Origin of the sequence: Desulfovibrio sp. An276, assembly GCF_002159665.1 — a bacterium.
Taxonomy (GTDB): Bacteria; Desulfobacterota; Desulfovibrionia; order Desulfovibrionales; family Desulfovibrionaceae; genus Desulfovibrio; species Desulfovibrio faecigallinarum.
Genome location: NZ_NFJC01000012.1, coordinates 1 through 57,671 on the forward strand (window position 1 = coordinate 1; position 57,671 = coordinate 57,671).

Below are 57,671 nucleotides of genomic sequence, written 5' to 3' on the forward strand. Positions count from 1 at the left end.
GAGCGTCTGATCTTCAGATCAGTGCTGACGCATCCCGTATCGAAAGCAGGGTAGTCCTCCCGAGTCCCAAGGGAGGAAGCCCCGCGCATAAGCGCGGGGAGGCTTCACGGCAGATTTGGCTATGAGGGTGCCTGGTCCAGCCCAGGCAAAAGCGAACCTTCAGCTGTAACGAAACAGGCACTGTAAGCCCGAAAAACAGGTTTTTTGCATTTGAGAAGAAAATCACAATCTCTGGGGGCTTTTTCTGTTGTAACGCGTTTTTTTACTTTTTTTCAAAGAAAAGTTGATCAATATAGCAACCAGAAAACTTTATTGCAAGTGAGACAAAAAAAGCCGATTTTGCCACGAGATCGCCATTTCGGGGAGGGCAACAAGGCTTGGCACAAGGGGCAAAAAAAGTTTTTCCAGGGGGATTTTTGAAAAATAAGCAAGGAATTCAAATTGCTTGCAAAAGAATAGTGCAAGAGAAACAACAAAAAATCTTGCAAGGCGCTTGACTAGCTGGGGGTAGCTTGTTACAGATTTCCCAAGTTCTTTGCGGAAGGCCTTCCAATGTGCGGATCGCCTCCGAAAAACATTCACAAAATTAACTATGGAGGAACGTATGCCTACATTTGTTGATCCGTCAAAATGCGACGGCTGCAAGGGCGGCGAAAAGACTGCCTGCATGTACATCTGTCCCAACGATCTCATGATCCTGGACCCCGATGCCATGAAGGCTTACAACCAGGAACCCGATGCATGCTGGGAATGCTATTCCTGTGTGAAAATCTGCCCCCAGGGCGCCATTTCCGCTCGTCCTTACGCAGACTTCGCTCCCATGGGCGGTACCTGTATCCCCATGCGTTCTGCCGACTCCATCATGTGGACGGTTAACTTCCGCAACGGCAACGTCAAGCGCTTCAAGTTCCCGATCCGCACAACTCCCGAAGGTTCCATCGATCCCTTCAAGGATTGGCCGACCGACACCGATGATTTGGAAAACGAACTTCTCTACACCGAGAAGGAACTGGTTAAGCCCCAGCAGCTTCTGAACAAGAAGTTTGAAGTTGCCGAGGCCGACAAGGAAATGGTCTTCAAATAGACTGCAAACGATCTTTGTCAGAAAGTTTCAAATCATTTAAGGAGTTGCTACTATGCCTATGATTCCTGTGAAGGAAGCGCCCCGCGGCGTTGCCATTTCCGAACCTGAAGTTAAAGAACACGACGTTGACCTTCTCATCGTGGGTGGTGGCATGGGTGCCACCGGTGCCGCAGTTGAAGCCGTCCGCTGGGGCGACAAACTGGGCATGAAGATCCTCTGCGTGGACAAAGCCTCCCTCGAGCGTTCCGGCGCCGTGGCCCAAGGCCTTTCCGCCATCAACACCTTCCTTGAAAACAACACCGCCGACGACTACGTCCGCATGGTCCGCACCGACCTTATGGGCATCGTCCGTGAAGACCTTATCTTCGACTGCGGCCGTCACGTTGACGACAGCGTGAAGCTCTTCGAAGACTGGGGCCTCCCCATTTGGGTGAAGGGCGACGACGGTCACAACATGAACGGCGCCCAGGCCAAGGCCGCTGGCAAGTCCATCCGCAAGGGTGACGCCCCCGTCCGTTCCGGTCGCTGGCAGATCATGATCAACGGCGAATCCTACAAGTGCATCGTGGCCGAAGCTGCCAAGAACGCCCTTGGCGAGGATCGTCTGCTCGAGCGCGTGTTCGTCGTGAAACTGCTTCTCGACAAGAACACCCCCAACCGCATCGCTGGCGCAGTGGGCTTCTCCACCCGTGAGAACGTTGTTCACGTCTTCCGCAGCAACGCCATGATCGTGTGCTGCGGCGGCGCCGTGAACATCTACCGTCCCCGCTCCACCGGTGAAGGCATGGGCCGTGCATGGTACCCCGTGTGGAACGCCGGTTCCACCTACACCCTCTGCGCCCAGGTCGGTGCAGAAATGACCATGATGGAAAACCGCTTCGTGCCCGCCCGCTTCAAGGACGGCTACGGCCCGGTCGGCGCATGGTTCCTGCTCTTCAAGGCAAAAGCCACCAACGCCAAGGGTGAAGACTACTGCGTGACCCGTAAGGACATGCTCGTTCCTTACCAGAAGCGCGGCTACGCCACCGGCAAGGTTGTCCCCACCTGCCTGCGCAACCACATGATGCTGAATGAAATGCGCAACGGCCAGGGCCCCATCTACATGGACACCAAGACCGCCCTGCTGAACACCTTCGCCACCCTGAACGAAGAAGAGCAGAAGGACCTCGAGAGCGAAGCCTGGGAAGACTTCCTCGACATGTGCGTGGGTCAGGCCAACCTCTGGGCTGCCACCAACACCGCACCCGAGGATCGCGGCTCCGAAATCATGCCCACAGAGCCCTACCTGCTCGGCTCCCACTCCGGCTGCTGCGGCATCTGGGCTTCCGGTCCGGACGAAGACTGGGTTCCCGAGGAATACAAGGTCCGCTCTGCCAACGGCAAGGTCTACAACCGTATGACCACCGTTGACGGTCTGTTCACCTGCGCCGACGGCGTGGGCGCTTCCGGCCACAAGTTCTCCTCCGGCTCCCACGCTGAAGGCCGTATCGCAGCCAAGGCTGCCGTGCGTTACGTGCGTGACCACGCCGACTTCAAGCCCGAGCTTGGCGTCTCCAACGACGATCTGAAGAAGGAAATCTACGCTCCTTACTACACCTATGTGGAGAACAAGGACGTTTCCACGGATCCCGTTGTCAACCCGAACTACATCAGCCCCCGCAACTTCATGATGCGCCTCATCAAGTGCACCGACGAATACGGCGGCGGCGTGTCCACCTACTACATGACCTCCAAGGCTCTGCTCGACACAGGCTTCTTCCTGCTCGGCATGCTCGAAGAGGACTCCAAGAAGCTGGCAGCTCGCGACCTGCACGAACTGCTCCGCTGCTGGGAAAACTACCATCGTCTGTGGACAGTGCGTCTGCACATGCAGCACATTGCCTTCCGCGAAGAGACCCGTTACCCCGGCTTCTACTATCGCGCCGACCATATGGGCCTTGACGACAGCAAGTGGAAGTGCTTCGTGAACTCCCGCTTCGATCCCGCCACCGGCGAGACCAAGGTCTTCAAGAAGCCCTACATCCAGATCATTCCTGACTAGTCGGGCAACCACAGGTTGATGTATATCTAATCCTTCCGGGGGAGAATCTCCGTTTTGGGGGTTCTCCCCTTTCATGTCGAGTAGTTAGGAGGCTATAATGTCCAGCGCCATTCTCGTCGTCGGCGGCGGCTTCGCGGGCCTGACTGCCGCCATAGAAGCGGCGGAGCTGGGACATGACGTCTATATCGTCGAGAAAACGCCGTTCCTGGGTGGACGCGTTGCCCAGCTCAACAAATATTTCCCCAAACTCTGTCCCCCGTCCTGTGGTCTGGAAATCCAGTTCCAGCGCATCAGGAACAATCCCCGCATAAAGTTCTTCACTCTGGCCGAGGTAACGAGCTTGAGCGGAACAAAGGGCAATTATACTGCCAAGGTAACGATTCAGCCTCGTTACACGGCAGCCCACGCGGTGGATCTCGGCTTCTTTGCCTCTGCCCTCGAAGGCGAAACCAGCAATGAGTTCGACTTCGGTATGTCTACCCGCAAGGCCTTGTACAAATCTGCCCCCTTTGCCTTCCCGAGCCGCTACGTGCTCGACGCCGAAGCCCTGACCGCTTCCGACAAGGCAAAGCTTGCAGGCAACAAATTCGTGAATCTGAACGACGAGCCCAAGACCATCGAGCTCAATGTCGGTGCCATCGTGGTTGCCACTGGCTGGAAACCCTATGATGTGACCAATCTGAAGAATCTCGGTGCAGGCAACGTCGCAAACTGCATTACCAACATGCAGATGGAGCGCCTGGCTTCTCCCTATGGTCCGACCAAGGGCAAGATCGTCCGTCCCACAGATCAGGTTGCTCCCAAGCGCGTGTGCTTTGTGCAGTGCGCAGGCTCCCGCGACCAGAACCATCTCAACTACTGCTCCTATATCTGCTGCATGGCGTCCATCAAGCAGTGCTTCTATGTGGTCGAGTCCGTGCCGGACGCCATCTGCGATGTGTACTACATCGATCTGCGTACCCCCGGCCGCTACATCAAGACCCTCGACAAGGCACGCGCCTCCGGCAGGGTGAATTTCATCAAGGGCAAGGTTGCCAACGTTGAGCAGATTGAAGGCGACCGCTGCCGCGTGCAGGCCGAAGACGCAGTCCGTGGCGAAAAGCTCACCATGGACTACGACCTTGTTGTCCTTGCCACAGGCATGCAGCCCTCGCTCTCTCTCGGCAACTGCCCGCTGCCCCTGCCTCTGGACGAAGACGGCTTTGTCACGGGCGGCGAGGAAGAAGGCATCTTCACCGCAGGCTGTGCCCTCATGCCTCTTGATGTTACACGTTCCGCACAAACCGGCACTGCCGCAGCCCTCAAGGCTGTGCAGACCGTGGAAGGGAGGTAGGCGGCATGTCCAACAAGATTGGTGTCTATTTTGATGCCGCCAACATCGGCGGCGGTCTTGACGTGGAAGCCCTGGCCGCAGGGGTGAAAAGCAAATGGGACAGCCTTGTGGCTGTCGTTCGCGTCTTCCCCGTTCTCGCAGAAAATGCTGCGACCATTTCCAAGGATATCGAGGAAAACGGCCTTGACGGCGTGCTCATCTGCGGTCCTTCCCCTCGTCAGGACACGGATCTCTATCGCTTCCCGGTTCTCACCGAGCGCGTCAACCTGCGCGAACAGTGCGTGTTGAGCTATGAGGATCCTTCCGGCAATCCGCCCGTCGAAGGCGCTCCCGCTCCCGCACTTCTGACCGAGATTGCCACAGACTACGTCAACATGGGCGTGGTCAAGCTGCAGAAGGGCAATCTCCCCGACTCCGCTGCCCTGGAAAAGGGCGTGCATCGCATTCTCGTTGTGGGCGGTGGCTTCACCGGCCTCACCGCAGCCCTTGAGGCTGCCGAGAGCGGCTACGAGGTCGTGCTGGTCGAAAAGAGCGATCGCCTCGGCGGTGCCGTGAACAACATTCCCACAGGCTCTCCCCTGCATGCCCCCTGGGACGCAAAGGAAAGCACTGGCCTTCCGGAAAAGATCGCGGCTGTCGAGAAAAACGATCTCATCACAGTCTATCTTTCCTCCACAGTGGCCAAACTGGCAGGTCAGCCCGGCGAATACACCCTGACCCTGAACACTCCCAAGGGCGAGAAGACCATCGAGGTGGGTTCCGCTGTTGTGGCAGCCGGCTGGACGCCCCTTGCTCCCAAGTATCTCGAGAGCATGGGTTACGGCTCCACTCCCATGGTCATGCACGCCGCAGAGTTCGGCAAAGCCTTCCTCGCCGGCCAGATCACCGCGCGCCGCATAGCCTTTGTGCTTGATACCACCATAGCCGAGGAAGCAGCCAAGGCTGCAGCCGAAGAGGAAGCAAAGGCCAAGGCAGCTGCCGAGGCCGAGGCTCCCGCAGCTCCCGCCGCAGAGGGCGAGGAAGAGGCAGTCTTCGTGAAGGCAGACCTCGAGAGCATCGAGCATCTGCGCTACTCCAACGCAGTGAACTCTGTTGGCATGCTCCGTCTTGCCCAGAGCGTGTGCGAGAAGACCAACGACGAGACCCAGTGCTATGTCCTCTACAAGGACATGGTGGTGCCCGGCATCCTCGAGCGCTTCTATCGCACCATGCAGGACAGGCTCGGCCTCATGATGACCAAGGCGGACGTGACCTCCATCAGCCAGAAGGCCGATCACATGGTCGTCTCCTGCGAGAACACCCTGCTTGGCATAGACTTCGATCTCGACTGCGACCTCGTTGTCCTGCCCACAGGTCTTGTGCCTGTTTCCGCCAAGGAAGCAATCATGCAGTTCGAATACCGTCAGGGCCCGGACTTCCCGGATCTTGAGCTCTTCGACGGCTACCTCGACTCCAACTACATCTGCTTCCCCTACGAAACCCGTCGCACCGGCGTGTACGCAGCTGGCTGCGTGCGTCAGCCCATGACCCTGGACGGCTGCCTCTTGGACGCCCGCGGTGCAGTGCTCAAGGCCATCCAGGCCATCGAGTGCGCTGAACACGGCGTAGCAGTGCATCCGCGCTCCGGTGACGGAACCTATCCCGTGTTCAACTTCGTGCGCTGCACCCAGTGCAAGCGCTGCACGGAGGAATGCCCCTTCGGCGCCCTGGACGACGATGAGAAGGGTACGCCGAAACCCAATCCGGCACGCTGCCGCCGCTGCGGCACCTGCTTTGGTGCCTGCCCCGAGCGCGTCATTTCCTTTGCCAACTACAACATCGATCAGGTTGGCTCCATGATTCGCGAGGTCACGGTTCCCAAGGACTTCAAGACCGCCGGTCCGCGCATCCTCATCCTGGCCTGCGAAAACGACGCCTATCCCGCATTGGACATGGCCGCCCTGCAGGGATACAGGTGGAGCCCCTATGTGCGCATCATCCCCGTGCGCTGCCTTGGTTCCGTGAACGCCATCTGGGTCTCCGACGCCATGAGCAAGGGCTTTGACGGCGTGATGCTTCTGGGCTGCAAATACGGCGACGACTACCAGTGCCACTTTGTGAAGGGTTCCGAACTGTGCTCTCGCCGCATGACCAACATTGCCGAAACTCTGAACCGCCTTGGTGTCGAACCCGAACGCGTGGAACAGTTCGAGCTGGCCATTGACGAGGCCGACCATGTGACGGAAATGATCGACGGCTTTGTGAAACGCATTGAACAGATGGGACCCAACCCCTTCAAGGCCATGTAGGAGGTAGGCACAAATGGCAAACGTTACCCTTACTCCGGACTCCGGCTTTGCCAGAGAACTCATGGATGCGGGCGCCGACAGCCTGAAAAAGTGCTATCAGTGCGCTACCTGCTCCGTAGCCTGCCCCATGGCGCCGGCCAACTCACCCTATCCGCGCAAGGAAATGGTCTGGGCTTCCTGGGGACAGAAGGACAGGCTGCTCTCGGATCCCGATATCTGGCTATGCCACAACTGTGGCAACTGTGCAGAGCTGTGCCCCAGAGGTGCAAAGCCCGCAGATGTCATGGCGGCCTGCCGCAATATTGCCTACAAGAAGCTCGTGAAACCCGCCAAGGTTGGCGAGTGGATGAGCTCTCCCAAGGGTCTGCCCATTCTTTTCCTGATCCCTGCCATCATCTGGCTGGTGGTCTGGGCCATCAGGGCAGCCATTGTGGGGTCCTGGTTCCCGCGCACCGAAGACGGCCGCATCGTGTTCGGCCAGATCTTCTACGGCGACTACACCATTGACCCCATCTTCATGCTCACCTTCTTTGGCGCAGTCTTTCTGCTCTACAGGGGCTGCAGCCAGCTGTGGAAAAACTTCTCGGCTGGCAAGAGGACTCTGGTCATAGGCCCCACAAAGCCCTGGTACCAGCACCTTCTCGAAATGCTCTGGGAAGAAATCGGCAGCCACAAGAAGTTTGACGATTGCGAAAGCGGTCCTGCTACCGGACAGCCCAGCCATTCCCGCAAGAGCGGGCACATGTGTGTTGTCATAGGCTTTGTCTGCCTGATGATCGTCACGGCAGTGGTCGCTGGCGGCCACTGGGTTGGCAAGGTCATTCCCTTCCTCAGCATCGAGACACCCATGTCTCTTGTCTTCCCGGTGAAAATCCTGGCCAACTTCGGCGCAGTGGTCCTGCTGATAGGCCTTGTCCTTCTGACCATACGCCGCAAGCGTCAGAATCCCCGCTTCTTTACCTCCAACTACCAGGACTGGTATCTTTTGGGGATAATCTGGGTCATCACCCTTACAGGCTGCCTTTCCCAGATGTTCAGGCTGGCCGACGCCGTGCATTGCGCCTACATCGTGTACTACCTGCACCTGGTGTTTGTGTGGATGCTCTTTGCCTATCTTCCCTGGTCGAAGCTCGGGCATCTTGCTTACCGTGCGGCTGCACTTCTGTATGTCCGCATGTACGGGCGTGGTTAGAAAAACAGGACAAACAAACTCTCGAGCATTTTCGAGGAGGGATAAACAATGGCTGATTCAGAACGCAGGGTCTTCCCCATCGAGACAGTCCTGGCACTTGCTGCCGGCAAAAAAGACTGTGATTTGAGAGAAATCGCCGGATACATCCTTGGCGAATCCATCAACTGCAACTGCAAGGCTCTGGTTGCCGCTCCCTTTGCGGCTGCCTGGATTGCCAGACTCTACCCCAAGTTCGCAGACCTGGTCTGGAACGAGGAGAAGGAGACCTGGAGCAATTTCGTTGTCCGCGGCGCCCAGATCTTTGGCGACAAGGTGAGCCTGCCTGCCATGGCCGGCGGCATGAAGGCCACCTGCCAGGCAGTGCTGAAAACCCTTGCCGACAAGCACGACGAGGTTTCGGCCCTGCAGCGTGAAGTGGCTGCCCTGACAGCCCAGGTGGAAACCCTGAAGCCCCTGGAAGCCAAGCTTGCCGCGGCCCAGAAGAAGGCCGATCAGTTCGAGGCACAGCTCAAGGACCAGAAGAAGGAAATGGGTGCCCTGAGGCGTCAGACCATGGAGTTCCAGGGCAAGATGGCTCTCAACGAGGAAGAGCTGCTTGACACCATCAAGAACGCCATCAAGGAAAATCTGAAGCACATCTCCATTGCCGCTCCGGCAGCAGCCGGTGCCGCAGCTGCAGCCGCTGGTGCTGCTGCCGCAGGTGCAGCCGCAGCAGCAGCTGGTGGTGACGAGTTCGGCTTTGGCGGCGGCGCCGCCGATGAATTCGGCTTCGGCGGTGGTGCCGACGAGTTCGGCTTCGGTGGCGGCGCAGGCTTTGGCGGCGAAGCCGCAGCTCCTGCAGAGGAAAAGGCTCCCGCTGACGAATTCGGCTTTGGCGACAGTGGCAAGGATGAGTTCGGCTTCTAAAAGCTGATGGCGAAGTCCGGGTAGTTTCCCGGCTCTCCCAAGGTATACAAAAGGGCGATCCGCGTACAAAACGGATCGCCTTTTTTTGCACTTTGGGGGCTGGTCAGAGTGCAGGCAAGGTCTTATGTCTTCTTATGCCCAGGGAAAAAATCCCCAAATCCGGGCAAGTCGAGGAACATAATCATGGATACAAATACACTGGCATCCCGTCCCGCAAGCATCGTAAGCCCGGGACAACTGGTAGAGGATATCATGAACAAGACCTATGTGAGTCGCGAGCAGGCAGCACGACGCCTGGGGCTTGCCCTGGAGGAGCTGGACAGCTTCTACAAGGGCGAGCTTGAGCTCACAAAGGAGCTTGCCTTCAAGCTCAGGGACGCTACGGGTTTTACGGCCTCGCACTGGATAGGCCTTGAGCGCTACTACAGAAGGCGCCTTGCCAAATGGCAGGAGGGCTTGGCCGAAGACAAGGCCTAGTCAAGGCTTGCAAAAAGCAACAAAAAAACTGGCAGGAGCATTTCCTGCCAGTTTTTTTGTGAAGGTGTTTGGGCTCTCTCACCAGGAGTTGTAGTGGGGAGGGGGTGTGTTCACGGGAGCATTGCCTTCCTCGGCAATCTCCTTCAGGCGCTCCACCTCGGCTGACATTCTTGCAAGCTTGCGCTCAAGGTCATCCAACTGGCGCTGTTGCAGGGTCAGGGCCTCGTCGAGCTGCCTGACCCTGCGGGACAGGAAGTAGTTGTCCTCTTCGAGACGCTGCACACGCTCTTCCATGCTGGATCTCTCCTACTTGGCAGGCGGCGTCACCATGGGCAGGGCGTTCGGGGCAGGGGCAGCCTTGGGCGGCATGCCGCTTCCCTGACCACTGCGGCCCATGGAATGGTTGATGGCAAAGGCCTGCCATTCCTGACGGGAGATCTTTCCATCCCTGTCCGTGTCAATGGCGGCAAAGGCCTCGTCCTTCATGCCGGAAAAGGCAGCCATGAACTCTTCCTTGCTAAGGTTTTCGTCCTTGTTGGTGTCTGCCTTGTTGAAGGAGGCGCGGGCTGCGTCCATGCCGCTGCTTCCGGCTCCGGGCATGGCGAAGGAAATGCCGGCCACAGAGAGAAGGGCAAGGACAAGGAGAAGTGAAAGGAAACGGGACATCCTAGGCCTCCGGAGTAGATTTCAGCTCGTTTATGAACAGCTGCAGATTGTCCGGCTGATCGGCGGGAGCGTCCTCGTCCCAGAGCAGGGCGGACCAGAAGAAGGGAGAGTTTATATCCAGGCTGAAGGAGGCAACGCGCGAGAAGCGGCGCAGCTTGTCCGTGGCCTTCTGCTTTACCTCGCCCTCGAGGGCGGAAAGACAGGGGCCTGCAGCCTCGAAGATTTCGGACATGAGGATGGCCTTTTGCTTCATGGCCTTTTGATAGGCCGGACCATCGTTGGCATCGAGTGCCTTTTTGCCTTCCTCTTCGCAGGCAAAGACCCTTGTGTGGTAGTCCTGCAGAAAGTCGATAAGAGTCTGTAGACTGGACATGGTGTGCTCCAGGAAAGCCTAGTCCCAGCGGCGCTTGTCGTCGATGGGGCGAATCTGTGGCGGAAGCGAGCCGGGGGTGAGGAGCTTCAGCTTTGGACGCAGCTTTATCTTCTCGCGGAACTGATGCAAAAGCTCGTCCTCGCGGCTGAACTCGCTGGCCTCGATGTGCAGGGTCATCTCGTCTATGCCGTCGGGGTTGGTGACCACGATCTGCCAGCGCTTCACTTCCTCGAAGCGGCTCATGACCTGCTCGACCTGATGCGGGTAGACGAACATGCCCATGATCCTGGCAGTGGTGTCCACGCGACCGACGATGTTGCCAAGGCGCGGGCTTGTGCGGCCGCAGGCGCAAGGCGAGCGGTCAATGTAGGAGAGGTCACCAGTGGCAAGGCGAATAAGGGGATAGGTCTTGTTGAAGGCCGTGACCACGATTTCGCCAGTCTCGCCGTCCTTGAGCGGAATGCCGGTGTCGGGATGGCAGATTTCCACGTAGCAGCGGTTGGCAATGTGCAGGCCGGTCTTGTGGAAGCATTCGTAGCCTATGCAGCCAACGTCTGCAGTGCCGTAGCCCTGACGGACAATGATGTCGTATTTCTTTTCCAGCTGGTTGCGCATCTTTTCGGAAAGACGCTCGCCTGTGACAAAGCCCACTTCCAAAAAGAGGTCCTTGCGCAGGTTGAGGCCCTTTTCCTCGGTCTTCTGGGCAAGGTGCATGAGAAAGCTCGGTGTGCCCACGTAGCCGGACACGCGCAGCTTCTGCATGATGTCGAGCTGGGTGGCAGCCTCGCTGGGACCTGCGGGGATGACTGAGCAGCCCAGGTTGCGCAGGGGTTCCTCGAACATGAGACCGGCAGGAGTGAGCTGGTAGTTCAGGGTGTTCTGCACGATGTCGCCGGGACGGAAGCCGACAGAATAGAAGGCCTCGGTATAGCCCCAGTAGTCCTCGGCCCTGTCCTCGGGATCGAAGATGGGTCCGGGAGAGAGGAAGATACGCTTGAGATCCCCTATGTCCTTGGTCAGAAGGCCGCCAAGACGCGGTCCCATGGACTGCAGAAAAATGAGTTCTTTTTTCTTCAGAATAGGAATGTGCTTGATATCGGAAAGGGTCTTGAATTTTTCGACATTGAACTGGGCGCGGTCAAAGCGCTTCTTGACGTCTTCCGAATATCTGTAGGCGTAGACAAGCAGATCCTTCAGCTGAATCAGGTAGTACTGCTTGCGTTCGTTGGCGTCGAGAACTTCGCGACGACTATAGATACCTTCTGTGCGGTCTTTGCGTGTCATGCGTTGAAATTTCCCCCATAAAAAAGGATATTGAGCAGTTTGGGGATGTTTTGGAGACATAAAAAAGCTTTCCCCGAAAGGCAATCTTTCGGGGCACAAGCCTCACGTTTGGCATAGTCTAGAGAAAAGAACGAGAGAAGGCAAGAATCCTCCGGCTCACAAAATTGCCCGAAAATGGCTGCGTATCCCGAATCCGGCAGTAGGGAAAGTGTATGCCGGCCTGCCTTTCGGAGTACCTTGGCAATGTCAGGGCACGCGTCCTATGGAGAGCTTGCGGGTGGCGCTTCTGCCTGCCTCGTCCACCACGCGAAGTGTATGCTCGCCGGGGGGTATGCGAAGAAGCAGCTCCTCTCCAGGAGCCGTGACCCCGGCAAGATCCGTGTCACAAAACCAGAAAAGCCTTGCAACGCCAGCCTCAGCGTGGGCAAGAAGGACAAGGGAACAGAATGGATCGTTTCCCCGCACATGAAAGCGCACCCCTTCCTTGGGAAGGAGGATGCGAGGTGCAAGCCCTCTCGGAGCAGTCTTGCCGCACAAGGGGCCGTAGGCGGGGGGATCGGGCTTTTGTATGCCGGCCCCTGCATACATCCTTTTCAGTTCGCTTGGCCAGAATTCCGCGACGATCTCATGGCTTGCTTCGCTATCCTCGGGGCAGGAGAGAAGGCCTGTGCGGGAGTTTATGCGCACCTTGCGCAAGATGCCGGTTTCCCGGACAGGGGAGACGCCGGGTATGAACCAGGCATCGGTCTGGTCCTGGGCCTCTGGGCAGAGATCGGTGTTGATATCGCCAGTGGCGGAGCAGACGGGAATACGGCGCAGGCGAAGGTTGGGCCCCGGTACTTCGTGCAAATCCCGTATGTCTTCCCTTGCCGTTATGGCCCTTGCCAGTTCCCTGAAAAGAGGCAGGGCGGTTCGCGCGCCCACAAAGAGGGGATTTGCGCTGTTGTCGGCATTGCCCACCCAGACCACAAGGACGTAGGGGCCGAAGATGCCGCAAGTCCAGGCATCGCGCAGGCCGTTGGAGGTACCTGTCTTCACGCGCAAGGGAAGGAAGTTTCCTTTTCTGCCCCGGACCCTGTTGTCGGGATTGTCATTGCCAAGCATGTTTGTGACGACAAAGGCGGCCTCGGGGGAAAGCAGTCTTTGTGCAGTATCGTCCCTTGCAGCCCCCGATGCAGCCCCGGAAGTCTTTTCAAGAAGGGTCAGGGGTCTGAAGATGCCACCGTCTGCCAGCGTGGCGTAGAGGGCTGCCAGCTCCCTGGCGGTTACCTCTGCACCACCAAGGACAATGCTAAGGCCGTAGTGTTCCTCGGGGAAGGCAAAGTCTACGCCTGAGCGCTGCAAAAAACCGTAGAGACCAGGGGACGCAAGACTTCCTGCAAGGGAAATGGCAGGCACATTGCGCGAGAGCCTCAAGGCCGTGTCTGCCGGCAAGGGCCCCTGAAAGCCGCCGTCGAAATTTTCAGGCTCATAGCCTGCAAAGTCGCGGGGCAAATCGAGCAAAAGCGTTTTGGAGTGTATGAGCCCCTGTTCCAGGGCAAGGGCGTAGATAAAGGGTTTGAGCGTGGAGCCCGGGGATCTTCTGGCAGAGGTGATATCGACCTGCCCGTCAATGTCCTCGTTGAAGAAGGACGAGGAACCGGCAAGGGCCAGAATGTGACGGGTTGGCCAGTGCACGAGAAGGGCAGCCGCATTGCAGCCCCCAAAGGACGCAAGACGCGTGGCAAAGGAGGAAAGGCGCCTTTCTACAAGCTCCTGCAGGGAAAGATTGAGGGTTGTGCGGATCTCCCCGGAAAGTCCGCCTTGCAAAAGCTCGCTTGTAAGATGCATGGCCTTGAGGGGCAGATCTCTTGCTGTGTAGACCCTGAGGGAGGTTTTTGTAAGCGGCATGCGTACCTGAAGGTTGTTGCGCCTGGCATACTCTTCCTGCAGCCTTGCTGCAGCAGCAAGGAAATGGGGATTTTGGGACGAGGGGCGCCTGCGGACAGGGTTTTGCGGGACAGGCACGAGGGAGAGGATTTCCGTAAGGGAAAGCTTTCGTGGATCCTTGTGGAAGTAGATGCGCGAAGCTGCTGCAAGGCCCTCCACATTGCCCCCGTAGGGAGCGAGGGTAAAGTAGGCCTCAAGAATGTCCTTTTTGTCGTAGTGCCACTCAAGACGCAGGGCCAGGGCCATCTGGCGCAGCTTGTCCATGAGGGAGCCAGTGCGCAGGTTGTACTTAAGGCGGACCACCTGCATGGTCAGGGTAGAGCCTCCGAGGGTGCGGCCGCCAGCAAGCATGGAGAGGCCTGCGCGCACAAGGGAGAAGAGGTTCACACCTGGATGGTACCAGAAATACCTGTCCTCGTAGTGCAACACAGCATCAATAGCTTCTCCAGGCAGCATCTCGAGGCTTGTGCGAAGGCGAAAGCGACCGTCACTGGCAAGGCCCACGCGCAAAAGTCGCCCGTCCCTGTCCAGGATGCAGGCTGAGAAGGGAATGCCTTCCAGAGGAGGGGGACAGGGGCGGCTCATCCAGACGAGAAGGGCAATGAGCCCGCACAATGATATCAGAAGGAAGGATGCCAGAAGGCGCAGGGCCAAGCGCACCCCAAATAATCGGGAAAAGGGCATGGAAGCTTCCTGGCGCTTCATCCTAGCGCTTCACTATATGCAGCTTGCCGCCGGCTGTGCTTGCCTCCATATCAGGCTGGTACATGGCCTCGGCGTGCACGACAGGGACGCTGAAGGTGCCGGCAGTTGTGGCCCTTGCCCTGTAGGTGACAAGACGCATGTCCCCTGCTGTGGACATGAAGAAGAGCATGCGGTCTTCCCTGCGCTCGACATGCTCCACGTACCAGGGGAGCTGCTCTCCTTGAGCCAGCTGCGGCTCAAGGCCGCCTGGCAAAAGATCGCAAAGAACCACGTTGTCCAGAGACCTGTCCGAGCGAAGACCTATCTCCACAGTCACAACATCGCCTGCCTTTGCTTCGGTCACCTCGCGGCCCGAACTGTCGAGATAGCGCCTTTTCACTTCTATGCCGTTGGCGGAACTTGCGGGGACACCCCTGTCGTAGCCTGTAACGCTCAGGTTCCAGACAAGCCTTGCAGGCTGTTTGGCAGTCACGGCGAATTTGCGGCAGCCAGGGGCCGAAAGCTCGTGCATGCCAGCCAGGGTGCGTTCGATCTCTCCTTCGCCAGAGGCAAAGCCTTCCATGCGTTCCTCGCAAGTGATCTTGCAGGTGTCGGAAATGCTCTCTTGGGCTTCGAGTCCTGCAATAGCGTTTGCAAGCGCCCGGGACGCCAGGGCACAAGCCATGGTGGTTGCGTTGGGTGCAAGGGCCCTTGTTGCCACTTCCTCGAAAAGGGCGTGTGGGGAAGCCTTGTCCCCTTGCCAGTGCGGCCTTGCAAGGATGGTTGCGTGCAGGGCCATGGCGCAGGTTGTGTCGAAAAGCCCGCTTCCGTCTCTCTCAATGGGCGCAAGGCTTTGGGGCATGAGATTTGTAGCCTCGCTCTCCAGACGCAGCATGGCGTAGCAGTCCGCGAGAAGGGCTGCCGTCACATCCTTGCGCCAGCCCTTTGCGTAGCTGTCGAGCCATATGGTCAGCCTTTCCACATCCTGGGTCACGAGCTCGCCAGAGCGCATGAGAACCCAGCAGGCATAGGCCCTTGTGCGGGCGTCTGCCAGGGTTTGGGGATCTCGCCAGACAAGGCTTTTTAAGGAAGAAAGGAGGGTTTCGCGCAAGTCGGCGGGTACAGAAGAGCCGTATTCGGCAAGGCTTACGAGAAAGTCGCTTGCGTAGACTGTAAGCTCCTCGTTGCCCTCACCCCCGGGCCACAGCGAAACTTTCTGGCCTGCAAGATTCTGGCGTATGGTTGCAAGGGCAGCCCCTATGGCTTTTTCCATAGCCTCGTTTCGTTCCTTGAGATCAGGGGAAGGGTTTACAAGATCCGCTATCTCTGGCCTGAATCGGGCCGCAAGCCAGGGGAAAGCCTGGCTTATGCGCTGTTCGGCACAGCCGTAGGGGTAGGATGCAAGGCGTGCGGAAAGAGCGCGCAAGGAGGTCAGGGGTGCAGCAGAAACGACAAGGCGCGTGTCCGCATCAAGGGGGTAGAGTATGCGATCCACAAGTACAGGAACATTCTTTTCCAGCCTGCCGTATTTGGACGTGGTCCTTGCCACATCAAGGGGACGGATGGAGACCTGTTGCAGGCGTCTGGCAAAGCCCCTGTCGACCTGGTCCGGGGCAGGTTTTGCAAGGTTTGCCTCGAAAAGAAGCGAGCCTGCGCCAAGCCTGTCCGCCACTTGCAAGTCGAAGGAAAGTGTTTTTTCCGTGTTTTCGTCGATTGCCAGGGTTTGCGAGATTTCGGGCACGACCTTGCCGTCTTCCAAAAGCTCAAGTCCGTCTCTTGCTGTGATGCGCACGTTGATGGGCACGTTGCTTCCGCTGCCTGGGATAGTGTTGGCAATGGCGCAGGCGGCCTTAATCCTGTCCCCCGGGTTTGCGGCCAGGGGGAGGAAGGGGCGCAGAATGAGGGAACCGCGAACCCTGCAGCTGACCTCGGCAGAGCCAGCGGAAAGGAAGCCCCCGGGCACGCTTGAGGTGCCTACGGCCATGATGCGGATGCTTCCGGAAAGGTATTCCGGAACCCTGATGGAGACCACGGTTCCCTTCTGGTCCACGTCCACGAGGCCAAGCCAGCGCGCAAAGGGCGGCTCGCTGCGACGTCTGAAGGGGTTGAGAAAACGGCCTCCGGGTGTTGCCATATCGCCGCCAAAGGCAGGCAGCCTTCCCTTGAGCCTTGCGTGATCGGGCATGAGCAGATCAAAGATTTGCCAGGTTGTCACATCAAGGGCCCTGTTGGAAAGAAGTTCGCGCAGGGGATCGGGTGTTGTGTATCTGGTGAGCGAGAGAATGCCCTCGTCCACGGCAAAGAGGAGGGCTCTGCCCTTGCGCTGCGAATGTACGCGCACGGGGATGTCCCTGCCTGGCTGCACTTCGCTTTGTGCTTCGAGCTCAAGGCCCATGGATCTTTGTCCCAGGCCGCACACAAAGGGGAGAGTGGCGTGGACCATGGGGCTTATGTAGATGGTTTCGGAGTTGGTCGTGCGGGCAAAGAGCACGCTCACATAGCCCTGGCCCTCGAAGGAGGCGGGAATGCGGATGCGTTGCTCGGATTCTCCTGCCTCAGCGCGAAACCAGACGCTTTCCACAACGCTTTCGCGCTCAATGGTGATGAGTCCTGTGCCCGAATAGGGTGTGTTCATGCGCACTACCATGGTGTCGCCTGGCTCATACTCTTCCCTGTTGAGCCTGAGATTCAGATCGCCCTTTTTGTAGGCAACGGAAGAGGTGCCGTCTGGCAAAACGACATTTCTGCCAGCCACGGTGTAGGGGACGCTCAGGATGGTGGCTCCCTTGTCCGTGGCAAGGGTGAGAAGGTAGTCGCCCGGCGTTTGGGTGGGCAGGGAAATCTTTCTTCCTTCCTTCTCAAGATTGATTTTTTCTGTCCGGAAGGGCTTTGTCAGGGCTGTTGTATCGTAGGCAAATTCTCCGTTCTGGTCGCGCACAAGGGCGTTGACGTAGCGTCTTTGGGCAATGGTGAGCGTCAGATCCTCAAGACTCTTGGGCAAGAGGGTGTTGTCCAAGGCAAGCACCTCGATGGCAGCAGGCGCGTTTTGGACAACATGATCCAGGGTATTGGCTCCGTCTGTCGGTCTGAAGCCCACTATGACTTCGAGGGGAGAGAAAAGGGCCTTGAGTTCCCTTGCCACTGCCCTGCCGCCTGCGGCGTCAAAGCCCTCTATGCGCAGGGTGGCGCTGAAGGTGCCTGTGTGGTGACACGGGGGAAGGGCAAGTGTGGCTGCACCATTCTTGTCCGTGCGAACTTCGGGCAGGGGCACTGTGCGCTGTTCGCCCTGGGCAAGGGAGATGTCCTGGAATGTGTAGCCGGCAAAGCCCGGGAAGGAGAGCCTTGCGGGAGAGCTTGCAAGGCTTGCCCGAATGTCGTGGCCTTTCGCTGCGTCTCCGTAGAGGGTGGAAAGCTTGATGCTGGCGCTTGCAGGGCTTTGGGAGGGCCTTGTTACGATCCAGCCCTTTTTTGGGGCAGGATCGAGTTGTGCGGCCAGGGCCAGGGTATCCGGCTCGAATTCCTCTATCCGCACTGTGGCTGAACCAAGGATAGGTGCCACACTCTTGTCGTCCAGGATGCGCACGTCAAGCCGGTAGGGACCTGTGGGGCTTTGCGGGGAGGATTGCCAGGAGACTGAGGCAAGCGATGGGTCCCCATGAAGGGGCTTTTTCAGGACCGTGCGGCCCAGGGGATCGGTTAGCACTGTTTCCAGGGGCAAATCCTTGGGCAGCATGCGCCAGTCGAAGCGCCGCACCATGATGCCGAAATGCAGCATGTCTCCTGGCATGTAGAGGCCCCGCTCCGAAAAAACCGAGGCCATGAGGCCGGATTTTGTACTGTGCCTGCCGGATACGGCAAAGTCGCTCATGTCCAGAACGCGGGACTTGTCCCGCAGGGAGAGCCAGGAAAGATCCGGGTCCTTGCCAGTGCTGGTAGCCATGATGGCGACTGGCTCCATCTCGCCCTCGAGGCCCTTTGCAGGGGGAAGATAGGCCTGTCCCTGGGCATTGGTCTGCACAGTGGCAATGGCAGTCCCGTTTCGTGCGAGAAGCTGTACCCTGACACCACCGACAGGGGTGCCGCTGAAAAGGCTCGCCACAAAGACATGGCGGCCACCAAGGGCATTTTCCTTGATGACCAGTCCCAGGTTGGTCAAAAGGACCATCTTTTCCGCAAAGGCTACCATCTTGCCGTCGCGCATGCCCTGCAGGACTAGCTGGTAGAGGCCGCAAGGATGCTCTTCAAGCATCTTGTCGAGCTCAAGAACAGGGAAGGAGGCCCTGCCGTTGTCCTGCAGGGCAACAGGGATTGTTCCCCTGACAGTTACAGTCTGGGCGTCCAGATCCACGTCGCTCATGCCAGGCTCGATGGTTTTGCTCGAAAAGCCATGGCTTGCCGCAAAGAGGGCCAGGAAGGAGGGTTGTATGCGCCTTGCCTGCCAGCGCAAACTGTCTATGCCAATGCTGTGCAGGGCAATCTTTCTGCTGCCGGCAAGGCTCACCAGATTGCCGGGCAGGAGGAAGGAGAGCTCTGCTTCGGCCTCGGGTGCGCGCAGCACAACGCACACATCCTTTTCAAGGTGAATGCCGCTTTGCGAGGCAAGCTTCTTGTCCACAAGAACCAGAACGCAGCGTTCGGGCTCGATTGCAAGGGCAAGGCGTATGCTGTCGGTCTCTTCCTTCGGTGAGAGCAGGACGGGCTCGATTTTGCGGGCCTTTCGCACATCGTCCCTTGAGAGCGCAGGATAGCGCGTCCAGTCCGTAGGCTCATCGGCACCGGGCTCGGCCTTTTCGGGAAGCTCAAGCACAGTGAGTGCAGCCAGAAGATCCTTCGGTGATGTGCGCAAGGTGGTCTCGAGGAGAAGCTCGTGGCGCAGGTTGAAGTTTTGGTCGTGCCCCCTTGCGAGGCGAATTTCCCTGAAGGAGAAGAGGGATTTTCTGCCAGGCACGCCGAAGGCGTGGGCAAGGGGCTTTTTTTGCAAAACGCGCCTGCCCTCTTCCAGGGTGTAGGCAGGCATGGAGTCAAGGTGCACTGTCACCCTGCCGGGGGTTTCCCCAAGCTTGCGCACAAGGGCGCTTACGACAACGCCGTCATTGGTCGCGTTCCAGGCAAGGCGGGGATTGGCCAGGACAACGCCATTGTCAGCCGAAAGACGCAGGGACTTTTCCACCCGGGCCGTGTCCTGGGGCCAGATAAAGGTGAGGGGAATGGATATGCCGTGTGCCTCGTTTGCAGAAGGATCAATCCAGACTGTCTCCTTGCCCGGCAAAACGCCCTCTCCTTGCGTCGTAAAGGTCACCTGCTTCACGTTCAGTGCCATGGCTGCAGGGATGTCCGCCTTTTCAAGGCTTATGGTATAGGTTGTGGCAGGAGCAAGGGCACCGCTTTGCGTGCGGGGGTGAAAGCGCAGGCTGTTCCAGCCGCTCCAGCGCCACTCCCCGTCCACGTGCGGGGTGATCTCTACGCCGCGCACAAGCCTGCCCGGTTCTCCGTAGGCGCGGGACATGCATTCCTGTGCCCAGTTTCTGCCATACTCCCTTTTGCAGCGGTCCTCGTCCAGGGCAAGGACAATGCCAATGCCCTCCTGCCAGCTGCTTCGTGCAGGATCTGTGGTTTCCACCCTCCTGTAGGAAGGCCCGGCAAGGGCCGTGCTCGCAAGGAGAGGGACAAGAACTGTGAGGAGAATGAGCAGGCTGGCAAATCGCTTCATCTGGTTTTTCGGCGCAAGGGCTGCGCCGCCTCCCTGGCGTGTGGTTTGGCAAGGCTTTTTCCATGCCCCGAAGGATGGGGCAGCAAAAGCCGTACCATAGCCCCAAATGCCTTGCAACACTGCAAAATGCATGGGACCGAGAGCTTGCGGGAAGGTTTTGTGCAAAGGGGCCAAAATGCCCGAAAACTGCATTACAAGGCTCTTTGCAATGGCAGGTTCATGGTGCTATAGCCTCACATCTGGCAGGTACTGGGGGGCACCCCTTGTGCCGTCGATTCTTGCGATTGGAGGGATGTGTGGCATGCTGTACAGCCTGCACGCAGAAAGGGGCCTTCGGGGGGCCGGGGTACTTAGAGGCTTTGCCTGTCTTTTGTTCATGCTGATCCTTTTTGGGACAATGTCCAGTATTGCCTGCGCAGCCGATGAGGCTTCCCAGGACAATGCGGGCGTGGCCAAAAGCGAGGCAACTGCCGAGCAAAAAGCCACCGAAGCAGATCAGAAGGCCGAGGAGGCCCGAAAGGCTGCAGAGCTCAAGGCCAAGACCGAGGAGGCCGTCAAGGCCAAGACGGAGAAGGAAGAGGAACTGCGCCAGCAGCGCGACGAGGCTGCAGCCCAAAAGCAGCAGGAGGCAGCAGAACTTGCCGCAAATGACCCCTTGCGCGAGATCTGGGCAAGCCAGCGTACCATGCTGGACTCCGTCATCAAGCAATCTACTACCTTGAGCAAGAGATTCCTTTCCGACGTGAGTGTGCTGGAGCAGATCCGGCCAGTGGAACAGGACATCAATCGTCAGCTTGTGCTCGTCAACGAGTTTCAGACCTATCCAAGCCCGCTTGAGGCCGTGAGCAGACGCCTTGGGATTTCCGCAGACCTCGTCAACACCATCATTCTTTCCGCTGCAACCGTGCAGCTTTCCGCCCACGATCTTCTCCAGCAACTGGAGCGTTCGGCGGACAGCATGGCGGAAATTGCGCTGACAAAGTACGGCGACACTGCCGAGTACATGGAGCAGATCAATACGGCCCGCTTTCTGCTCACCGCCATCATCACCCGCTACGCCTCTGCCCTCGCTCCTGCGAGAGCCTTGGTGAAGAAGGTTGAACAGACACGCAGCGAGATCAGTGCCAAGCTCCCAGAATTGTGGAAGAACTACTATACACAGAAGCCTGTGTCGTGGCTTTCTGGTTCCGAGTGGGAAGCCCTGCCGCGAGCACTTGGCTATTTCGGCATCAGCATTGAGCTGCGCAAGGCAGTGGAACTGCCGCTCACAACTACCCAGTGGCAGGGAGCGCTCTCCCGCTTTGTCATTACTCTCGTAGCCATGGGCCTTCTGGGATACCTCCTCTGCAACCAGTTCTTGCGCAGCTATCCGGAGATACAAAGGCAGGTTTTGCGCAGCAGTCTGCCCTGGAACGTGTTCGGCATGGCACTGATTGCCGCATCCTACACGCCAAGCCTTGAGCTCTTCAGGCTCTTCCTTGCCCTTGGCAATCTTGCACTCATCATGGGGCAGGTCACCCTTGCCTGGCAGCTGAGGCGCATCAAGTTTCCGGACATCACAAGGGAGAAATCGCCCATATTCGCCCTTGTGCCCCTGACCTTCGCTGCCTACATCTTTTTGTATCTGCCCCTGCCAAGACTTCTGACGCTGGTCCTCTGGCTTGCCTGCCTTGTGGTCAACATCTGGATTTGCCACAAGTCTCCCGACCTGGACCTTGGCAAGATGCAGCTGGAAAAATCCATCCTGAACCTGCAGCCAGTGGTACTGTGGCCCTGTCTTATCCTCTGCATAATCGGCCTGCACTTCTACAGCATGGTGGTCTATCTGCTCTTTACCTCGCTGTGCGTGGCAGTGCAGATTTCGGTGGCCTCCCTGTCCTTTTTGTCCCGCATCAACGAATCCCTGGACAACGAGGACACAAGCACCATGTGGCTGAGCTTTTTGCTCGCCATCTCCGCTCCGGTGGTGCTCCTTTTGGCCGCAGCCGTTGTTTCCCTGTGGGTGGGAACATTGCCTGGCGGCCTTGATCTTCTGCAGTTCTATATCTTCAAGAGCGTCAGCATAGGCGAGACACAGCTCAACTTCATGCAGGTTCTGCTCATTGCCACGGCCTTCTTCCTGGCACGAACTGCAGCGCGCATGGGCAAGAACCTCATAGCCAAGATGCCGGACAAGGGGATGAAGCTGGACAGAAGCCTTATCACCCCAATGCAGACGGCCTATGTGTACTTTATCTGGCTTTTGTTCGGCTTCTTTGTTCTGAAGAGCCTTGGCATGAACCTGAGCAATCTTGCTGTCATCGCCGGTGGCCTTTCCGTTGGTATCGGTTTTGGCATGCAGACCATTGTCAACAACTTCATCTCCGGCATCATCCTCATCTTCAGCCGCAACCTGCAGGTTGGCGACGTGGTCGAGGTTGGCACGGTTGTAGGGCGTATCAAGCAGATCAACGTGCGCGCCACAGTGGTGGAGACCTACGACTCGGCTGTTATCTATGTGCCCAACTCTGCCTTTGTGTCCGGCAATCTCACAAACTGGACAAGCAACAGCAGAACGACTAGGCAGCAGGTGACCGTGGGTGTGGCCTACGGGACGGACACGGAGCTTGTGAGCAGGCTCCTTCTCGAGGTAGCCAACAAGAGTTCGGAAGTTCTGGCCTTCCCCAAGCCCGTCGTGCAGTTCCAGGCCTTTGGGGCAAGCACGCTGGACTTCAGGCTGCTGTTCTGGGTAAAGGACTACGACCTTGCCACGGGCGTAGCCTCGCAGCTGCGCTTTGCCATCAACAAAAGCTTTGCAGAACACAACATAGAGATTGCCTTCCCGCAGATGGACGTCCATCTGAAGAGGGATCCGGCACCCAGGCCCGCAGGCCGCAGGCCGGCCCAGGCCTTGCCTTCCCGCAGGATGCGGCCAGCAAGGACAAGACGAGCCCCTACAAGACAGGCCCTGTAGCCTGAGGCTTCCCCTGCTTTCCCGAGGGACAGCGCAGGGCCCCCAGGAGGAGTACCATGATTCGCAAATCCCAAGACTGCACCACCTTCACGAAGGTCATGTTCGGTGGCCCGGGCGCCATTGAAGCCAGGCAAATCCTCAACGAGGGAGAGTTCTGCGACAAGGGCAGGCTCTTCAACCACATTGTGTTGAAGCCCGGCGTGACCATTGCAAAGCACCGCCATGTGAACGACTTCGAGACCTACTACATCCTGAAGGGATATGGCGTGTACAACGACAATGGCACAGAGGTCGAGGTAGGCCCGGGTGACGTGACCATCTGTCCCGAGGGCGAGGAACACGCCCTTGCCAACACAGGCTCCGAGGACATGGAAATCATTGCCCTCATCCTCTTCGACAAGAAAAACTAAAGCAGAGCCAAACAGCGTGAACGGGCTGCCCAAAGGATATGGCTTCCTTTCCGGGCAGCCCTTCTTTTTTTGCCCTGAAAAAAATCTCCTTGCCCTTGGGGGTGCCCCATAGTTTAGCATCAGGCTGATCTGTCCTTCTGTGTCTCTTTTTGCCCCTGACAGGCCTGTCCTGGAAGGGGTTGTCCTTTTGCGCGTCCTTTTTGCTGTTCGGGACAGTCTTTGCGTTTTCGGACGTGGTTCTGAACATGTAGGGACTCTTGCTTGAGCATCGTCTGCGGCCACCACTGCCTGCCTGGCCGGCCTGCACGCAAGCTACAACCTGAGCGGCGACTGCGGCTCTCTCTCCCCTGCTTTCTTTCTGCGGAGCTGGTTCTGCCTTTGTGATTGGCTGGATCGTGGTTTCAGGCGATCTCTTGCCTGAGGCTGAAGAAGGCGTTGTGCCAGCATGGATGCCTCCAGAGGGAGAATACCCGCCATGATCCTCCTGTTCGGTGTCCTCGCGCTGATGGGCTTCACCATCAAGGGAGCCTGCGGCGAATGGAGTGCTCTCTTGCTGCACACAGAAAAGGGGCAAGCGAGAGCCTGGCAGGCCTTGGCATTGCCCCCGTCAAGCCCGTCATCCTCAGTCGTGGTGGCAACAGGAGTGATAGCAGCCCCCAGCGTGCGGCAACCATCCTCTCCATCATGGGCTATGCGGGACTCTTGGTTGTGCCGCCATCCATACTGGCTGGCGGAGAGTATTGGCCTGTCCACGGCCCTTTTTCCTTGAGAAAACGGATCATTTCGAACTGCAAGAACTGCTTGGCGTTGTAGTAGCGGTACCCGTTTTTCCCTGCATGCTGGGGTTTGAGAAGCCCGAGCTCATCATGGCGGAGAGTATCCTTGGTACTATGGCACAAAGTGTATACCTTTTGGGCATGAGTGCTCCTCCATGTCCGAAAAACCGTAATAATGCAGCCTGTTTTTCATTTGTCGCTCTGGATTCACCAGAGCCGGGAGTAGCACATGTCGTGAAGACCGGGAAAGTGCAGAAAAACAATCAGGGAGCAAAATTTTTTATATATATCTAAAGCTTTGATATTTGGCAAGAAAAATTTGACAAAAAGTGCATTGGCAAGCTTGTCTTTCTATCGGGTTTAATATGGATAACCTATTGTTATTATGTTATAAAACAAGAGAAAGAGAATTTCTTCACGAGGCGTGGGAAGAACGTGCGGGGGGACTGGAAAAATTTTTCACATAGCAGTACACCAAGCCCCGGAAAATAGAGGCAGTGCAAGCTACCTCTGGCTTATCAAGGAGGATTTGCCTTATGGTTGAGGCAACACCTGGAATCAATGCGGTAACAATCATCTTTGTTGCCCTGTGCGTCTTTGCCATCGGCTACAGATTCTACGGTCTGTTCATAGCCCGCAAAGTGCTCAATCTTAATGACGCCCGTCAGACCCCGGCTGTGAAATACGCCGACGGTCATGACTACATTCAGACCAACAAGTACGTGCTGTTTGGTCACCACTTCGCGGCCATCGCCGCCGCAGGCCCCCTGCTCGGACCAGTGCTCGCCGCACAGTTCGGCTATCTGCCCGGCCTGCTCTGGATCCTCATCGGCTGCGTTCTGGCCGGTGCAGTCCATGACATGGTCGTGCTGTTCTGCTCCGTTCGTCACAAGGGCCAGTCTCTTGCCTATATCGCCACCCGCGAAATAGACAAGACCACCGGCACCGTGGCTGCCTGGGCAGTGCTCGCCATCCTGTTGCTCACCCTGGCCGGTCTGTCCATCGCCGTTGTGAACGCCATGCACAACAGCCTCTGGTCCACCTACACGGTTGCAGCAACCATCCCGATCGCCATCATCATGGGTCTGTACATGCAGATCTGGCGCAAGGGCGACGTGCTTGGCGCCTCCATCATCGGCGTTGTGCTGCTCTTCCTCTGCCTGCTCTCCGGACCCTACGTGGCCGCACATCCGGAAATCTTCGGCTTCCTGGACATCGACAAGAGGGAAATGTCCATCCTGATTCCCGTGTACGGCTTCTTTGCCTCCGTTCTGCCTGTGTGGCTTTTGCTTCTGCCGCGTGACTACCTGTCCACCTTCCTCAAGGTCGGCACCATCCTTGGCCTTGCCATCGGCATCGTCTTCGTCATGCCGCATTTCAACATGCCGCCTCTGACCACGTTCATCAACGGCGGTGGCCCCATCGTTGGCGGTCCTGTCATCCCCTTCATCTTCATCACCATCGCTTGTGGTGCCCTGTCCGGCTTCCATGCCACCATTGGTACCGGCACGACCCCCAAGATGATCAGCACCGAACACGATGTGCTCTTCGTGGGCTACGGCGCCATGCTGCTTGAAGGCTTTGTGGCTATCATGGCCCTCATCGCCGCCTGCGTGCTCATCCCCGCCGACTACTTCGCCATCAACTCTCCCGAAGCCGCTTTCGACAAGCTCGGCATGGCCGTACAGGAACTGCCCAGGCTTGAGCAGGAAGTGCAGGAGAACCTGATGCACCGTCCTGGCGGCTCGGTCTCCCTGGCCGTCGGCATGGCCCACATCTTCTCCCAGATCCCCTTCATGGAAGATCTGATGGCCTACTGGTACCACTTCGCCATCATGTTTGAAGCCGTGTTCATCCTCTCTGCAGTTGACGCCGGTACCCGTGTGGGCCGCTTCTTCCTGCAGGAAATGATCGGCAAGGTTGCTCCCAAGTGGGGTGACAAGAACTGGTGGCCCGGTATCGTGGTGACCAGCGCCGTGTTCACCTCTGCCTGGGGTTACCTCGTGTACAGCGGTGACATCGCGAACATCTGGCCTCTGTTCGGTATCAGCAACCAGCTGCTTGCTTCCGTGACCCTGCTCATCGGCACCACCGTGCTTCTGCGCATGAACAAGGGCAAGTACGCTTTCATGACCGGTATCCCCGGTGTCTTCATGACCATCATCACCTTCTGGGCCGGCATCTGGCTGTGCATCAACCAGTATCTGCCCAATGGCAAGTACCTGCTCGTCTTCCTGAGCGTGCTCGTCATGGTCATGATGCTCTTCGTCATCATGGGAACCATCCGTCGCTGGAAGGTGCTGCTCAACATGCACACCGAAGTGAAGGACGAATTTGGCGACAGCTACAAGGAAATTGTCGGCGAATAGTTCGCCTGATCCTTCCTTGAGAAAATAGAAAGACTCCCCGTTTTCCGGCATTGCGTCGGGAGGCGGGGAGTTTTTTTTGTACATGAAGCCCTGGTTGGACAAGGGCTCTGGCAAGAGAGGCCTGCCCTCTGACGACAGGGGGCAGGCCTTGCGCCACAGGCCAGGCGCCGTGGAGCTTGCAGGCGCACAGGCCAGGGCGCAAGGAACAAAAAACAGGGCTGCTCGCAGGCCCTCTGTTCGGGGAACAGAAAATGCCTTGCACAAGCAAAAAGAGGACTGCCCCCAAGATAGGGGCAGCCCTCTGCATATCCGGGAAAGTATATGTCCGGGAAGGCTTACTGCAGTCTTGCAGGACCTGTGCGCTTCACGCAGCCAAGCTGGAGAAAATCCTCTTCAATGACCCTGGGCAAAAAGGGGCTTGCCACTGCGGCGTGATCTTTCCACTCGTTGATTGCGCGATTCAATGCCTCCATATTGATGTAGGGCAAAAGACCGTTCCACACCCTGGTGAGCTCGTTTGTGATGCGCAGGGCAGCCACTTCGCCGGCATGCGTGCCGTCCACAAATTCGCAGGAGGAGGCGCTGAAGTAGCGCGCGTCAACGGTATTGGCGAGCTCTATGCCGCGTTCTGCAAGGGCCTGTCTCAAGGAAAAGAGATGGGGGTAGAGCGCTTCCTCCTTTTTTAACGCGTCGAGGAGCTCACCCGGCAGGGGAGAGAGAAAGACCACAGGAACAATGCCCCTGCCACGGAGCCGGAAATAGATGTCCGCCAGGGCATCGAGATGGGCCTGGCTCAACGCCTTCTGGGGAGCAAATTCCCCTATGTGGCGCCTTTGCCTGTCCAGTGTTCTGGCAAAGCCTGCGTCAGGCGCGCGCTTTGCAGTAATGATTGAGGTCGCGTAGAAGGAGCCGTCCGAGCCGTAGCCTGTGTCGTCAAACTGGGCGCGTATCCCGAACCTTGCTTCCTGGAAGGACATGAACATGAACTGGGGAAGGGAAATGTCTCCTTGCAAGAGCATGCGCCAGGGAAGGCGCAGGGTATCCATGGTGTAGCTGAAGGGCGAGGGTTCCCTTGGGTCTTGTGCAAAGGGGTTCTTCTCCCAGGCAGACGAGAACCACCAGAAGTCCAGGGCCAGGAGCACCACGTCCGGCTTGTGCAGGGCCAGCATGGCATCAAGGCTTGCTCGCAAGGACGAGAGGGAGTTTGCCGTGCCCGCCATGTTGAGCATGGGGCGCAGGAACATAGTGTCCTTGAGGCTTCCCATGCCGGCCGAGCCAGCAAGCACAATCTGCGGCCTTTTGGTCTTGTAAAGGTCAAGCTTGTATTCGAGGGTGGCGTTTGCATTGCGCCCCACAGTGGAGCCGAAGAGGGCAAAGCCCCTGCTCTGGGCCTGAACGGCCCTGTCCACTGCCAACTCGCCGCTTAAGTACAGCCACAACCCGGAAAGAGGGGCTGCTACGAGCAGGGCTACGGCCACAAGGCCTGCGAGAAGGAGAAAAAAGGCCTTGAGCCAGCTGCGCGTAGTGTCCTTCAACTGATCGCTCATGAATATGTCCTGAAGATATTGGCTTATTTGTGTGTTCTGGCTTATGTGTCCCGATTTGTGTCAGGCTAGAAGATGAAGGGTCTTGTCATGTCCATGACGGAGAGGCACGCAAAGGCTCCACAGGCAAGGACGAGCGCCCAGGAGAGGTTGGGAGCAAAGCTCAACCAGGGCCTTGAACCGTCCCTGCAGCCCATAAAGACCTCGCGCGCCGTGGGCAGGGCAAAGGTGCATATGGCAGCAATGACGAGGGGGACAAGGGAGATTGCGCCCGAGAAGTAGCCGTTTGCAAAGAGGGACAGAGAGCTTGCATCAAAGAGCGCCCTGTAGAGGGCAAGGGCATGGGGCAGGGAGTCTGCGCGGAAAAGTACCCAGGAAAGGCTCACCAGGACAAAGGTCACAAGGATGCAGATCCCGCGAACGACAAGACCGGAAAAGAAGGCGTCGAGGCCTGGACTTCTCACGCGGCGCAGGGCCACGTTGAGGCCAAGGAAGAGCGCATGCACAAGGACCCAGGCAAGGAAGTTCAGCGCTGCCCCGTGCCAGAGGCCTATGGCGAGAAGGCCTGCCATGATGCCAAGGAAGATCCGTGGGAAGGAGGGGGCAGGGCCTGCGAGAGGCTGATAGACGTACTCGCGCACAAAGGAGGAGAGGGTGATGTGCCACCTGCGCCAGAATTCTATGAAGCCGGTTGCCCTGTAGGGTGCTGCAAAGTTTTCCGGAAGCCGCAAGCCCAGCATGAGGGCAGCGCCCAGGGCCATGTCAATATATCCGGAAAAGTCGAAGTAGACCTGGAAGGAAAAGGCAAAGACGCCCCAAAGGGCCTCTGGACTTGTGAGGGCGTACCCTTCGGCTGCAGCAGCAAAGATGGTGTCCGCGTGGGCGCCCAGCCAGTTTGCCAGAAGTACCTTCTTGGCAAGGCCTGCCAGAAAGAGGCCAAGGCCTGTCGCAAGGGTAGGCAGGGAGGGTGCATCCAGATTGTCGAACTGCGTGCCCATCTGCTCGTAGCGCACAATGGGGCCTGCCAGAAGGTAGGGGAAGGCAAGGGAGAAGAGGCCGTGGCGCATGAGGCCTTCCGGCTCAAGGTGGCGCTTGTAGATGGAGATGAGCCATGCAGCCTGGACCAGTGTCCAGAAGGAGATGCCGGCAAGCTCTGTTGTGCTGAGCACAAAGATGTTTTCAGGCCCGGATGCGGCCATGCCCTCCCACAGGGTGGACCAGAAGGGGATCTCGCGTTCGACACCGGACATGGACGGGAAAAGCAAGCCAAGCCTTGGCAGGTAGCGTACAAGCAGGAGGGGGGTAAAGTTGAGCACAAGGGCAAGGAAGAGCAGTCCCTTGCGTCTAAGGGAGCCCTCGCGCTCGCCAGGTGCTGCAAGGGCAAGGCCAAGGCCGTAGTTCACAAGGATCATGAGGCCCAGGATGAGGAGTGCTGCGGGGCTTGCCCAAAAGCAGAACAGGATGGATGCGCCAAGGAGCACAGGGCCAAGGGCCGGCTTGTGCACTATGGCAACCGCTCTCCAGACGAGGACAAGCAGGGGCAGGAAGAACAGGACAAAGACATAGCTGTCAAAGGGCATGCACTCTCCTCACAAGAAAGCATGGCATAAGGGGAAAAATGCCGGATTTTTTTCGTTTGGGCCCTTGCCCTGTTCCAGGGGCGGGCTGCCTTCCTCTACACCAGGAAAGGCCAAAAATCCACATGAAGACCATCCCGTGGGCCAGGTGTCGGAGCTGACAGAAGCTTGACAAGGGAGCGTTCGGGCAAAAGAATTGGGCTACGCGTGAAGGTTACTTTGCTTCATGCCGAAGAAAAAAAAGGAGGACATGCACCCCCTTGAAAACCCTGGTTCACCCTTGGCCCGTGCACGGCAAGGGAACACGCATTGTGCCCGTGTTCCTGCCCTTTGCCGGCTGCCGCACCCGTTGTATCTACTGCGCCCAGACCCTGCAGACAGGAAGGAGCCTGCAGGGCATACGGCAAGTTCTGGACGAGGCCTTCTCCATGCTTCGCGCAAGAAGCAAACGCGGCCTTGAGCCTTGCGAGCTTGCCTTTTACGGCGGCACCTTCACGGCACTTGAAAGGTCGGCTTTCGGGTTTTGCCTGCATAGTGCCCTTGAGTGGCGAAATATGGGGCTCATTTCTTCCTGGCGCTGTTCGACGCGCCCGGACTGCCTTGACGAGCGTCTCCTTTTGGACATGCGCGCAGCAGGCTGCACGACAGTGGAGCTTGGCATACAGAGTTTTGTGAACGAGGTCCTTCGCACTTCCCTTCGTGGCTACGATGCCGAAACTGCCTTTAAGGCCATGGAAATGGTGAAGAATGCGGGCCTGAAGCTTGGCGTGCAGCTTTTGCCAGGGCTTCCGGGGCACACAGCAAGCGATTTTGTGGACGATGTGAACAGGACCCTTGCCGCAAAGCCTGCCTTCATGCGCTTCTACCCCTGCCTTGTGGTGGAAGGAACTGGCCTTGCCAAACTCTATCACGAGGGGCGCTACGTTCCCTGGAGTGTTGCGACAACCATCTCTGCCCTCTCCGAGGGCATCCTCCTTTCCCATGAGAAAAATGTTCCCGTTATCCGCCTTGGGGTTGCCGTGGAACAGGGCTTCGAGGAACACGTGCTGGCAGGGCCGAGGGACCCGAATCTTGGCACCAGGGTACTTTCAGGGGCTCTTTTGAAGCTTGTGGAAAGGGATGTGGAAAGACACGGGGCCATTCGGCGCATGGAGCTTCCAAGGGCAGTGCAGGGCTATCTCTACGGACACAGGCGGGAAAACGCCGAAGCCCTGGGACGTCTTGGTCTGAAAAGGGAAAGTATTGGCTGGATTTCGGGAGAAGAAATACGCATTTTTTGTGGCTAGAACCTGTGCTTCAGCCTTTTTTTGCAGGCCAATGCATGGCGCATGTGAGGCAAGGTGCAAGGGAGGATCTCTTCTGTCAGGCAAGGATACAGTGCCGGAACGTGGTATTGCCGGACAAGGACAGGAAAGCGGCTGGACAGGGAAAAATGCTTGTGAGAAGATGCCCATTCAACTCTCCCCTGTTTTCCCGAAGGATGAATGCCCATGTCCAAGGCCCGGATCCAGCTGCCACGAAACATCAGGCGGGCAAGTCTCTTCTTCAAGCTCTTCAACAGCGAGCATCTTGCGCATATTCCCATGGGAATACTGCTGTTTTTCGGCTTTGTCACCCTGACCATCATGGTCAGCTTCCCGGCACTCATTTCCGTGGAGCGCAACGAGACAACGCTGACGCGCCTTCTGGCAGACAAGGGCTTTTCCCTTATCACAGCCTTCGAAAACGTCCTGCGCACAGGCATGCGCTCGCAGATGGGCATACGGCTGCAGTTTCTGCTCGAGCAGATGACGCAAAGCCCAGATGTGAACTTCATAGCCGTCACCATGCCCGACGGGACCATCATCGCCCATACGGACAGGAGACGCATAGGCGAAATCCTCAATATTGACGGCCGCGAGGCCTCGGAAGCGACCATGCATCAGCTTTCCCCCCGCGGCGAGCGGCGCTGGAGCGTCATGGAAATCGAGGGGACAAGAAGCTTTGTGGTGTACAGCAACTTCCAGCCCATTGCCCCAGACAGAGGCAGAAGGCCAGGAGCGCCCGACGGAGCCGGAAGCGATATGCACGGACAGCACATGGAAGGAAGAGGGCCAGGGCACGGCATGGGGCGCGGACGCGGCATGGGCAGACGCCTTGCCAGTGGCGAGCTTCCCGTGCCCATGATCTTCCTTGGCATGGATATCTCGCCCTTTGACATCACCCGCGCCCAGAACAGGGCCTACATGACCATGCTTGTGGGCGTGACGCTTTTGGTGGGACTTGCCTGTCTGCTTGTCCTCTACCACACGCAAAGGGCCAGGCAGTCCAGCCTGCGCGAAAAGGCAGCCAGAAGCCGCGTGGCAGCCCTGGAAGAGGAAGTGCGCCGCAAGGAAAAGCTTGCCGCAGTGGGCAATCTGGCAGCCGGTGTGGCCCACGAGATCCGCAATCCCCTAAGCTCCATCAAGGGCTATGCCACCTATTTCCAGCAGCGCTTCCCCGAAGGCAGCGAGGACAGGGAGGCTGCTGCCGTCATGGTGCGCGAGGCGGACAGGCTCAACCGCGTTATCACCGAACTCATAGGGCTCTCCCGTCCCACGGACGTGGCCCTGCAGGCCGTGGCCCCGGACGAGGTTATGCAGCATGTGGCGCGCCTGCTTGCCCAGAATGCGGCGAACAGGAACGTAAAGATCATCCTCAATCTGCGCAAGAGCCCGAAGGCCCTGGCCGATCCGGACAGACTGGGCCAGGCTGTGCTCAATTTGTGTCTGAACGCCCTTGACGCCATGCCAAAGGGTGGCAAACTAACCCTTGCCACCAACGTGAGCGAGGGCCGCATCTGCCTGCAGGTGCTGGACAACGGCACAGGCATCAAGCCGGAAAACCTGCCCCATGTCTTTGATCCCTACTTTACCACCAAGACCAAGGGCACGGGTATTGGCCTTGCCACTGTACACAAGATAGTGGAGGCCATGAACGGCGAGATTTCCGTGACTTCCAGGGAAGCCACAGAGCGCCACACAGGGGAGACCTGCTTCAGCATCTGGCTCCCTGTGGCGGAGACACAGGGGAGCCGAGCCTGACACAGGGCCTAGACCCCGCAAAAAATCAGACACAATCTCACACATATACAAAAAGGGCAGGGAACAATGACTACTACAGTACTGGTCGTGGACGACGACGACGCCCACCGCGGCATGCTCAGGATGATGCTCAAGTCCTGGGGCTACACTGTCGAGGAGGCAGCAGACGGGGACGAGGCAGTGGAGAAGGTGCACGCAAAGGCCTTTGACGCTGTGCTCACTGACGTGCGCATGGGCAAGGTGAACGGCATAGAGGCCATGAAGCAGATCTTAAGCTACAACCCCTCGCTGCCGGTCATCCTCATGACAGCCTATTCCTCTGTGGAAACGGCAGTGGACGCCCTGCGCATAGGCGCCTACGACTACCTCATCAAACCGCTGGACTTTGATGCCCTGAAGGAAACGCTCAACAAGGCCATTGAGCACTCGCGCCTGGGTGTGGAGAACAGGGAGCTGAGAAGGCAGTTCTCCGAGGAGAACGCGAGCACCGAAATCCTCGGTCGCTCGCCAGCCATCACCAGCATGCTCTCCATGATCCGCACTGTTGCCCCTACCGAGGCCACAGTGCTCATCACTGGCGAGTCCGGTACCGGCAAGGAGCTTGTGGCAAGAGCCTTGCACGCGCAAAGCCTGCGCAAGGACGAGCCATTGGTTACGGTCAACTGCGCTGCTCTTGCCGAGACATTGCTCGAAAGCGAGCTTTTTGGTCACGAAAAGGGTGCCTTCACAGGCGCAGACAAGCGCAGGGAAGGCCGCTTCAAGCAGGCGGATCGGGGAACCCTTTTCCTTGACGAGATAGGGGAGATGCCCATTGGCGTGCAGGCAAAGCTTTTGCGCGCTCTGCAGCAGGGCGAGATACAGCGCGTTGGCTCAGACAAGAGCGAGCATGTGGATGTGCGCGTCATTGCCGCAACCAACAGGGATTTGCGCAAGGAAGTGGAGGAGAGGCGCTTTCGCGAGGACCTCTATTTCCGCCTCAATGTCATAAGCCTCGAGGTGCCGCCGCTGCGGCAGAGAAAGGAGGACATCCCCCTTCTGGCAGCCCATTTCCTTTCCCACTACGCGGAGCGCAACCACAAGAACGTCAAGGGCTTTTCCGCGCAGTGTATGGATATGCTTTTGCACTACGACTGGCCAGGCAACGTGCGCGAGCTGCAAAACGCGGTTGAGCGCGCTGTCATCCTCTGCACAGGCGAGTACGTGACAGGGCCGGAGCTTCCGGTGAACATAGCGAAACTCGCAGCCGAGGCCATGCCGAAGAGCTCGGAGGTCTCGTCCTCCCTTGCCGGCCTGCCCCTGGAAGAGGTGGAGCGGCGCGCCATAGAGGAAACCCTGCGCGAGACAGGGGACAACAAGAGTGCAGCGGCAAGAAAGCTCGGCATCACAAGGGCCACCCTGCACAAGAAGCTGCGCAAGTACGGCAGCGACAAGGGGGATGCCGAGTGAGAGCCCTTGCACACGGACTGGGCAGAAGGGCCGGAAAGCCCAAAAGAAACCTGAAGCTTGAGCGCGTGGTGGACTTTATCTTCGAGGCTGGCTGGCTCAAAAAGACCCTGCGCACAGGCTGGGCGTATCTTGGAAGCGGTCAGGAGGACGTAGCCCAGCACAGCTTCCGCGTGGCCCTCATAGGCTACGTGCTTGCCAAGAGGGCTGGTGCCAATGCGGAACACACGGCACTTTTGGGGCTTTTCCACGATCTGCACGAGGCCAGGACCTCGGATCTCAACTACATGAACCAGCGCTATACGAACAAGGACGAGCGCAGGGCCCAGGCGGACGCAGTGGAAGGAACCGGCTTTGGGGCGGAGATACTGGCTGCCTACGACGAGTTCGAGGCCAGGGAGAGCCTCGAGGCCAGGCTTGCCAAGGACGCGGACCAGCTGGACCTCCTCTTCAACCTGAAGGAAGAGCTGGACAAGGGCAATGCCTTCGCAAAGGACTGGATAGACGCAGCTCGCGAGAGGCTCAAGACTGCCGAGGCCAGAGAACTGTGCGAGGAAATGCTGCGCACGGACCATAACCGCTGGTGGTTCGGGCATGTGGACAGGCGCTGGTGGGTGGACCGCAAGGAAGGGGGCCTGGGAGACCCCGGGCGAGAGAGGAATCGCGAGCCTTTGAGCAGGCGTGCAGGGCATCCAGGTCGTAGGATATGCAGGCCCATGCTTCTCAAAAACAGGACGTAAGTCTTTGCCGTTCTTGAGAGAACAGCCATCAGGAGTCTGGAGGATCTGCCAAGGCAGCCAACATCATCTTCACCGAAGATTTTGCGCAACTGCGGCAAGATCATGTACTCTTTCGACAAGACAGGCTTTTTGCTGCAGTTCCTTGAGTCCCCTGCTGACGCTACCCTGTTTACCCGCCCCAGGCGCTTGTCACAAAAAAAACTACGACAACAGGGACACAGTCTGTCGCATGCTCAAAGCCCAGAATTTCCAAATTACGGCGCAAGGGCTGGAACTGCCGGACGGCATTTCACCTCTCAAGTCTGTCCCTTCAGAGCTTGTGCCGCACTGCCCTGTGTGCGGTGCGCCCATGTCCATGAATCTGCGCGCGGACGATACCTTTGTGGAGGATGAGGGCTGGCATATGGCAGCCGGTTGCTACGAGGAGTTCCTGCACCGTCACAAGGGCGAGCATATCCTGTTCTGGGAGCTGGGCGTTGGGGAAAACACGCCAGGCATCATCAAATACCCCTTCTGGCGCATTACGTACCAGAATTCCAGGGCAGTCTTTGCCTGCGTGAATCTTTCCCAGGCTTTCTGCCCAAGGGAGATTCAGGAGCAGGCCATCTGCATTGATGGTGACACTGGCACGGAACTGAAGAAGCTGTTGCCGTGAAGAGCAGTAGAGACGAAGAAGGGCCGCGTACATGCGCGGCCCTTTGCACTATTGGCGAATTCCTAGAGACTTATGGGCATTTTGCCAAAGACAGACTCGTACCTTTTGACAAAGTCTTCCTTCGTAAAGTGATGTTCCTGTGTGCCTTGGCAGGCAATGCAGTAGCTCGCGGTAACGGACCCGAACTTTGCGGACTCCACAACCGAGAGACCGTGGCTTAAGCCAAAGAGCAGGCCGGACCTGTGCGAATCGCCAGCCCCCGTCGGATCGGCCACGTGCTCGCAGGGAACTGATGCTATGGTCTCGTCCGTGCCGTCGCGACCGCGCACGCGGCAGCCCTGGGCACCCAGGGTGGTGATGAGCCACTCGACCTGGTTTAACAGATCCTCTTCGCGCTCAAGTTCGAGAAGCTTTGCCGTCATGCCGAGCTCGTAGTCGTTGCACACGTAGGCAAAGGCCCCGTCTATGGCCGTGTTCAGCATATCCTTCGTGAAGATGGGCAGCTGCTGGCCTGGATCGAAGATGTAGCGGACATTGTGTTCCCTGTAGAGTTTCGGGAGATTTTGCATGTCCTCCATGTTGCCGGGGGAGACAATGGCGAGATCCGTACTTCCCAGGTTTTTGAAGGTGTAGCCGCAGGGCCTTGTCATGGCGCCAGGGTAGAAGCCCGTGATCTGGTTGCCGGAAAGGTCCGTGGTAATGTAGCACAGGGCAGTGAAGAGCTCCGGATCGCGGCGTATGCCCTCGACGGAGAGGCCGACTTCCTTCAAGTGATCCGCGTAGGAGTCGAAGTCCCTGCCCCCGCAGCCAAGGATGATGGGTTTTTCACCCAGGAGGGCCAGGGTGTAGGCGATATTGCCGGCGCAACCGCCGCGCCTTTCAATCATGTCGTCTACCATGAAGCTTATGTTGAGCATGTGCAGCTTGTCCATGAGCACATGGTCCTGGAAATTGCCATGGAAATTCATGATGCGGTCGAAGGCAAGGGAACCCGAGACGTATATGGACATGGGAGATCATCCTTGAGAATGGTTTGAGGGTTTGTGAAGCTACCGAAAGATCGGCCTGACAGGATGTTTGCCTCCCCTTTCTAGACGCAAGAAGGCTCTTTGTGAAGCCTTGCCCCCTGCATTGCACAGAGGGGCAAAAGCGGGTACAAAGCCCCCCTGACAATTGCTGTCCGCGCAATCTAGCGCACAGGACAAAGCCCAATGGCATCCACAGGGGCCATCTGCCCCTCGCAATATTTCACGACAAAGGAGGATGGCGCATTTTCCTTTTGGAACCTTGCGCCAGTATTTCGCGATGAACGTTGTTACCCGTTTTGCACCCAGTCCCACAGGGCATCTGCACATAGGTGGGGCCCGTACCGCCATTTTCTGCTGGCTGCTTGCCCGCCATTTTGGCGGCCACTTCCACCTGCGTATCGAGGACACAGATCTCTTGCGCTCCAAGCAGGAGTACACGGACTCCATCCTGGCTTCCATGAAGTGGCTTGGCCTCGACTGGGACGGCGAGCTCACCTACCAGACACAGCGCATGGACCTCTACAGATCCTATGTGGAAAAGCTCTTGCAAAACGGCCAGGCCTACTGGTGCTCCTGCACGGCCGAGGAAGTGGAGGCCATGCGCGAAAGGGCCCGTGCCGTGGGCAAGAAGCCGCGCTACGATGGCCACTGCAGAAATCTCAACCTGGGACCCGGCGAGGGCCGCTGCGTGCGTTTGAGATGCCCGGACGAAGGCAAGATCGTCTTCGACGATATGGTGAAGGGCAAGATCTCCGTGGACGTTTCCGAGCTGGACGATATGGTCATTCAGCGCGCAGACGGCACCCCCACCTACAACATGGCCGTGGTGGTGGACGACTACGAAATGGGCATCACCCACGTCATCCGCGGCGACGACCACGTTTCCAACACCCCGCGCCAGATCCTCATCTACCGCGCCCTGGGCCTGAAGGAGCCCATCTTCGGCCACGTGCCCATGATCCTTGGTTCCGACGGTGCAAAGCTCTCCAAGCGCCACGGCGCAAGGGCTGTCATCGAATACGAGAAGGACGGCCTTCTCCCCCACGCCCTTGTGAACTACCTTGTGCGCCTTGGCTGGTCCCACGGCGATCAGGAGATCTTCGGCCTGGACGAGCTGGTGGAGCTTTTCGACGGCACCCATCTCAATCCCTCGGCTGCCCGCTTCGACACCAACAAGCTGCAGTGGCTCAACGCCCACTACATGCGCGCCCTGCCCGTGAGCGAGCTTGCGCGCCTTGTGCGTCCCTTTGCAGTGGAAGAGGGCTACGGGGAGCTTTCCGACGAGCGTCTGGCTGGCCTGTGCACCCTGTTCCGCGAGCGCGCCAAGACCTTGGTGAAACTGGCAAAGTGCTTTGCTCCCATGCTCAAGAAGGCAGACGAGCTTGTCTATGACGAGAAGGCCGTTGCCAAGAACATCACGCCCGAGACCAAGGAGCGCCTGACAAGGCTTGCCGCAGTGCTTGAAAAGACGGAAGTATTCGAGGCAGAGCACCTGAACGAGGTCTTCAACGGCTTTGTGAAGGACAACAACCTGACCTTCAAGGAAATTGCTCCGGCCCTGCGCACGGCCCTGGTGGGCTTCATGGGTGGCTCCCATCTGCACGACATCATGGCCTTCCTCGGCAGGGAAGAGACACTCGCCCGCATTGCGCGCGCTGCAACCCTGTGATTCGGGAAGAAGACACAATAGGCAAGGACAGGACTGACGCTCAATCAGGCGTTGGTCCTGTCCTTTCGCATGGTCAAGAAAGCGCAGACCCGTTTGATACAGGCTCGTCTGATTCTGCTGGCACAGGTCTTGAGATTCTGGACCCCCGCATCGTGGACTGGGTGCGCTCCCTTGGCTGGGACGAGCTTCGCCCCATACAAAGGGAGGCGCTAGGGCCCATCCTTTCCGGCACGACGGACGTCATTCTTTCTGCAGCCACTGCCTCCGGCAAGACAGAGGCAGCCTTTTTGCCAGCCATCTCCCGCATTTTGGCAGATGCGTGGGATGGCACACCCCTATTGTATCTAAGCCCCTTAAAGGCCCTCATCAACGATCAGTACAGACGCCTTGCCCCCTTGTGCGCGAGGCTGAACCTTCCCCTGATCCCCTGGCACGGGGACCTGCCAGCCCAGGCCAAGCAGAACTATCTGCACTCTGCCCGAGGCATCCTGCTCACGACCCCGGAGTCCCTGGAAGGCTTTCTCCTGCGCCACCCCGCCTTTTGCTACAGGGCCTTCTCCTCCCTTTCTCATGTCATCATAGACGAATTTCACTCCTTTGCCGGTGTCGAGCGCGGCAAGCAGCTGGAAAGCCTTCTGCACCGCATAGAGGCACTTGCGCACCACCCAATCCCCCGAATAGCCCTGAGTGCCACCATTGGCGACGAGAAGGGCATGAAGGAGGAGCTGAGGCCCCACAGGGGAGACTATCCCTGCCGCATCGTCCGGGACGAGGCGGAACGCCACCCCCTGGTACAGCTGCGCGCCTATGTGGAGGTGCCGCCCTTCTTGCGGGAGCGTATAGCAGAGCACGGGGTAGAGGATCTGGCGGACGATCTTTTCAACCTCCTTTCCGGGGGACACCACCTTGTCTTTGCCAACTCGCGCGCCAGAACCGAACAGGTGGCAACACTGCTTGCCAGGCGCTGCAGGCAGTTCGACATGGAAAACGAGTTCTTCCCCCACCACGGAAGTCTCTCGCGCGAGTTGCGGGCCACGCTGGAGGCCAGACTGCAGGATCCGGAAAAGCCCACGACGGCTGTGTGCACCTCGACCCTGGAGCTTGGCATAGACATTGGCAACATGGACAGCGTTGTGCAAATAGACGCGCCCAACTCTGTTGCCAGCCTGAACCAGCGCCTTGGCAGGGCAGGGCGCAGGGGCGGGCAGCAGCTTTTGCGCATCTGCCTTCTGGAAAACTTTGTTTTGCGCAACGCAGGCCTTTCGGACAGGCTTCACATGGGACTTTTCCAGTCCCTGGCAGTACTGCGCCTTTTGCAGGAGGGCTGGTGCGAGCCAGGGGAGGCGGCCAGGCCCCACTACTCGACCCTTGTCCAGCAGATCCTGGCTGTCCTTGGGCAGTACGGGGGTGTCTGCCCGTCCGTGCTCTGGCGGCTTTTGTGCAAGACAGGCCCCTTCAATGTGCCCCAGGACAAGTTTGCAAGGCTCTTGCAGGGTCTTGCAAAAAAGGACCTTGTCTGCAGGAAGGAAGGCGAGCGTGAAATACGCCTTGCCCCAAAGGGCAGGGAGCTTGTGGACACCTCGGACTTTGCCACCTCCTTTCGCACGGCAACCGAGTTCGGGCTCATGCACGAGGGGCGCTTCATGGGGCAGCTTCCCATGACAGAACCCCTGAAGGAAGGGCAGGGCATCCTTTTTGCCGGCAGGGCCTGGAAGGTCGTGTCTCTGGAAGAGAACATGCGCCGCATCCATCTTGAGCCCGAGAGCGAGGGCAAGCCGCCAAGATTTGCCGGTGCCGGCAAGCCCGTGCACGACAGGGTGCGTATGGCAATGCACACCCTCTACGAAAAGGGGAAGGCCCCTGGCTTTCTCAACCAGAAGGGCAGGGTCATGTTCCAGCAGGCGCAGACAGCCTATGTTTTGTACGGACTTGGGAAGGGGAGCCTTGTTGTTGACGGAAACAGGCTTTGCCTCTTTCCCTGGCGTGGGGACAGGTTTTGCGGCACTGTGGCAGCCCTTTTGCGCCTGGCAGGCCTAGAGGCAAGCGACATGGCCGGCATGGTGGACATGGGCACCATCTCGAAGATGACCTTCAAAAGCAGGGTTGGAAAGCTGCTCGACAAGGGCAAGCCAAAGGCTACTGCTTTGACCTGCGGGCTGCAGGAGACATTGCAGGAAAAGTTTGCCTCCCTTGTGGATCCCGAGCTTCTGGCAGAGGACAACATGGCACGCTTCTACCAGCTGGATGACGCCTGGGAGTGGCTTGAGCGGCTGATTGGCTAGGCTTTGCCGCGTGCCACACCCAGAGACGGGAGAGAATCTGGCAAGAAAAAGCCACAAATGCTTATTGCTGTCTCATCGCGGGAGGTTATCCTCTCTTGCAGAATTGAGCGGGTAGAAGAGGGCATACGAGTGATGTCCTCTCGCCCGGGACAACAAGGAGTAGCCATGAGTGGACAGCAAGACGTATCGCGCAGAACATTTGTGAAGGGGAGCGCCGCAGTTGTGGGCGGACTTGCCCTCGGGGGCATGCCCATTCAGGCGCAGGCAAAGGAAAAGACCGCCCGCGTATATTTTTGCCGCACTGTCACTCCCCAAAGCCTCATTGCCATGTACGAGGCCCTGAAACATCCCCTGAAACCCAAGGTGGCAGTGAAGATTTCCACAGGCGAGCCCGGTGGGCACAACTTCCTGCAGCCAGCCCTCATTGCCCCGCTGGTGAAGAAACTGAACGGAACGATTGTCGAGTGCTGCACGGCCTACAAGGGCAGGCGCCTGGACCCGAAGGAACACTGGAAGGCCATCGAAGAGCACGGCTTCAAGGCCATTGCCCCCTGCGACATCATGGACGAGTTTGGCGACATGGCCATCCCGGTGAAGAAAGGCTTCCACCTGAAGGAAAACATTGTGGGCAAGCATCTTGCCAACTACGCATCGATCCTCATGCTCTCCCACTTCAAGGGCCATGCCATGGGCGGCTTTGGCGGAGCCTTGAAAAACATGAGCATAGGCATTGGCTCTACCCGCGGCAAGACCAACATCCACACGGCAGGTGTCACACAGGACTATACGAAGTTTTTCAGCAATCTGCCCAAGCAGGACTATTTCCTCGAATCCATGGCAGACGCCTGCAAGGCTGTCATGGACTACAAGGGCCGCGAGAACATCGTCTACATCAACGTTGCCAACAGGCTCTCCGTTGACTGCGACTGCGACTCAAGCCCAGAGGAACCCAAGATGGCAGACCTCGGCATCTTTGCCTCCACGGATCCCGTGGCTCTGGACCAGGCCTGCTACGACGCTGTGGTGAACTCGAAGGATCCCGGCAAGGCCGCCCTCATCGAGCGCATGGACTCCCGTCACGGCATCCACACAGTGGAAGCTGCTGCCAAGCACGGCCTTGGCGTGCGCAAGTACGAGCTTGTGACCGTGAACGTGTAACATCTTAAGACCTTCCACTTTTTGGGGTATTCCTGGGGGTATCGGGAATGTCCCGATTTTTTGGTGTTCGGAAAGTTGGAGGGTAGCCTTTGGACGGACAACCTTCGACAAAACAGTCTGGAATGGTTCTATATAGAACCATAGTTTCATAACGTTCATAGTAGAAAAAACAGCGTAACCATTTGAGCAGTCAGAGTTTCGTTGCTCGTATGACCATATGGTTCTACTTTTGCCCCAGTCTTGGGCAACAAGAAATGCCTGCCAACCAGGGCAGGCCGAAAGTTGTGCAAGGTCATGAAACAACTTGCTGTGCTCGATATGGCCGATCTCCTCGAAAACGAGGAAATCATGGCCGGGTATCTTTCCGAGATAGTGGCTACAGGGGACAGTGATCTTGTTCTGTCCGCTATCTGCGACATTGTCCGGGCAAAGGGCATGGCTGCCATTGCCAGTGAAGCAGGTCTCAGCCGGGAAGCTCTTGATGCGGCTCTGAGTCCTGGTGCTCCGCCGGACCTTGCCCTTGTTTTGCAACTCCTGAGAGCCTTTGGGCTAAAGCTTCTGGTTGCTCCTGCCTGACGCCCTATTTTTGCTGGGCCATGTTTTGCAAAAGCCTTGCGTCTATGTCCGCAACGGTTTCCACTTGGCGGGTGAAGAGGATTTTGTCCATGCGCATGGTTCCTGCACCGGCCCCTTTCAGGGGGCGCACATGGCGGATTTCGCAGTAGTTGAGGGAGGCTTTTGGTTCGTTTTGCAGCCAGCTTTTGGCAGCAGCAAGGGCTCCGGCCTCGTCCAGGGTTCGCTCCGGAACCTCTTCGCCAGCGTGACTCTTGCGTATGATGACATGGGCTCCGGGGCCGCCTTCCACGTGGACCCAGAGATCGTGGGGCGAGGCCATGCGCCTGGCATCCTGGTTGCCCTTGGCGCTTTTGCCGCGCAAAAGCACAAAGCCGTCCGAGCTTATGAAAAGCTGCACAGTCGAAGGGACCTCGGGCGGAGTGACAACCTTTTTCGCAGCACCCGTTTTTGGGGACTGGGCGCTGCTTCCGCCAAGCAGACAGGCTTCCTTTTGCCTGCGCACTTCCGCAAGTTCCCCTTCAAGCTCCCTTGTCCTTTCCCCAATCCTGACAAGGCCGCGCTCGCCGCGGCGGGCTGTGTGGAAGAAGCGCTCCATGTTTTCGCGCACTGTGTAGCGCGGATCAAGGCGCACCTGCACGGGCTTGCCTTCGAGATCATACAGGTCTGCGCTGTGCAGCCTCTTGTCCATGGGCAGCTGCCAGAGATTGGCCTGCAAAAGAAGACCCTGCTCGCGCCGTGCTGACATTTTCCTGAGTCTTGCCTCGTCCTCGTGCTGCAGCTCAAGGCGCTCAAGCAGCTTCTTTTCCTTGCGTATCCAGGGCGCTGCGGCCCTTTTGGCTGCCTGTTTCGCAGAGGAGGCCAGAACTATGTCCGAACCTGCGTCCATGAAGGCCTGCAAACTGTCCTCACGCACGTGTTCGACAAGGCCTGTTGTATCCGGCAAAGGCCAGGCACTGATGCGGGATATGACCGGCTTTTGCGCAGCGTCGTCCTCAGCTCTTGTGTAGACAAAGACGTCTCCGTCCCCTTCCTCAAGGTCCACAAGCAGGGCTGCTGCGTCGCCAGTGTCCATGAGCTTCAGGCTGCGTCGCAAGGCAGGTGTGAGTACAGGCCACTCCTGCCAGTTCTCCATGGCATTGGGCAGTTCGGCCCGGTCGGGCCAGACGGGTGCTTCCTCGGACGGGAAGGTGTTTTCGTCCGCAAAATGGAGCCAGGGTCCCTCGCGCAGGTCGAGAACAAGCCAGACAAGCCTTGTGTTCTCTTCCCCTGCAGGTGCAGCCCCCTTGCCCCTGCCCTCGACAAGGGCAGCCGGCATGGCGCCAGACATGAGCAGCCACAGCTGCCTTTTCTGCCACAGGGCAAGTGCGTGGCGTATGCTTCTGCCAGCAGCGTACTTGCGCAGCCGCATCACTTCCGCAGAAGGTGTTGAATTGGCGCTGAGCCTTGACTTTGCCAGAAAGAGGAAGGGCTCCTTCCTGCCGCATTTCAAGACGAGCTGCACCTTGCGGTCCGCGGAACGGACAAAGAGATCGAGATTGAAGGTGTAGATGTTCTCGAAAGGCTCCTGAATCTTGACGAGCCTCGCACCTGCGAGCAGGGGAACAAGGTCCCTGGCAAGGCGACGGAAAAGATGTGCGTCCATTTGGCAAATCCTGGAAGGAGGCTTGGCGCGGATTTTGGGCCCGGGCCATTTTGCGAAAAAGGGCATGACTGGCTAGACAGTCATGCCCTTGAGAGAAGTGGTATTTTTGCGGATTAACCGCGCTGGCTTTCGTCCTGTTCCTGTTTGGCCTTGCAGTTGATGCACAGCCTTGTCACGGGACGGGCCTTCAGTCTGCTGATGCTTATTTCTTCGCCGCACTCCTCGCAGATGCCATAGGTGCCATCGTTGATGCGCTGCAGGGCTTCCTTGACCTTTTTGATGAGACGGCGCTCGCGATCCCTGATGCGCAGGGTGAAGGCGCGATCGGACTCGGCAGTGGCACGGTCTGCGGGATCCGCAAAAAGTTCGTTGTCTCCGCTCAGTTCCTGCAGGGTGGAATCACCCTTTTGCTGGGCTTCGACAAGCATGTCGTTCAGGAGAGTCTTGAAGTATTCGATGTCCTTTTGTTCCATAGCTTAACCAAAAGCGCGAAAGGAGCTTCGTGAGTCACGAAGGGGAAACGCGCCCTCCCTTTGGGAACAGGCAGACACTGCCCGGGCAGGATCCGCTCCTGTATCCCTCTTGTGTTCCCGCCTGAATAAGAAGTGGTGAAGAACGAAATCCGGCAAGAAACCGGCCCTTGCCAGAAGGCGTCATGGCTTTCAGGGAAAAGCCGGAAAGACCATGAGCTGCGGCTTTCCTTTTGCCCCGTGTAACAGGGCTGCAGAGAGCCAAGATCCCGGAATTTCTTTGGGTTTGGAAACCGGGGTCTGAAAAATTTCGACAGGATTCATACCCGCTTGCAGGCGTTTTGTAAAGACGGGATTTGAGCTTTGCCCTGTGCCTTGCGCAAAGTGCAAAAAGGCTGGAAGAAGCTCCCTGTCCTCGCAAAAGATGCCTCATCCGTCCATGGAAACGGAGAAAGGTCTCACTTGTCCTTTGCACTTGCTTCACGTTACAAGGGGCAAAAATGATGCCCCTCATGGGGCAGGGGCACACAAGGGGGAGACTATGGCAAAATCTCAGGAACTTCCCGCAGGCGCGGGGGAGCGGGCACCAAGGGTGCTGGAACTTTTGAAGAGGCGCTATCCGAATCCGGGCACAGTCCTTGAGCACGCCTCGCCCTGGCAGCTTCTGGTTGCAACGGTGCTCGCAGCCCAGTGTACGGACGAGAGGGTCAACAAGGTGACTCCGACCTTCTTCTCCCGCTGGCCCACGCCGAAGGAGCTGGCTGAAGCCACCATCGAGGAGATCGAGGAAGTCATCCGCTCCACGGGCTTTTACCACAACAAGGCCAAGAACCTCCTTGGCGCTGCAAGACTCCTTGCAGAAAAGTACAACTGCGAGCCGCCGAGGACCATGGCAGAGCTTGTGAAGGTGCCTGGCGTTGCCAGAAAGACAGCCAATATCGTGCTTTTCGGGGGCTATGGCATCAACGAGGGCATGGCCGTGGACACCCACGTCAAACGCATAAGCCACCGCCTGGGGCTCACTGCCCAGACCGATCCCGTCAAGGTCGAGCGCGACCTCATGTCGCTTTTCGCCAGGGAAGAGTGGGGCGATTTGAACCACCGCATGGTGCAGTTCGGTCGCGACGTGTGTAATGCCAGGGGGCCCAAGTGCGACATCTGCGAGATGGCAGCCTTCTGTCCAAGGCTTGAGCCCAAGAAATAGGCAAGGGCAGATCAGCAAGGCTCCCAGTGATATGTGCGAGAGTCACACGGACCGGCAAAAGATTTGCCAATAAAACACGTGTATTAGATTGCTGTGTTGCCCTGTGAAAGCTCAAAACTCTGAATGTGGCAACAAAAGGGGGGCGCTCCGAGAATTTCGGAGCGCCCCCTTGCAATGTCCGGCCTTGCCGGGATTAGTGCACTATGGTGCCAAGTCCACTTTCGCCTTGAAGCAGGCGACGCAGGGCCGATTTTTCCGTGCCGTTCAGGATGAGAGCCTTCTTGCAGCCCTTGTCCAGGGCGTGCAGGCAGGCGTCGACCTTGGGGATCATGCCGCCATTGATGACGCCGGACTCCTTGAGACTTGCAATGTCCTCGCGAGTGAGACTCGAAAGAAGCTTCTTGTCTGCATCAAGGACACCGGGCACGTCGCTTATGAGCACGAAGTACTCGGCCTTGAGGGCACCTGCTACGGCGCCTGCCGCAGTGTCGGCATTGATATTGAGGGCTCCCTTGCCTTCCTCGTCCTCGGCAATGGGGGCTACGACAGGTACAAAGCCACCGGCGATGAGAACCTTGAGGATTTCCGGATCCACAGTGGTGACAGCGCCCACGCGCCCGAGCTTCGGATTGACAACGCGCGCCTTGAGAAGCGGAGTGCCGTCCCTGCCGCTCAGCCCTGCACTTTTTGCCCCGTGGGCAATGAAGGAGGCCACAAGCTCCTTGTTGACCTGGCCTGCAAGGACCATTTCCACTGCCTCCATGGCAGCGTCGTCCGTGACGCGCAGTCCCTGCTCGAAATGGCTTTCGATGTTCAGGCGCTTCAGCATGGAGGAAATCTGCGGGCCACCGCCGTGGACAACCACGCACTTTCTGCCTTCCTGGGCAAGAGGCGCCAGATCCATGGCAAAGGCGTCGCGCAGGGCCGGGTCGGTCATGGTATGACCGCCGAATTTGATGACAATGTATTGTGTATCCGCAGTTTCTGTGACCATCGGAATGTCCTCCTGAATCCTCAATTCGTCTCCGGCTGCTGAGCGTCACTGTCGGCGTGCTCAGTTTGCCCGTGTTCCCTTTCCCAGGCAAGCTGTCTTGCCTTCTTTTCCGCTGCAAGCTTCTCCTTGTGCAGGGCGTCCATGCGGCTTGCAAGCTCGTGCTTTTGTGCCTTGACCTCCTCCCAGGAGGGCCTTGCAAAGAGAGTACGCTCCCTGTCGGGAAGAACCGAGACTATCTGTTGCTGCCCTGTCGCTGCGTTCTTGAGCCAGACCCGGACAGGAACGTTTGGCGCCTGCTCGTTTGCCTGCATGGCCCTTGGTGCATAGGAGACAAACTGAGCAGCCGCATTGGAGAGTTCCTCGTTCTCCCATGTCTCGCCGTCGCGCAAAAGCGCTATGGGCCCAGGAAAGTCGCACAGGCCTGCCAGAAGATCGTTTTCCTTCGCAGCTGCGCGCAGGCGATCGTTGTCGCGGTTGTTGCGGGCAACAACCATCCATCGGTCACTGTTACCCTGAAGGGACCACAGCTGCCTGCCAAGGTTTGCAAGGGCAAAGTCCTCCACCGCAGGATTGGCTCTCCGCTCGCGCAAGGGCCAGTAGTGGCGGGCGTTCTCCCGTTCGGTCAGAAGGCAGCCACCTCCTGGAGAGGGGATTTCCTCGAAACCGTACTTGCGGGCAAGATCCAGCTGTTCCTGGCGTCCGCGCCCGTGCAGGGCGAGAAGTCTTGACCTGTCCACAAGGCCCGAGAGCTCGAAGGGCGTGGGATCAAGGTGCTGCGCGCACAAGGGGCGCAAGAGAAGGCCCTCAACTCCGGCTTCCCTGCGGATGAGGTTCATGACATCGCGGCGCTGGGACATGGGGCGCTGGCCTATGACCTCGCCGGTTGCGATAAACTGGGCGCCCTCTTCCTCCATGCGCTTTTTGGCAAGCCTGAGCAGGGTGATCTTGCAGTCCACGCAAGGGTTCATGACCTTGCCAAAGCCATGTTCGGGCCATTTGGCCACAAGCTCCACCATCTCTGCCCCAGCGTCCACGATTTCCACGTCGAGGTCATAGAGCCTTTTCCAGCGCTTCCTGGCCCCTGCGTTGTTGAAGAAGGGGGAGACAAAGTGCAGGCAGAGTATGTCAAGGCCCTGGTCCATGAGGACTTTTGCTGCAAGCAGACTGTCCAGGCCTCCTGAAAAGAGAAGAATTCCTTGTGCAGACATATATGTGGGATGGGTTGAGAGTAGGTTGGATGGTTTTTGCAAGGGAGCCCGAAAAGGATTTCGGGGCCAATTCCAAATCCTGGAGAACGTTCCGGGCGCAGCCATAGCCATGGCAAGAACGGTTGGGGCTGTGTGCCAGTTGCCGCGTTTCAGAAGCTTACCCTGAGTTCCCGGGGAGATTTTCTTACCACACATCGTATCCTCTAAAAGTTCCCAACGCGAGGATATTCCTTTGCAGGGTGAACCTTGAGAAGTTTGTAGATGTCGTTCTGAATCCTGGTTGGCTCAGAGGGGATAACTACCCTTTGGAAAATTTTTGCATGTTGGTTCGCCATATTGGAGAGTACGGCGTCAATAGAGTACTTGCTGGCGCGAATCTCCAACTGCAATGTTTGCAGTACTGCAATTGCAATGAATGTGAGCAACAAATGCCCTCTAAGGTTTTCCTCCTTTTCGATAAACAGAGGTAATAATGAAGCATAATTTTTGGCAATATCAAATACTTGTTCGATTTCTTGTCGGACATAACATGTTGAGAGGAGCTCCTCAGCCCTGACTCTGCGCGTTGAGAGAAGCATGAACACACCATGCTGGATTAGCTCATCATGAAAGATCGTCCGATCTACTTTCTCGCCTGAGCCGTGTATTCGATGAGCATATTGCTTATCCTCCAGCGAGGCTGCTGTCATGTCCTTGCCTATGTAGGCGTAGAGCTCCATGCCCATATAGTTCTTGACAGGCACGCACTTCATATAAACACGTCGTCCGTTGAAAAGGCGTCCGTTTGAGTCAAGCGCAAGATTTTCCGATGCGACCAGTCCCTCCATATGAACAGAAATCAAGTCCTTGTAAATACGTCGATTAGACGGACAACGAGTGATGAAGGATATTTTTTCGCCGGTCAGTTCCTGCATGCCTTCCTCAGTGAGGTAACCAGCATCAAGGATGGCAAACTTCGTGTTGACACCAACAGCCTTGAGCTCTTTGACTGTCGTGACGAGCGTAGATGCGTCCACGATATTGCCGGGGATATAGCGCATATAAATTGGTAGACGCGAGCCTTGCTGAACGACATAGATCAGACGAATCTCTTCAGAAATGATGCCATTGTGATTGCTTACAGCAGTCAAAGGGAAATGAATGCTATTGGGTAACCCCGTGCTATCAATCAGGATATTTGCTCCTTCCCTGACGTCGGAGCCGAGAAGCGGCAGGTAGGCATGGAAGAAACGCTGCATGGTGTCTTCTCTCCCAATCGCCGCAAGCAGGTCACTGATCCTCTGAGAAGTCAAATTTGCTTTGGGGTACAAGATACGGGCATAGCTCCCTTCAAACCATGTCAGTGCATGTTGATTGCTGCGTGACGAGAGCATGTAGTAGAGCAAAAGTGCCCGAAGGGAATCTGGATTTCCATAGTCAATGGCTTCAATTGCAGGTGCCAGGTTGTAGCGTTTAATGAGTTGATCGAACAAAAAAGCATCGCCAAAGTCCACTATCAGCTCTTCTCGAGCGTTTTGGCGCTTTGTCGTGTCCACGAAATCAGCTGGAGCAGCAGAGAAAGTCATCGTCTTGAGATCAAAAACAAAAACTCCTCTCTCCTTGTTCTTGTAGATGCCACGTTCGGCATCAAGCACTCGACCAAGGTAATGGACTTGTTGTTTGCGCGTATTACGACCGGTTCGGATAGAACGCATGACAGAGGCATAGCGGGTGTCACCTTTGCCGCTATAGACGATGTGTGAAGCTCCAGGCATAGGCAATCCTGTAGTAAGATAAAATTTTTATTACCACATCGTAAAAAATTGCACTTCAAATGTCAACATGGCTTGAGGCTTTATACTATATTTACAGAGAGATAAGTATGTATACTAGTACAGATCCTCAGCTGAATTAGACCCGTGGTAGTAAAAACATCCCGGGAACTCAGGCTTACTCCTGCGAGTCAGTGGAGGAAGCGCCTTCCTCTTTCCTTTTTATGGCGGGCGGTGGCGATGGTATACTTTGCTTCTTTGAAGGCCAGGGCTGATCATCGAAGAATCTTGCAGGCCTCAACCATTGGGTCTGCGCAGGCAAATGAGACAGTATCCAAATTCAGACACGCGGGCAAGCCTGTATTTTTGGGCTTTTTCTTGTCCTTGCCTTGCCTTTTGATGCGTGCTAACGTTTCCTTTTTAGTGATTTATTTGTTTTTTTGGTCAATTGGATTTTTACCCTCTTTTTTTCTTCCAAGGAGACCTTCTCATGGCGAAGAAACCTGTCCTCACTCCCGAACAGGCCAAAAGCAACGCGCTGGAAACGGCCCTGACCACCATCGAACGCAAGTTCGGCAAGGGCTCGGTCATGCGCCTCAAGGATCAGGCCATAGAAAAGATCCCCGTCATCCCCACCGGCTCCCTGGGCCTGGACCTCGCACTTGGCGTAGGCGGCATCCCCAGGGGACGCGTGACGGAAATTTTTGGCCCCGAATCCTCGGGCAAGACGACCCTGACGCTGCACATCATAGCCGAATGCCAGAAAAGGGGCGGCACCTGCGCCTTCATTGACGCGGAACACGCCCTGGACGTGACCTACGCCAAGGCCCTTGGCGTCAACACGGACGAGCTTCTGGTAAGCCAGCCGGACTACGGCGAGCAGGCTTTGCAGATCGCGGACATGTTGGTGCGTTCCGCTGCGGTCGAGCTTGTGGTCATCGACTCCGTGGCTGCCCTGGTTCCCCAGGCAGAACTCAACGGCGACCTCGGCAGCATGCAGGTTGGCAGCCAGGCACGGCTTATGTCCCACGCCATGCGCAGGCTGACAGGCACCATCCACAGGTCCAACACGGCAGTCATCTTCATCAACCAGATCCGCATGAAGATTGGCTCCGGTCCCTACATGGGCAGCCCCGAAACGACCACTGGCGGCAACGCCCTGAAGTTCTACTCCTCCGTGCGCATAGACATTCGCCGCACAGCTACCCTGAAGGACAGCAAGGAAAACGCCATCGGCAACCAGACCAAGGCCAAGGTGGTGAAGAACAAGGTGGCGCCGCCCTTCCGCACTGCCAACTTCGACATCATGTACGGCCGGGGCATCTCCAGGGCTGGCGAGCTTATCGAGCTTGGCGTTGCCGGCAACATCATCGACAAAAGCGGCTCCTGGTTTGCCTACAAGGGCGAAAAGCTCGGACAGGGCAAGGAGCGCATTCGCGAGCTTCTGGAGGAGGACGACGAGCTGCGCGCACAGGTGGAAAACGACGTGCGTGCCTTCCTCGGCATGCCCTCCATCGAGGAGGCGGAGGAAAGCGCCATGGCTCCCATGGGCGAGCCCCAGCCGCTTGAGGTCGAGCCCAGAAACTCGCTTGTGGACAACGCCTTTGGCGCTGTGGAGGGCTCCCAGGCCTTTGACGGCGAGGATGACGACAACAACTTTGGCAACGAATAGGCACCCCTTGCCTCGAACCTCGCACGCATGCGAGGTCGTTCGGGAAGAGCCTGTTTTTTTTCACATTTGCGGCCGAACACACTTGGGTTCGGCCGCAAGCACAAATCCAATGGGAGAAGGGGCAGGAATGAGGCTGCCCGGGAACAACTATGCTTACACCACAGGAAATCAGACGCCGTTTTCTTGAATACTTTCACTCTCACGGGCACGAAATAGTGCCTTCAGCCCCCCTGATCCCGCCGAACGATCCGACCCTGCTATTCACCAACGCCGGCATGGTCCAGTTCAAGAAGTGCTTCACCGGCGAAGAGGATCGCGGCTACCACAGAGCCTGTTCGTCCCAGAAGTGCCTGCGCGTGTCCGGCAAGCACAACGACCTCGAAAACGTGGGCCGTACAGCACGCCACCACACTTTCTTCGAGATGCTCGGCAACTTCTCCTTCGGAGACTACTTCAAGCGTGACGCCATCACCTGGGCCTGGGAGTTCTGCACAAAGGAACTGGAGCTTCCCAAGGACAAGCTGTGGGTGACAGTCTTTCGCGACGACGACGAGGCAGCAGCCCTGTGGCAGGAAATCGCTGGTCTTCCTGCAGAGCGCATTGTGCGCATGGGCGAGAAGGACAACTTCTGGACCATGGGCGACACTGGCCCCTGCGGCCCCTGTTCGGAAATCTACATTGACCAGGGCGAGGACATGTCCTGTGGTCCCGACTGCGGCATAGGAAAGTGCGACTGCGACCGCTTCCTGGAAATCTGGAACCTTGTGTTCACACAGTTCGAGCAGTTTGCAGACGGCCACCGCGAGCCCCTTGCAAAGCCCAACATCGATACCGGCATGGGCCTTGAGCGCATTGCTGCGGTCTGCCAGGACAAGAAGTCCAACTTCGACACGGATCTCTTCCAGGGCATTATCCAGTACGCGGCAAGCCTTGCCAACGTGACCTACTCCTTCTCCGAGCCGGACACGAACGACGTGGACACGGCCCTGCGCGTCATAGCAGACCACATCCGCTCAGCAGCCTTCCTCATTGCCGGCGGAACCCTTCCCTCCAACGAGAGCAGGGGCTATGTCCTGCGCCGCCTCCTGCGCAGGGCCCTGCGCTTTGCAAACCTCATTGGCGTGCACGAGCCCTTCCTCTACAAGGTGGTCACCAAGGTCGTGGAATGCATGGGCGACGACTACCCCGAGCTGCGCGAGCACGAGGCCTTTATTTCCAGGGTCATCCATCAGGAAGAGCAGCGCTTCTCCCTCACCCTGGACAAGGGGTTGCGCCTGCTTGAGGACGAGATGGAAGAGCTTGAAAAGAAGGGTGAGAAAACCATCCCCGGCTCCTTCTGCTTCCTTCTGTCCGACACCTACGGCTTCCCGCTGGACATCGTCTCGGACGTTGCCCAAAAGCGTGGCTTTGGCGTTGACGAAGCGGGCTTTGCAAAGGAAATGGCAGAGCAGCGCGCAAGGGCCAAGGAAAGCCAGAAGAAGATGGGCCTTCTTGGTCAGGGTGCAGACAAGGGGCAGGCTCTCTTTTTGCAGCTTGTGGAAGACGGCATCGAAAGCGCCTTTGTTGGCTACGACACCCTGAACGCCCACGGCCGCGTAGTCAAGATTCTGGACGAAAACGGCCTTGCCGTGGAAGAGCTCAAGGCTCCGCACACAGGCTACGTTGTGACCACCCAGACACCCTTCTATGGCGAGTCCGGCGGTCAGGTGGGCGACACTGGTCTCATCCTCGACGAAGGCATGAAGGCCACTGTCTCCACCACCATCAAGCCCCATCCGAGCCTCCTTGTTCATGTGGTCCAGGTCGAGGAAGGAACACTTGCTCTCGATCGCGAGGTGTACCTGTGCGTGGATGCGCAAAAGCGCGCTGCAACGGCCAGGAACCACACAGCGACCCATCTTTTGCACGCTGCCCTGCGCAACGTGCTCGGCACCCATGTGCACCAGGCAGGATCCCTTGTCTCCCCCGAGAGGCTGCGCTTCGACTTCAGCCACATCTCGGCTGTGACGCCCGAGGAGCTGCAAAGGATCGAGGACGAGGTCAATGAGGCCATACTTGCCGACTGGCAGGTGAAGACGGATCTCATGGGCCACGATGAGGCAGTGGCAAGCGGCGCCATGGCGCTCTTTGACGAAAAGTACGGCGACGTTGTGCGCGTGCTCACCGTAGGCGACGAGTCGACCGTGGTTTCCAGGGAACTTTGCGGCGGAACACACTTGAGCCGCACGGGCGAGGCAGGCCAGTTCATCATCCTGTCGGAAAGTGGTGTCGCTGCAGGCGTGCGCCGCATCGAGGCTGTGACAGGCCTTGGTGCACTCGCCTACATGCGCTCCCAGCGCGAGACCATTGCGCGCCTTTCCCACACCCTGAAGGCCAGGCCGGACCAGCTTGAGGAGAGGGTGGAAGCCCTGCAGACAAAGCTGCGCAAGCTGGAAAAGGCCAGCGAAAAGGCCCAGGCCTCCAGCGTCTCCGCTGCCGACATCGTGGCACAAGCCATCGATGTCAACGGAATCAAGCTTTGTTCGGCAGCTGTCGACGGCATCAAGGTCAAGGCCCTGCGCTCGCTTATGGACGATGTGAGGTCCCGCCTGACCGGTCCCTCCGTGGCAGTTTTGTTCGGCCAGGACGAGGGCAAGGTTGCCATCATAGTCTTTGTTTCCAAGGACCTGCACGACAAGGTTACGGCACCGCAACTTGTGCGCGAGGTGTCCAGCCTGTGCGGCGGTGCTGGCGGCGGCGGAAGGCCGGATATGGCCCAGGCCGGTGGCACAGACCTTGCGGGTGCCGCAAATGCCATTGCAAGGGTGAAGGAAATCCTGCAAGGATAGACTCTTCAATGCGGGGATGCTTCAAGGCTTTGCTTTGAGGCTTGCCCCGCGCTCAACCAAAATCCATAACGAAGGAGGAGCGAAGGTCCCTTGGGGCCTTTGCCAGCAACATATGATCGGCATTTCCAAATTGTACTGCGGACAGGTGGAGGAATCTGACGTTCTGCGCTACGGGCGCCAGTCCGGCAAGCTGCCCTCGCATCTTCTGCAGTTTTCCAAGGACAAGAAGCCCGTTGTAGTCTGGAACATGACCAAGCGCTGCAACCTGCGCTGCGTGCACTGCTACGCCCAGGCTGTCAGCCTGCAGGGCAAGGACGACATTTCCACAGAACAGGCCAAGGCCATGATCGACGATCTGGCTGCCTACGGCTGTCCTGTCATGCTCTTTTCCGGCGGCGAGCCCGTGGTGCGCGAGGACCTCGTGGAGCTTGCAAAGCACGCCAAGGCCAGGGGCATGCGCGCTGTCATTTCCACCAACGGTACGCTTATCACCCCCGCAAAGGCCAAGGAGCTGCGCGAGGTGGGCCTTTCCTATGTGGGCATTTCCCTTGATGGCCTTGAGGAAGTGCACGATCATTTCCGCGGCGTGAAGGGCGCCTTCCGTCAGGCCCTGAAGGCCATAGAAAACTGCAAGGCAGAGGGCCTCAAGGTTGGCCTGCGCTTTACCATCAACAAGCGCAACGTGTCCGAAATCCCCGGCATCTTCAATCTCTTGCGCGAGCTTGAGGTGCCAAGGGCCTGCTTCTACCACCTGGTGTACTCCGGCCGCGGCACAGAGCTCATCAAGGAGGACCTGGACCACGCCGAGACACGCGCCTGTGTGGACCTCATCATGGACGAGACCAGGAAGTGCTTTGACATGGGGCAGCCCAAGGAAATCCTCACAGTGGACAACCATGCGGACGGCCCCTATGTGTGGATGCGGCTGAAGCGCGAGGATCCCAAGCGTGCAGAGGAAGTGTTCCGCCTTTTGCAGTACAACGAGGGCAACAATTCCGGTCGCGGCATAGGCTGCATTTCCTGGGACGGCAAGGTGCACGCGGACCAGTTCTGGCGCGAGCACGTCTTTGGCAATGTCCTTGAGCGCCCCTTCTCCGAGATCTGGGACGATCCCAAAATCGAGCTTTTGCACAAGCTGAAAGACAAGAAGGCCCATGTGGGCGGACGCTGCGCCAAGTGCCAGTTCCTCAACATCTGCGGCGGCAACTTCCGCGCCAGGGCAGAGGCCTACTACGGCGACGAGTGGGCCCAGGATCCCGCCTGCTACCTCACGGACGAGGAAATCGGCATCAAGTAGTTGCAAGGGCAGCAAGCCTGCCTGAAAATCCGGATACAAAAAAAACCCCTGCGGGGCATGGGCAGTGTCGGGGGCATTCCCGGCAAGGCAGGAATTGCCTTGTTCGGAAAGGCTTGCGGCACTGCTTTCGAAATATTTGGGGCATTGCACCCCATCAGGAGATCATACCATGGTTCATGATTTCTTCCGCGGCCGCCGTCTGCGCCAGTCCGAGCAGATGCGCGCCTTCTTTGCCGAAACAGCTCCCGTGCTCAGGGAAAACCTTATAATGCCCTATTTCGCAGTCGAGACCGACGACGCAGGCTTCGAGAAGGAGATTCCCTCCATGCCGGGCCAGTACCAGCTCTCCCTGCCCAAGCTTGAGGAGCGCGTGGCAAGGGCAGTGGACAATGGCCTGCATTCCATCATCCTCTTCGGCATTCCGGCCACCAAGGACGAGAAGGCAAGCCAGGCATACGCAAATGACGGCATTGTGCAGCAGGCAGTGCGCCGTCTGAAGGCAAGATTCCCCAGGCTTGTCATCATCACCGACGTGTGCCTGTGCGAGTACATGAGCCACGGGCACTGCGGCGTTTTGACCGAGGACGGTCGCATCCTGAACGATCCCACCCTCGAATATCTGGCCCGCACTGCCGTGAGCCAGGCCGAGGCAGGCGCAGACATCGTGGCCCCCTCGGACATGATGGACGGCCGCGTGGCAGCCATGCGCGAGGCCCTGGACGCTGCAGGCCTCACCATGACCCCGATCATGTCCTATGCGGCAAAGTACGCCTCTGCCTACTACGGTCCCTTCCGCGACGCAGCAGAGTCTGCGCCGGCCTGCGGGGATCGCAAGACCTACCAGATGAATCCCGCCAACGTGCGCGAGGCCCTGCGCGAGGTCTTTGCCGACCTCGACGAGGGCGCGGACTCCATCATCGTGAAGCCCGCTGGCCCCTACGGGGACATTTTGCGCATGGTCAGGGAAAACGTGGACGTTCCGGTCACTGCCTACCAGGTGAGCGGCGAGTACTCCCTTATCCGCGCAGCCGGCATCAACGGTTGGGTGGACGAGGAAAGAATCATGATGGAAAGCCTTTTGGGCCTGAAGCGCGCGGGTGCAGACAGCATCATCACCTACTTCACCGAAACCGTGCTGGAAAAGGGACTTGCCCGATGAGTGGACCTGTAACTGCAGGCTGTCCGGCTTCCCCGTTGGACTGCCACGCACACCTTGAAAAGGCCCAGGCCACAGGGCATCCCGGGGGACACCCCGGCAGCCATCCGGGCGGACACCCTGGAGGCCACGGCATGCCGGGCAAACCCCACGGCGCCATGGGCCCTGCGAAACTCGAGGACGGCACACCGGCCTGCCGTCTCATAGCCTGGGAAGTGACGCGCTCCTGCAACCTTGCCTGCAAGCACTGCAGGGCAGAGGCGCATCTGGAGCCGTATCCGGGAGAACTGTCCCACGAAGAGGCCATGGGGCTCATCGACACCTTCTCTGAGGTAGGCAAGCCCCTCATCATCTTTACTGGCGGCGATCCCATGATGCGCCCGGATGTGTACGAACTTGTGCACCACGCCCATTCCCGCGGCCACATCTGTGCCTTTTCGCCCAACGGCACCCTGATCACCAGGGAAAACGCTAGGCTCATCAAGGAATGCGGGGTGGACCGCTGCTCCATCTCTATTGACGGAGCCGACGCACAAAGCCACGACAGCTTCCGCGGTGTACCCGGAGCCTTCGAACAGTCCTTAAGGGGCATGCGCTTTCTGACAGAGGCTGGCGTTCCCTTCCAGATCAACACCACGGTCACCAAGAGCAACCTTGCAAGCTTCAAGAAAATCTTCGAGCTGTGCCAGGAGCTTGGCGCCGTTGCCTGGCACATCTTCTTGCTTGTGCCCATGGGCAGGGCCTCCGAGCTGGCTGACCAGGTGATCACTGCTGAGGAGTACGAGGAAGTGCTGCGCTGGTTCTACCATTTCAGGAAGACCACGAGCATGCACCTGAAGGCCACCTGTGCGCCCCACTACTACCGCATCATGCGTCAGATGGCCCATGAGGAAGGTGTGAGCGTGGACGTGGAGAACTTCGGCATGGACGCCCACACCAGGGGTTGTCTTGGCGGCACGGGCTTTTGCTTCATAAGCCACACAGGCCAGGTGCAGCCCTGCGGCTACCTGGAACTCGACTGCGGTAATGTACGCACCACTCCCTTCCCGGAGATTTGGCGCAATTCCTCCTACTTCAGGCAGTTCAGGGATCAGAGCGCCTACGAGGGCAAGTGTGGCGTGTGCGAGTACCACAAGGTGTGTGGCGGCTGTCGTGCGCGTGCCTACAGCATGGAAGGCAACCACATGGCAGAAGAGCCCCTGTGCACCTACATCCCGAAGAAGCTGCGCAAGGACTGAGG

41 protein-coding genes and 1 pseudogene are annotated in these 57,671 nt (G+C 58.0%); 28 read left to right on the top strand and 14 right to left on the bottom strand.

The window, feature by feature from the left end; all coding sequences use genetic code 11:
* Positions 1-210 precede the first annotated feature (210 nt).
* The 8 genes from B5F76_RS14805 to B5F76_RS06550 all read left to right on the top strand — a co-directional run bounded on the left by B5F76_RS14805 (position 211) and on the right by B5F76_RS06550 (position 9,321).
* On the top strand, positions 211-420 hold the full coding sequence (locus B5F76_RS14805; RefSeq protein ID WP_162608730.1) for a hypothetical protein: 210 nt from the start codon (positions 211-213) through the stop codon (positions 418-420).
* A 184-nt stretch (positions 421-604) separates the two neighbouring features.
* Complete coding sequence (gene aprB / locus B5F76_RS06520; protein ID WP_087352523.1) at positions 605-1,084, top strand: adenylyl-sulfate reductase subunit beta; 480 nt, start codon at positions 605-607, stop codon at positions 1,082-1,084.
* Positions 1,085-1,136: 52 nt separating this feature from the next.
* Positions 1,137-3,125 carry an adenylyl-sulfate reductase subunit alpha gene (aprA, locus tag B5F76_RS06525; protein ID WP_087352525.1) on the top strand — a complete coding sequence of 663 codons (1,989 nt, stop codon included), beginning with the start codon at positions 1,137-1,139 and terminating at the stop codon, positions 3,123-3,125.
* A gap of 97 nt (positions 3,126-3,222) precedes the next feature.
* A complete protein-coding gene (locus tag B5F76_RS06530; RefSeq protein WP_087352527.1) occupies positions 3,223-4,458 on the top strand; it encodes a CoB--CoM heterodisulfide reductase iron-sulfur subunit A family protein in 1,236 nt (411 codons plus the stop codon).
* 5 nt (positions 4,459-4,463) lie between these two features.
* The gene (locus B5F76_RS06535) at positions 4,464-6,746 is read left to right on the top strand and encodes an FAD-dependent oxidoreductase (protein WP_087352529.1); all 2,283 of its coding nucleotides are present in this window, start codon (positions 4,464-4,466) and stop codon (positions 6,744-6,746) included.
* A gap of 13 nt (positions 6,747-6,759) precedes the next feature.
* Complete coding sequence (gene qmoC, locus B5F76_RS06540; protein ID WP_087352531.1) at positions 6,760-7,938, top strand: quinone-interacting membrane-bound oxidoreductase complex subunit QmoC; 1,179 nt, start codon at positions 6,760-6,762, stop codon at positions 7,936-7,938.
* Between the two features lie 48 nt (positions 7,939-7,986).
* Positions 7,987-8,844, top strand: a complete 858-nt coding sequence (locus B5F76_RS15115) for a hypothetical protein (RefSeq protein ID WP_087352533.1) — start codon at positions 7,987-7,989, stop codon at positions 8,842-8,844.
* Positions 8,845-9,027: 183 nt separating this feature from the next.
* Positions 9,028-9,321: a helix-turn-helix transcriptional regulator gene (locus B5F76_RS06550; RefSeq protein ID WP_087352535.1), complete on the top strand. Its 294-nt coding sequence runs from the start codon at positions 9,028-9,030 to the stop codon at positions 9,319-9,321.
* 78 nt (positions 9,322-9,399) lie between these two features.
* Here B5F76_RS06550 and B5F76_RS06555 read toward each other — a convergent pair whose 3' ends face one another.
* The 6 genes from B5F76_RS06555 to B5F76_RS06580 all read right to left on the bottom strand — a co-directional run bounded on the left by B5F76_RS06555 (position 9,400) and on the right by B5F76_RS06580 (position 19,967).
* Complete coding sequence (locus tag B5F76_RS06555; RefSeq protein ID WP_087352537.1) at positions 9,400-9,615, bottom strand: SlyX family protein; 216 nt, start codon at positions 9,613-9,615, stop codon at positions 9,400-9,402.
* A 12-nt stretch (positions 9,616-9,627) separates the two neighbouring features.
* Positions 9,628-9,987, bottom strand: coding sequence for an EF-hand domain-containing protein (locus B5F76_RS06560; protein WP_087352539.1), 360 nt, complete (start codon positions 9,985-9,987; stop codon positions 9,628-9,630).
* Position 9,988: 1 nt separating this feature from the next.
* On the bottom strand, positions 9,989-10,360 hold the full coding sequence (locus B5F76_RS06565; protein WP_087352541.1) for a hypothetical protein: 372 nt from the start codon (positions 10,358-10,360) through the stop codon (positions 9,989-9,991).
* A gap of 18 nt (positions 10,361-10,378) precedes the next feature.
* Positions 10,379-11,644, bottom strand: a complete 1,266-nt coding sequence (locus tag B5F76_RS06570; protein WP_087352543.1) for a phenylacetate--CoA ligase family protein — start codon at positions 11,642-11,644, stop codon at positions 10,379-10,381.
* A 246-nt stretch (positions 11,645-11,890) separates the two neighbouring features.
* The gene (pbpC, locus tag B5F76_RS06575) at positions 11,891-14,257 is read right to left on the bottom strand and encodes a penicillin-binding protein 1C (RefSeq protein ID WP_087352606.1); all 2,367 of its coding nucleotides are present in this window, start codon (positions 14,255-14,257) and stop codon (positions 11,891-11,893) included.
* 22 nt (positions 14,258-14,279) lie between these two features.
* On the bottom strand, positions 14,280-19,967 hold the full coding sequence (locus B5F76_RS06580) for an alpha-2-macroglobulin family protein (protein WP_162608731.1): 5,688 nt from the start codon (positions 19,965-19,967) through the stop codon (positions 14,280-14,282).
* A gap of 376 nt (positions 19,968-20,343) precedes the next feature.
* On the opposite strand from B5F76_RS06580, the gene B5F76_RS06585 reads away from it, so the two are divergent.
* The 5 genes from B5F76_RS06585 to B5F76_RS06605 all read left to right on the top strand — a co-directional run bounded on the left by B5F76_RS06585 (position 20,344) and on the right by B5F76_RS06605 (position 26,475).
* A complete protein-coding gene (locus B5F76_RS06585; protein ID WP_162608732.1) occupies positions 20,344-22,920 on the top strand; it encodes a mechanosensitive ion channel domain-containing protein in 2,577 nt (858 codons plus the stop codon).
* 56 nt (positions 22,921-22,976) lie between these two features.
* A complete protein-coding gene (locus B5F76_RS06590) occupies positions 22,977-23,330 on the top strand; it encodes a cupin domain-containing protein (RefSeq protein ID WP_087352547.1) in 354 nt (117 codons plus the stop codon).
* A 537-nt stretch (positions 23,331-23,867) separates the two neighbouring features.
* Positions 23,868-24,143 (top strand): hypothetical protein, encoded by a 276-nt coding sequence (locus tag B5F76_RS15340; RefSeq protein ID WP_239406982.1) that lies wholly within the window; start codon positions 23,868-23,870, stop codon positions 24,141-24,143.
* 23 nt (positions 24,144-24,166) lie between these two features.
* Complete coding sequence (locus B5F76_RS14810; RefSeq protein WP_162608729.1) at positions 24,167-24,400, top strand: hypothetical protein; 234 nt, start codon at positions 24,167-24,169, stop codon at positions 24,398-24,400.
* A gap of 263 nt (positions 24,401-24,663) precedes the next feature.
* Positions 24,664-26,475 (top strand): carbon starvation CstA family protein, encoded by a 1,812-nt coding sequence (locus tag B5F76_RS06605; protein ID WP_087352610.1) that lies wholly within the window; start codon positions 24,664-24,666, stop codon positions 26,473-26,475.
* Between the two features lie 335 nt (positions 26,476-26,810).
* Here B5F76_RS06605 and B5F76_RS06610 read toward each other — a convergent pair whose 3' ends face one another.
* A complete protein-coding gene (locus B5F76_RS06610) occupies positions 26,811-28,022 on the bottom strand; it encodes a hypothetical protein (protein ID WP_087352553.1) in 1,212 nt (403 codons plus the stop codon).
* Between the two features lie 65 nt (positions 28,023-28,087).
* On the bottom strand, positions 28,088-29,599 hold the full coding sequence (locus B5F76_RS06615) for an MBOAT family O-acyltransferase (RefSeq protein WP_087352555.1): 1,512 nt from the start codon (positions 29,597-29,599) through the stop codon (positions 28,088-28,090).
* A gap of 257 nt (positions 29,600-29,856) precedes the next feature.
* Here B5F76_RS06615 and B5F76_RS06620 point away from each other — a divergent pair, with 257 nt between their 5' ends.
* From B5F76_RS06620 to B5F76_RS06640, 5 genes are all read left to right on the top strand, one after another.
* Positions 29,857-30,882, top strand: a complete 1,026-nt coding sequence (locus B5F76_RS06620) for a radical SAM protein (protein WP_087352557.1) — start codon at positions 29,857-29,859, stop codon at positions 30,880-30,882.
* A 204-nt stretch (positions 30,883-31,086) separates the two neighbouring features.
* Positions 31,087-32,658 carry a two-component system sensor histidine kinase ZraS gene (gene zraS / locus B5F76_RS06625; protein ID WP_239406983.1) on the top strand — a complete coding sequence of 524 codons (1,572 nt, stop codon included), beginning with the start codon at positions 31,087-31,089 and terminating at the stop codon, positions 32,656-32,658.
* Positions 32,659-32,724: 66 nt separating this feature from the next.
* Entirely contained in the window at positions 32,725-34,104 is a 1,380-nt protein-coding gene (locus tag B5F76_RS06630) for a sigma-54-dependent transcriptional regulator (RefSeq protein WP_087352559.1), read from the top strand.
* Positions 34,101-34,841, top strand: a complete 741-nt coding sequence (locus tag B5F76_RS06635; RefSeq protein WP_239406984.1) for an HD domain-containing protein — start codon at positions 34,101-34,103, stop codon at positions 34,839-34,841. Before B5F76_RS06630 ends, B5F76_RS06635 begins: the two co-directional genes overlap by 4 nt.
* A 229-nt stretch (positions 34,842-35,070) precedes the next feature.
* Positions 35,071-35,496, top strand: coding sequence for a hypothetical protein (locus tag B5F76_RS06640; protein ID WP_204218345.1), 426 nt, complete (start codon positions 35,071-35,073; stop codon positions 35,494-35,496).
* A 62-nt stretch (positions 35,497-35,558) separates the two neighbouring features.
* Here the strand turns inward: B5F76_RS06640 and B5F76_RS06645 are convergent, their stop codons facing one another.
* The gene (locus B5F76_RS06645; protein WP_087352560.1) at positions 35,559-36,506 is read right to left on the bottom strand and encodes a carbohydrate kinase family protein; all 948 of its coding nucleotides are present in this window, start codon (positions 36,504-36,506) and stop codon (positions 35,559-35,561) included.
* Positions 36,507-36,801: 295 nt separating this feature from the next.
* Between B5F76_RS06645 and gltX the strand changes: the two genes are divergently transcribed.
* The 4 genes from gltX (at position 36,802) to B5F76_RS06665 (ending at position 42,209) form a co-directional block, all read left to right on the top strand.
* Positions 36,802-38,193, top strand: a complete 1,392-nt coding sequence (gene gltX, locus B5F76_RS06650; RefSeq protein WP_087352616.1) for a glutamate--tRNA ligase — start codon at positions 36,802-36,804, stop codon at positions 38,191-38,193.
* On the top strand, positions 38,190-40,475 hold the full coding sequence (locus B5F76_RS06655; RefSeq protein ID WP_087352562.1) for a DEAD/DEAH box helicase: 2,286 nt from the start codon (positions 38,190-38,192) through the stop codon (positions 40,473-40,475). The genes gltX and B5F76_RS06655 overlap by 4 nt, the downstream gene beginning before the upstream one ends.
* A 165-nt stretch (positions 40,476-40,640) precedes the next feature.
* On the top strand, positions 40,641-41,633 hold the full coding sequence (locus tag B5F76_RS06660) for a DUF362 domain-containing protein (RefSeq protein ID WP_087352564.1): 993 nt from the start codon (positions 40,641-40,643) through the stop codon (positions 41,631-41,633).
* Between the two features lie 294 nt (positions 41,634-41,927).
* On the top strand, positions 41,928-42,209 hold the full coding sequence (locus B5F76_RS06665; RefSeq protein ID WP_144268405.1) for an addiction module antidote protein: 282 nt from the start codon (positions 41,928-41,930) through the stop codon (positions 42,207-42,209).
* Positions 42,210-42,213: 4 nt separating this feature from the next.
* Here B5F76_RS06665 and B5F76_RS06670 read toward each other — a convergent pair whose 3' ends face one another.
* Positions 42,214-43,851, bottom strand: coding sequence for an NFACT RNA binding domain-containing protein (locus B5F76_RS06670; RefSeq protein WP_162608733.1), 1,638 nt, complete (start codon positions 43,849-43,851; stop codon positions 42,214-42,216).
* 113 nt (positions 43,852-43,964) lie between these two features.
* On the bottom strand, positions 43,965-44,324 hold the full coding sequence (gene dksA, locus B5F76_RS06675) for an RNA polymerase-binding protein DksA (RefSeq protein WP_087352570.1): 360 nt from the start codon (positions 44,322-44,324) through the stop codon (positions 43,965-43,967).
* A gap of 538 nt (positions 44,325-44,862) precedes the next feature.
* Between dksA and nth the strand changes: the two genes are divergently transcribed.
* The gene (nth, locus tag B5F76_RS06680; RefSeq protein WP_087352572.1) at positions 44,863-45,525 is read left to right on the top strand and encodes an endonuclease III; all 663 of its coding nucleotides are present in this window, start codon (positions 44,863-44,865) and stop codon (positions 45,523-45,525) included.
* Between the two features lie 193 nt (positions 45,526-45,718).
* Here the strand turns inward: nth and argB are convergent, their stop codons facing one another.
* The 3 genes from argB to B5F76_RS06695 form a co-directional block, all read right to left on the bottom strand.
* Positions 45,719-46,519, bottom strand: a complete 801-nt coding sequence (argB, locus tag B5F76_RS06685; RefSeq protein ID WP_087352574.1) for an acetylglutamate kinase — start codon at positions 46,517-46,519, stop codon at positions 45,719-45,721.
* A gap of 20 nt (positions 46,520-46,539) precedes the next feature.
* Positions 46,540-47,727 carry a hypothetical protein gene (locus tag B5F76_RS06690; RefSeq protein ID WP_087352576.1) on the bottom strand — a complete coding sequence of 396 codons (1,188 nt, stop codon included), beginning with the start codon at positions 47,725-47,727 and terminating at the stop codon, positions 46,540-46,542.
* A 203-nt stretch (positions 47,728-47,930) separates the two neighbouring features.
* A complete protein-coding gene (locus B5F76_RS06695; protein WP_087352577.1) occupies positions 47,931-49,481 on the bottom strand; it encodes a transposase in 1,551 nt (516 codons plus the stop codon).
* A 487-nt stretch (positions 49,482-49,968) separates the two neighbouring features.
* Here B5F76_RS06695 and recA point away from each other — a divergent pair.
* From recA to ahbD, 5 genes and pseudogenes are all read left to right on the top strand, one after another.
* Positions 49,969-50,985: pseudogene (gene recA, locus B5F76_RS06700) on the top strand (recombinase RecA); the annotation flags it as partial.
* Between the two features lie 314 nt (positions 50,986-51,299).
* A complete protein-coding gene (gene alaS / locus B5F76_RS06705; protein ID WP_087352581.1) occupies positions 51,300-53,978 on the top strand; it encodes an alanine--tRNA ligase in 2,679 nt (892 codons plus the stop codon).
* A gap of 112 nt (positions 53,979-54,090) precedes the next feature.
* On the top strand, positions 54,091-55,275 hold the full coding sequence (ahbC, locus tag B5F76_RS06710; RefSeq protein WP_087352583.1) for a 12,18-didecarboxysiroheme deacetylase: 1,185 nt from the start codon (positions 54,091-54,093) through the stop codon (positions 55,273-55,275).
* Between the two features lie 169 nt (positions 55,276-55,444).
* Positions 55,445-56,434 carry a porphobilinogen synthase gene (hemB, locus tag B5F76_RS06715; protein ID WP_087352585.1) on the top strand — a complete coding sequence of 330 codons (990 nt, stop codon included), beginning with the start codon at positions 55,445-55,447 and terminating at the stop codon, positions 56,432-56,434.
* Positions 56,431-57,669, top strand: a complete 1,239-nt coding sequence (gene ahbD, locus B5F76_RS06720) for a heme b synthase (RefSeq protein WP_087352587.1) — start codon at positions 56,431-56,433, stop codon at positions 57,667-57,669. The genes hemB and ahbD overlap by 4 nt, the downstream gene beginning before the upstream one ends.
* The last annotated feature ends 2 nt before the right edge of the window (positions 57,670-57,671 follow it).

What these genes read in the sequence shown, in the direction of transcription:
- B5F76_RS06570 (WP_087352543.1), bottom strand. Translation starts at nt 11,644, where the DNA reads ATGACACGCAAAGACCGCACAGAAGGTATCTATAGTCGTCGCGAAGTT.
- nth (WP_087352572.1), top strand. Translation starts at nt 44,863, where the DNA reads ATGGCAAAATCTCAGGAACTTCCCGCAGGCGCGGGGGAGCGGGCACCA.
- alaS (WP_087352581.1), top strand. Translation starts at nt 51,300, where the DNA reads ATGCTTACACCACAGGAAATCAGACGCCGTTTTCTTGAATACTTTCAC.
- B5F76_RS06565 (WP_087352541.1), bottom strand. Translation starts at nt 10,360, where the DNA reads ATGTCCAGTCTACAGACTCTTATCGACTTTCTGCAGGACTACCACACA.
- aprA (WP_087352525.1), top strand. Translation starts at nt 1,137, where the DNA reads ATGCCTATGATTCCTGTGAAGGAAGCGCCCCGCGGCGTTGCCATTTCC.
- B5F76_RS06630 (WP_087352559.1), top strand. Translation starts at nt 32,725, where the DNA reads ATGACTACTACAGTACTGGTCGTGGACGACGACGACGCCCACCGCGGC.
- hemB (WP_087352585.1), top strand. Translation starts at nt 55,445, where the DNA reads ATGGTTCATGATTTCTTCCGCGGCCGCCGTCTGCGCCAGTCCGAGCAG.
- B5F76_RS06665 (WP_144268405.1), top strand. Translation starts at nt 41,928, where the DNA reads ATGAAACAACTTGCTGTGCTCGATATGGCCGATCTCCTCGAAAACGAG.
- ahbC (WP_087352583.1), top strand. Translation starts at nt 54,091, where the DNA reads ATGATCGGCATTTCCAAATTGTACTGCGGACAGGTGGAGGAATCTGAC.
- B5F76_RS06690 (WP_087352576.1), bottom strand. Translation starts at nt 47,727, where the DNA reads ATGTCTGCACAAGGAATTCTTCTCTTTTCAGGAGGCCTGGACAGTCTG.
- B5F76_RS14810 (WP_162608729.1), top strand. Translation starts at nt 24,167, where the DNA reads ATGCTGGGGTTTGAGAAGCCCGAGCTCATCATGGCGGAGAGTATCCTT.
- B5F76_RS06615 (WP_087352555.1), bottom strand. Translation starts at nt 29,599, where the DNA reads ATGCCCTTTGACAGCTATGTCTTTGTCCTGTTCTTCCTGCCCCTGCTT.
- B5F76_RS06530 (WP_087352527.1), top strand. Translation starts at nt 3,223, where the DNA reads ATGTCCAGCGCCATTCTCGTCGTCGGCGGCGGCTTCGCGGGCCTGACT.
- aprB (WP_087352523.1), top strand. Translation starts at nt 605, where the DNA reads ATGCCTACATTTGTTGATCCGTCAAAATGCGACGGCTGCAAGGGCGGC.
- B5F76_RS06580 (WP_162608731.1), bottom strand. Translation starts at nt 19,967, where the DNA reads ATGAAGCGATTTGCCAGCCTGCTCATTCTCCTCACAGTTCTTGTCCCT.
- B5F76_RS06670 (WP_162608733.1), bottom strand. Translation starts at nt 43,851, where the DNA reads ATGGACGCACATCTTTTCCGTCGCCTTGCCAGGGACCTTGTTCCCCTG.
- B5F76_RS06535 (WP_087352529.1), top strand. Translation starts at nt 4,464, where the DNA reads ATGTCCAACAAGATTGGTGTCTATTTTGATGCCGCCAACATCGGCGGC.
- B5F76_RS06560 (WP_087352539.1), bottom strand. Translation starts at nt 9,987, where the DNA reads ATGTCCCGTTTCCTTTCACTTCTCCTTGTCCTTGCCCTTCTCTCTGTG.
- B5F76_RS06695 (WP_087352577.1), bottom strand. Translation starts at nt 49,481, where the DNA reads ATGCCTGGAGCTTCACACATCGTCTATAGCGGCAAAGGTGACACCCGC.
- dksA (WP_087352570.1), bottom strand. Translation starts at nt 44,324, where the DNA reads ATGGAACAAAAGGACATCGAATACTTCAAGACTCTCCTGAACGACATG.
- B5F76_RS06550 (WP_087352535.1), top strand. Translation starts at nt 9,028, where the DNA reads ATGGATACAAATACACTGGCATCCCGTCCCGCAAGCATCGTAAGCCCG.
- qmoC (WP_087352531.1), top strand. Translation starts at nt 6,760, where the DNA reads ATGGCAAACGTTACCCTTACTCCGGACTCCGGCTTTGCCAGAGAACTC.
- B5F76_RS06660 (WP_087352564.1), top strand. Translation starts at nt 40,641, where the DNA reads ATGAGTGGACAGCAAGACGTATCGCGCAGAACATTTGTGAAGGGGAGC.
- B5F76_RS06555 (WP_087352537.1), bottom strand. Translation starts at nt 9,615, where the DNA reads ATGGAAGAGCGTGTGCAGCGTCTCGAAGAGGACAACTACTTCCTGTCC.
- B5F76_RS06640 (WP_204218345.1), top strand. Translation starts at nt 35,071, where the DNA reads ATGCTCAAAGCCCAGAATTTCCAAATTACGGCGCAAGGGCTGGAACTG.
- argB (WP_087352574.1), bottom strand. Translation starts at nt 46,519, where the DNA reads ATGGTCACAGAAACTGCGGATACACAATACATTGTCATCAAATTCGGC.
- ahbD (WP_087352587.1), top strand. Translation starts at nt 56,431, where the DNA reads ATGAGTGGACCTGTAACTGCAGGCTGTCCGGCTTCCCCGTTGGACTGC.
- B5F76_RS06645 (WP_087352560.1), bottom strand. Translation starts at nt 36,506, where the DNA reads ATGTCCATATACGTCTCGGGTTCCCTTGCCTTCGACCGCATCATGAAT.
- zraS (WP_239406983.1), top strand. Translation starts at nt 31,087, where the DNA reads ATGTCCAAGGCCCGGATCCAGCTGCCACGAAACATCAGGCGGGCAAGT.
- B5F76_RS06590 (WP_087352547.1), top strand. Translation starts at nt 22,977, where the DNA reads ATGATTCGCAAATCCCAAGACTGCACCACCTTCACGAAGGTCATGTTC.
- B5F76_RS06585 (WP_162608732.1), top strand. Translation starts at nt 20,344, where the DNA reads ATGCTGATCCTTTTTGGGACAATGTCCAGTATTGCCTGCGCAGCCGAT.
- pbpC (WP_087352606.1), bottom strand. Translation starts at nt 14,257, where the DNA reads ATGCCCTTTTCCCGATTATTTGGGGTGCGCTTGGCCCTGCGCCTTCTG.
- B5F76_RS15340 (WP_239406982.1), top strand. Translation starts at nt 23,868, where the DNA reads ATGGAGTGCTCTCTTGCTGCACACAGAAAAGGGGCAAGCGAGAGCCTG.
- gltX (WP_087352616.1), top strand. Translation starts at nt 36,802, where the DNA reads ATGAACGTTGTTACCCGTTTTGCACCCAGTCCCACAGGGCATCTGCAC.
- B5F76_RS15115 (WP_087352533.1), top strand. Translation starts at nt 7,987, where the DNA reads ATGGCTGATTCAGAACGCAGGGTCTTCCCCATCGAGACAGTCCTGGCA.
- B5F76_RS06610 (WP_087352553.1), bottom strand. Translation starts at nt 28,022, where the DNA reads ATGAGCGATCAGTTGAAGGACACTACGCGCAGCTGGCTCAAGGCCTTT.